The organism is Paludisphaera sp. (assembly GCF_037189885.1).
Classification (GTDB): Bacteria; Planctomycetota; Planctomycetia; order Isosphaerales; family Isosphaeraceae; genus Paludisphaera.
The window spans coordinates 171,952-229,622 of the sequence record NZ_JBBCIR010000004.1 but is presented as its reverse complement, the minus strand read 5'-3'; the positions used below and the strand labels follow the sequence as shown (position 1 = coordinate 229,622).

Here is a 57,671-nt window from a genome sequence, read left to right as displayed (position 1 = left end):
CTTGTAGGTCGGCAGGTACGCCGCCCACGAGCCGAAGCCCACGCCGTCCAGGGCGAACAGGGCGAACGTCGCCGGCCTTTCATGCCCCTTCGGCGAGACGAGAGCCGAGGGGAGGAATCTGTTGAAGCGTCGAGATGGCGGGTCGTCCATGGGGCGGGTCGTCGATTCCTGCGTGATCGTGCGATGCCCGGCGCATGAGCCTCGGGCCGCCCGCGTGCCGGTCGTTTCTATTCTACCGGATCGGCCCCCTCGCGGCGAGCGCGGCGTCGTGTGTCCGCCTTTCGTTATCAGCGTCCGGCTTCCCGGATCCCGCGACGAGCCATCCGCCTGGATCGCCACGCCTCGGGGCGGCGGCGACCTGGCGAGTTGGCTTCGTTCGCGCGCCGCGGCTTCCCCATAATGATCATTAAACTACACGCGCCATTAAACTTGCGACGAAACCGAGTTAGCTTCGTTCGTCGTTTTCGAAGTGTTCACTCGCTCGACGAGCGTGGGACGCGCATCCCCTCTCCCGCCGGGAGAGGCTAGCCCGATGGCCCGCGCGACGGCCGTGGGAATGTTGAGATGGTGGGGGTTCATGGTTTGCGCGTCGGCGCCAACTCCGAAGCGCGACGACTCGCGCCCGCCGTTGGCCCGGCTGCCCCCTCCGGCGGGCGAGGTGATGGGATCGAGGCGGGCCATCGCTTGGGCCCGCCGGTCCTCAACTGCTTCCGGGATGTCAAGGAGCGTCATCATCGAACAACCGTATGGTCGGGGCCTGGACCGGCGGGATTTCAGGAATCTCGGATTATTCTCCGGACGGGGCTGTCCGCCAGGAACGAAAGCCGCGCCCGGCGTCGTCAACGGCCGCCGGCGTCTGGATTCGGGGCGAGGGATCGCGGAAGATCGGCCGGGAAAGGGACCTAATCCAACCCATTGGAGGAACCTCTCGTGACGGCCGCTTTCCTCGTCTCCCTCGGTCTCGCCTGCTTCCAGGCCGAGCCCGCCCCCGCCGAGATCGTCAGCGTCAAGCGCGTCTGGGACAAGTCCGACTACAGCGCCTTCACCGACCTGATCCGCCACGAAGGCCGCTGGTTCATGACCTTCCGCGAGGGCGCGGGGCACGTCTCGCCCGACGGCGCGATCCGCGTCCTCTCCTCGACCGACGGCGAGGAGTGGAACTCGCTCGCGCTAATCACGTCGGTTGAGGGGGATCTGCGCGATCCCAAGCTCTCGATCACGCCGTTCGGCCAGTTGCTGCTGGCCGGGGCGATCGCTTACCCGCCCGAGTCGAAGACGAGGCACCAGTCGCTGGTCTGGGTCTCCGACGACGGCGAGGAATGGCAGGGGCCGCACCGGATCGGCGACCCGAACTACTGGCTCTGGCGACCGGCCTGGCACAAGGACGAGGGCTACGTCGTCGGCTACTCCACGGTCGAGCCTCGCGACACGCGCCTCTACCACGGCAAGGACGGCAAGGCGGAGGTCCTCGCGCCGAAGCTGTTCGTCGAGGGCTTCCCCAACGAGGCCGCCCTCGCGTGGCTCCCGGACGACACGGCCCTCTGCCTGCTCCGCCGCGACGGCAAGGACGGGACGAACCAGCTCGGCACCTCGAAGCCCCCGTACACGGAGTGGACCTGGAAGGATCTGGGCCAGCACCTGGGGGGCCCCGCCCTGCTCCGCCTGGCCGACGGCCGGTTCGTCGCCGGGGGCCGGTTGCACAAGCCGAACGTCCACACCGGGCTCTGCTGGATCGATCCCGAGGCCGGCACGATGACCGAGTTCCTCGCGCTCCCCTCCAACGGCGACTCCAGCTACCCCGGCCTCGTCGAGCATGACGGCGAGCTGTGGGTCAGCTACTACTCGGGCCACGAGGGGAAGACGTCGATCTACCTCGCCCGGATCAAGCTCCCGAAGAAGGCCGGGGACTGACGCCGGGCGGACCGAGGGCGTCGGGCGGCGCGGCACGAGCTTTGCCGTAACGCCCGGCGGCCCTTTCAGGAGACCGCCCCATGCCCCCTCGCAACGCCGACCTCCACGGCAACGCCCCCGATAAGGCAGACGGCGCGCTGCTCATCATCGACGTCGTCAACCGCTTCGATTTCGAGGACGCCGACAAGCTCCTCGCCAACGCCCTGCCGATCGCCGAGCCGCTCGTCAAGCTGGCCGCGCGGGCGCGAGAGGCCGGCGTGCCCGTGGTCTACGTCAACGACAATTTCGGGCGCTGGCGCTCCGACTTCAACAAGCTCGTCGAACGCTGCATGGAACCCGACGCGGCGGGCCGCGAGTTCGTGGCCAGGCTGCGGCCGGAGGACGAGGATTACATCGTCATCAAGCCGAAGCATTCCGGGTTCTTCTCCACGACCCTCGGGACGCTGCTCCAGTACCTCGGCGCGCGGACCCTGATCCTCGCCGGCGTCACGACCGACATCTGCGTCCTGTTCACGGCCAACGACGCCTACATGCGCGACTACGGGCTCATCATCCCCGAGGATTGCGTGGCGGCCGTCGACGAGGCGGACGACCGCGCCGCGCTCAACCTGATGCGGCGCGTCCTCAAGGCCGACGTCCGGCCCTCCTCCGAGATCGACCTCGCCCCGCTCGCCGTCTCGACCGGGAATTTGCTGCGGATGGAACCCTGACGTCGTACAATGCGGGCGATCCGTCGAGAATATTCAGAGATCAACACCGGACGACCCCGTCTCTCCTTCCATGCCGATCGGAGGCTTGCGATGTCGATCTTCCCGCGGATCGGGCTCGGGGCATTCCTCGCCGTCGCGTGCGTCGTCGGCCGGGCGGGCGAAGCACCGCCCAAGCCGGCCGAGGTCTACGGGGCGTGGTCGTTCTACAACAACATGGGCTGGGGGGCGTACTACCGCGGCGACCTCGAACTGGCCCGCGACCGCTTCACGCACGCCATCGAATACATCCGGCCGTACCAGAAGGAGTATCCGCGGCTGATGTCGCGAAGCTGCCACGATCTGACGCGTGTCCTGTGCGCCGTCGGGCGGTACTCCGACGCCGAGCCGCTGGCGCGGTGGGTGGTGGAGGCGCGTGATCACGACTCGCGCACCCGCGACGACGTGATGTTCGATAGCCTTTACCTCCTGGCGTTCGTCTACCGCGAGACCGACCGCCCCGCCGACGCCGTCCCCATCCTGCGCCGGGCGGTGGCCCTGGAGGAGAAGTTCCTGGGCCCCAACGACGGACGCCTCGCGTTGACGCTCAAGGAGCTGGCCGACGCCGAGGCCAGGTCGGGCGCGCTGGCGGAGGCCGACGCCAACTACCGCCGCGCCGCCGCCATCCATAAGGCCGCCAACCTGGATCTCGCCGACACCCTGTCCGCCCGCGCCGAGGTGCTGGAGAAGTTGGGCCGGTCGAACCAGGCGAGCCTCCTGCGCGGCGAGGCCGACGAGATGCTCAAGGATGCCGCGGGCCTGTCTCGCCTGGCCGACCACTTCTCGAACCCGCTGGCGGTCAACCAGGTCAGGCGAGGATCTCGCTGACCACGCGTCCGTGCACGTCCGTGAGGCGGAAGTCGCGGCCCTGGAAGCGGTACGTCAGCCGGGTATGGTCGAAGCCCAGCAGGTGGAGGATCGTGGCGTTCAGGTCGTGGACGTGGACCTTCTGGTCCACCACGTCGAACCCCAGGTCGTCGGTGACGCCGTGGCTGATCCCCGGCTTCACGCCGCCGCCGGCCATCCACATGGTGAAGGCGTTCGGGTGATGGTCGCGGCCGTCGGAGCCCCCCTGCACCATCGGCGTGCGGCCGAACTCGCCGCCCCAGACGACCAGGGTGTCCTCCAGCATCCCACGCTGCTTGAGGTCCAGGATGAGCGCGGCGCAGGCGCGGTCGGTCTCGGCGCAGTTGGCCTTGAGGTCGGCCGTGAGGTTGCCGTGCTGGTCCCACGCCTCGTGGAAGATCTCGACGAAGCGGACCCCGCGCTCCAGGAGGCGTCGCGCCAGCAGGCAGGTGCCGGCGAACGAGGCCTTGCCGGGCTCGACGCCGTAGAGGTCCAGGACGTGCCTCGGCTCGCGCGAGACGTCCATCGCCTCGGGCGCCGACATCTGCATGCGATACGCCGTCTCGTACGAGTTGATCCGGGTGGCGATCTCGGGGTCTCCCATCGCGTCGAGCCGGTGCCGGTCGAGCGCGTGGATGGCGTCGAGCGAATCGCGCTGGATGGCCTGGTCGACCCCGTCGGGATTGGAGAGGTAGAGGACCGGGTCGCCGCCGGTGCGGAACTGGACGCCCTGGTAGACGGTCGGCAGGAAGCCGCTGCCCCAGTTGGAGTTGCCGCCGCTAGGTCCCTTCTTCCCGGTGCTGAAGACGATGAAGCCCGGCAGGTCGTTCGCCTCGCTCCCCAGGCCGTAGCAGGTCCAGGCGCCCAGGCTCGGGCGGCCGAAGATCATGGAGCCGGTGCTCATCATGAGCTGCCCCGGCGCGTGGTTGAAGGAGTCGGTGCACATCCCCTTCACCACGGCGATCTCATCAACGACGCCGGCGGTGTGCGGGAGCAGCTCCGAGACCTGGGTGCCCGAGCGGCCGTGCCGGGCGAACTTGAACTTGGGGCCGAGGAGCTTCGCGTCCGGGTTGATGAAGGCCGAGCGATAGCCCTTGAGCAGCTCGGCCGGCGGCAGGGTGCCGTCGAACTTCGCGAGCTGGGGCTTCTCGTCGAACATCTCCAGGTGCGAAGGCCCGCCGGCCATGAACAGGAATAGCACGCGTTTGGCCTTCGGGGCGAAGTGCGGCGTCTTGGGCGACATCGGGCCGACGGCCGCCGGCGAGCCGGCGACGGCGTCGGCGGCCATCAGCTCGCGCAGGGCCATCGCCCCGAGCCCCACGCCGCACTGGCCGAGGAACCATCGGCGAGACACGTCGATCGGGTTCCGGCCGCGATACTCGCGATCCTGGCAATTCATCGGAGGGCCCCCCGGCGTTATTCCTTCGTGATCGTCTCGTCCAGGTTCAGGAGCACGCGCGACACCACGGTCCAGCTCGCGTGCTCGGCCGCGTTCTCCGAGCCGCCGGAGAGCTTCGCGGCCGCGTCGGCGTCGGCGGCGAATCGGGCGGATTGCTTGCGCAGGAGGTCCGTCAGGACCTGCCGTTCGGCGTCGGTCGGCCGACGGGCCAGGCAGCGGCGGAAGGCATAGGTGACCCGGTCGTCGTCGCTGGCCCCCCCCTCGGAGAGCGTCAGCGCGGCGAGCGAACGCGCGGCGTCCATCGCGACCGGCTCGTTCAGCAGGGCGAGCGCCTGGAGCGGCGTGTTCGACCGGCTCCGTCGCACGCACGAGAAGTCGCCGTTGGGGGCGTCGAACGCCTGGAGGACCGGGTACGGGATCGACCGAAACCGGAACGTGTAGAGGGCACGACGATACTTCGCCGATCCCTCCGCGATCGGCCAGCTCTTGGGCCCGTAGCTCGCGGGGGGCTCGAACAGGAACATCGGAGCCGGGGGGGTGACGCTGGGGCCGCCGAGGGTCCGGTCGAGCAGCCCGCCCGCCTCCAGGACGACGTCGCGCACGATCTCGGCGTCGGCCCGCACGCGCGCCCCGCGCGCCAGGAGTCGATTATAAGGATCCATCGCCAGCAATTCCGGCGTGACGCTCGACGCCTGCCGGTAGGCGTTCGAGCCGACGATCAGCCGGTGCAGCCGCTTGAAGCTCCAGCCGCCGTCCATGAACTCGACGGCCAGCCAGTCCAGCAGCTCCGGGTGCGAGGGGGGCTCGCTCTGCGTGCCAAGATCCTCGCTCGTCGCCGTCAACCCGATCCCGAAATATGCCTGCCAGACCCGGTTCACGATGGCGCGGGCGGTGGTGGGCGCCTCGCGGTCGACGAGCCATTCGGCGAAGTCGAGCCGGGTCGGGTTCGGCGTGCTCGGCGGGGGGTTGAGGAAGCTCGGCATGCCGGGCTCGACGACCTCGGCCGGCTTGAGGAACTCGCCGCGATCCAGGCGATGCGTCACGCGCTTGCGCTCGCGGAGCACGAGCTGCGACGCCCCTTCCGGATGCGTCTTCCACAGGGCGTCGATCCGATCGTTGGCCTCCTTCCATTCCGGGACGGTCGTCCGGAAGTGGGCGAAGACGGCCGCGGCCTGGTCGGGGGTCCGACCCTCCGGCGCGACGGCCAGCGCCTCGCGGGCGGCGGCCGGGACGGGGTCGGCCGTGGCGTCCGGGGCGGCGGTCGCGGAGAGGCGGAACCGGCCGAGGTTGTTGTTCTGGTTGTCGTCGCTGTTCCAGCCGCCGTGTCGCTGGTCGAGTCGGAAGCGGAGTCGCACGCCCGACGGGAACGAGACCGGCTCCGCCAGCGCGAACACCGCCTGGCGTGGGACGTTCCGCCGACCCTGGCCGATGTCGATGCCCCACGCGGTCTCCACCTTGCCGTCGATGGCGTAGTCGATCGGCCCGGTCACGCGTCGCTTGCCGCTACGGTCGTCGAAAATCGGCTCCAGCTCGGCCTCGGGCGGGTTGACGTCGGCCGTCGCCCGGACGATCTTCGCCTCCTTCCACTCGTCGGGCCGGTCGCCGGGGGCGACCTCGACGCGGAAGTCGGTCAGGGCGAACAAACCCTTGGTGGATCGCCCGGGGCCGTTCAGCGGCAGGCTGGGGTCGTTCAGCAGCTCCAGGCGGACCGCCGCGACCGCCGGCACCGGCTCCAGCGCCGTGAAGGTGTCGACGTGGATCGTCGGGGCGTAGCCGGAGGCCAGCAGCGAGCCGTCCTCCTGCATCGTGTGCTTCTGGCCGGTGCCGTTGTTGGCGTCGACGTCCGTGCGGACCACGGTCCAGTCCGGGCCCGGGGCCCTCGACGACTCCCACGACCGCATCCGATCGGCCCAGTCGGGATGATCGCGGCGGAGCGCCTCCTCGATCGCGGCGGTCTCGCGCAAGATCTCCTCGCGACGCCGCCGTTCCTCGGGCGTGTAGACGGCGACGGCCGCCTCGTCGGTGTCGTTGAGGAACGCGAACATCCGGTAGTAGTCGGTGTGCTCGATCGGGTCGAACTTGTGCGTGTGGCACTGGGCGCAACTGGTGGTGAGCCCCAGCACCGCCTTGCCGATCGCGTCCATTCGGTCGAAGAGGGCCTCGACGCGGAACTGCTCCGGGTCGATCCCGCCTTCCTCGTTAATCATCGAGTTCCGCAGGAAGCCGGTCGCGACGAGCTGGTCCTGATCGGGATTCGGGAGCAGGTCGCCGGCGACCTGCTCGACGATGAAGCGGTCGTAGGGGAGGTCGCGGTTGAAGGCGCGGACGACCCAGTCGCGATAGAAGTAGACGAAGCGAGGCTTGTCCTTCTCGTAGCCGTCGGAGTCGGCGTAGCGGGCGGCGTCCAGCCAGACGCGGCCCCAGCGCTCGCCGTAGTGGGGGGACTCCGGGAGGCGGTCGACGAGGCGCTCGTAAGCGTCGGCGCGGTCGTCGGCGAGGAAGGCGTCGACCTCGGCGATGCTGGGGGGGAGGCCGGTCAGGTCGAGCGAAAGGCGGCGGATCAGCGTCGTCCTGTCGGCCTCGGGCGAGGGCGTCAGCCCCTCCTCGTCGAGCTTGCGCAGGATGAAGGCGTCGATCGGGTTGCGGACCCAGTCGGGGCGCGAGACCTCGGGGGTGGCCGGCCGCTCGGGGGGGACGAAGGCCCAGTGCCCCTCGTACTCGGCGCCGTCGGCGACCCACGCTCGGAGGATTTCGACCTCTTTCGCGGACAGGGGATCGCCGTGCTTCGCCGGCGGCATCCGCTCGTCGGGATCGTCGGTCGTCAGCCGACGGATCAGTTCGCTCTCCTCCGGGTCGCCGGGGACGATGGCCGGGAAGCCGGTGGCGGCGGGCGCGGTGGCGGCGTCGAAGGAGTCGAGCCGAAGCTTCCCCTTGCGGTGCGATTCGTCGGGCCCGTGGCACTGGAAGCATTTATCGTTGAGGAGCGGCCTCACGTCGCGGCCGAATCGCACCGATCGGGCCGCGGGGGCCGGCTCGGGCTCGTCGGCGGGCGCCGACGCGACGAGGCCGGCGAGGAGCGCGACGGCGATACCCAGGGGGCGCATTCCGACGAGTCGGTCGATCATCATGGATCCGTCCTCGCGACGGCTGGCGGTTGTGGTGGGCGCACGGATCGGCGGGATGAAGGCTCGATGTATTCGGAACGGTGATTGTACCCGATCCGCCTCGACGATTGCACAACCATCCCGACGCCCGGCGGCCCCCACGTGGATCGTGATCCAAACCCGCGTCCGATTCGGAACCTAACGTTGCCGCGGCGTCGCGGTTCGCGTAGATTCAATCATCCCTTCGTCAAGCCCGATTCATTGAGGAGTCGAGGTCGTGCTAGAGGCCGTCCGAAGCCCAGCATCCATGGAGCCCCGCGCCGGGGCTCGTCGGGACCCCCAGGGGGGCCACGGGATCCTCCGGCCGCTCTCGCCGCTGCCGACCGAATGGCGTTCGCTTCCGCACGCCTTCGTGCGGCGGGCGCGTCGCGATCCCTCCCGGATCGCCATGCGCGACAGCACCGGCGCCGTGCTGACCTACGGGCAAACCCTCCTTCGCGCGACGGCCCTGGCCCGGGTCCTCTCCCGCGAGCTGGGCCCGGAGGAATACGTCGGGCTGATGCTGCCGCCGATGGTGCCGTCGGCCGTGGCCAACCTGGCCCTGGGGCTGCTGGGGAAGATCCCGGTCAACCTCAACTATACGACCAACCAGTCGATGGTGGACGCGGCGGTCGTCCAGTGCCAGATCAAGACGGTCCTGACCTCGGCCAGGGTGCTGGAGAAGTGCCCGATCCGGCCCTCCGCCGGGCTGATGATGCTGGAGGACGTGCCGGCGAAGGTCCGGGCGTCCGACAAGCTGTTCGCCGCCGCCGTGGCGAAGGCCGTCCCGACGGCCGCTCTCGGCCGGTTCCTGCCGGGGCTGCGAAACCGCGGCCTCGACGACCTGGCGACGATCATCTTCACCTCGGGCTCCACCGGCGACCCCAAGGGGGTCATGCTCACGCACCGGAACATCCTCTGCAACGTGCTCCAGGTGCAGGAGCAGATCAACCTGGACGACCGCGAGGTGATCCTCGGGATCTTGCCTTTCTTCCACTCGTTCGGCTACACGATCGGACTGTGGACGGGGCTCGTGCTGGGGAAGTCGGTCGTCTATCACTTCAACCCCCTGGACTCCCGGACGATCGGCAAGCTCTGCGAGGAGCACGGCGTCACCCTGGTCGCCGGCACGCCGACGTTCGCCCGCATGTACATCAAGGCGTGCCGCCCGGAGCAGTTCAAGTCCCTCAAGCACCTGATCCTGGGGGCCGAGAAGCTCAAGGACGAGTGCTACCGAGAGATCAAGGCGACCCTGGGCATCGAGCCCATGCAGGGCTACGGCACGACCGAGCTGTCGCCGGTCGTCTCGGTGAACGTCCCGGCCGACTTCGCCCTGCCCGGTGGCGGGACGGCCCACGCCAACCGGCCCGGGACCGTGGGGTTCCCCGTGCCGGGGACCTCGGTGAAGACCGTCCATCCCGAGACCGGGGAAGACCTCCCCCCCGGCGCGACCGGGCTGATCCACGTGAAGGGCCCGCAGGTGATGGCCGGCTACCTCCACAAGCCGGAGGCCACCGCCCAGGTGCTCAAGGATGGCTGGTACTCGACCGGCGACCTCGGGTTCGTCGACGAGGACGGCTTCCTCACCATCACCGACCGCGTGAGCCGGTTCTCGAAGATCGCCGGCGAGATGGTGCCGCACGTCGGGGTCGAGTCGGCCGTGATGTCGGCCGCCGGGGTCGACGAGCAGCAGGTGGCCGTCACGTCCGTCCCCGACCCGAGGCACGGCGAACGGCTCTGCGTCCTCTACACCGACATGGGGACGACCCCGGACGAGATCCACCGCCGGCTCATCGCCGCCGGCGTCCCCCGCCTTTGGATCCCCTCCGTCCGCGACTTCATCCAGGTCGACGCCATCCCGATCACCGGGACCGGCAAGATCGACCTGAAGGCGCTCCGCGAGGTCGCGTCCCGTCAGCCGGCCCGAGGCTGACACCGCTACAGCACCGATCGCCGGCCCGGCCCGTCGCGCCCCCTCTCCGCGCCGGTCTGATAGAATGGCGAGCGTCAAGGCCGCGGAGGGCCGCATGGAGTTGATGCTTCGGGTGACGTCCGGGCCGCACGCCGGCGAATCGCGCCGGATCGATCGATCCGAGCCATTCGTCGTCGGGCGGTCCTCGCGCGCGGCCTTCCCCATGACCGGCGACCTGCTCCTCTCCCGCGAGCACTTCAAGATCGAGCATGCCGGGGGCGTCCTCGACCTGATCGACCTGGGGAGCACCAACGGGACCAAGGTCAACGGCCTGCGCGTCCGTCGCGTGATGCTCCGCGAGGCCGACGTCGTCGAGGCGGGCCAGAGCCGCTTCGAGGTCGTCGCGATCGGCGCCAGGCCAGGGGCCGCCGTGGCCCCCCCCTGCCCGGGATGCGGGGCCCGCGTCGTCCGCGAGAACGCCCACGTTTCCCGATCCGGCGAGGTCACAGGCCTCCTCACGCTTCCCACGTCCGACGCCGTCCTCTGCCCCAATTGCCTTGCCTTGAGGCGACGGTTCCCCGAGACCGCCCCCGGCTTCCTCATCGACAAGCTGATCGGCGAGGGGGGCATGGGGGAAGTGTACCGCGCGGTGGAGCTTGCCACCGGGCGTCGCGTGGCGATCAAGATGATGCTCGCGGGCGCCGCTCCCGACGAGAAGGCGTTCCACTACTTCCGGCGCGAGATCCAGGTGCTGCGCGACCTGCTGGCCCCCGGCGGCCAGGCGCATCCCGGCATCGTCGCGTTCTACGACCTGTTCGAGGTGGACGGCCGCTATCAACTGGTGATGGAATACGTCGACGGCCAGAACGCGCTGGAGTGGTCGCGGGACCACCAGCCGCTCCCCGTGGCGTCCGCGGCGCAGATCGGGCGGCAGCTCCTCTCGGCGCTGGCCCACGCGCACGCGAGGGGATACGTCCACCGCGACGTGAAGCCGTCGAATCTGCTGGTGATGGGCCCCGTCCACCGCCCCCGCGTGAAGCTCTCGGACTTCGGGCTCGCCAAGAGCTTCGCCGACGGGAACGTCTTCTCCACCATGACCCGGCAGGGGGACGTCGGCGGCTCGACGGGGTTCCTCTCCCCCGACCACATCCTCGAATTCCGCGACGTCAAGGAGCCGGCCGACATCTACAGCGCCGGCGCCACGCTCTATTATCTGCTCACCCATCAATATCCGTACTACGGATTCAACCCCCGCCAGGGGAACGCCTACGAGATGATCCTGGAATCGCCCCCCATCCCCCTCCGGGCCTTCCGCCCCGACGCCCCGGGGGAGCTGGAGCGAATCCTGATGAAATCGCTCCAGAAGCAGCCCCGCGCCCGCTGGAAGTCCGCCCAGGCGATGGGCGAGGCGTTGCAGGAGCTGGTCCTCCCGTCGCAGGCGTGAGACCCGGCGCGGCCGGCCGGGGGGCGCTTCCGGTTCGGTCTCGTCTCGCGCGGGGGACGACGTTAAGATGGAGGGCCGGCGAGACGCGGGCCGGACCAGGGGGTCCTCGCCGCCGGCCGCGCGAGCCCGAAATCCAGTGGCGAGGGTCGAATCTTGGAGCGTCTGGGGACAGTGGCCGTGGTCGGGGTCGGGCTGATCGGCGGGTCGATCGGCATGGCCCTCCGCGCCGGAGGCCTGGCCCGCGAGGTCGTCGGGGTGGGCCGCGACATGACGCGGCTGGACGAGGCCCGGGACCTCGGCGCGATCGACCGCGGGACCGTCGACCTGGCGAGCGGCGTCTCCGACGCCGAGGTCGTCGTGATCTGCACGCCGGTCGGCCGCGTCGCCGAGGACGTCCGCCGGGCGGCGGAGCTCGCCCCGCGATCGGCGCTCGTCACGGACGCCGGCAGCACCAAGCGGTCCATCGTCGAGGCCGTCGAGAAGACCCCCCGCGCCGCCAGGATGTTCGTCGCCGCCCACCCGATGGCCGGCTCCGAGCGCTCCGGGGCGGCGCACGCCCGGGCCGACCTGTACCGTGACCGAGTCTGCATCCTGACCCCCTCGGCGACGACGCCGCGCGCCATGGTCGACCGCGCCCGCGCGTTCTGGTCGGCCCTGGGGTGCCGGATCGTGGAGATGGGCCCGGCCGAGCACGACGAGGTGGTGGCCTTCACCAGCCACCTGCCCCACGCCCTGGCCGCCTCGCTCGCCTCCGCCGTCCCGGCCGACTGGCTCCCGCTGGCCGCCGGCGCCTTCCGCGACGGCACGCGCGTCGCCGGGGCCGACACGGAGCTGTGGACGGCGATCTTCCGCGAGAACCGCGGGCCGCTGATGAACGCCGTCGGCAAGCTCCAGGACCGGCTCTCCGCCCTCAAGTACGCCCTGATGACCGATGACGAGGAGTCGATCCGGCGGTGGTGGGACGACGCCCGCGCCCGCCGCGCCCTGTTCGAGGCCCGCCAGCCTCCCGGCCCGAATGCCTGACCGGACGATCGAAAGGCCATCTTAGTCGTGTTGAAATCGAACATGCTCTGGCACCTGGACATCGAACCCGCCCCCGACCAGACCGACGCCGACGGCCTCCGGGTCGCCCAGGAGGCGGCCGAATCCGGCCTCGCCGGCCCCTGGCGCGTCGCGGCCAGCCGCGGCTTCCTGGTGGAGGGCCCCCTCTCGGCCGACGACGTCGCCGCCGCCGCGCGTCAGGTCCTCGTCGACCCGGTCGTCGAGCGCTTCCAAGTCAGGCCCTGCCCGGCCGCCGACGGCGACGGCGTGATCGTCCACGTCTTCCCCAAGGCGGGCGTGACCGACCCGGCCGCCGAGAGCGCGCTCTCCCTGCTCCGCGACCTGGGCCACGCCGCCGAGGCCGCCCGCAGCATCCGCAGCTATCGCGTCGAGGGCCCCGCCGATCAGCTCCCCCGGCTCGTCCAGCGCGTGCTGGCCAACGAGGCCGTCGAGGAGGCCGTCGTCGGCCCGCTCCGGCTCGACCGCCTGGGCGAGGGCCGACCCTACGAATTCAAGCTCGTCGAGGTGCCGATCCGGGCGATGGACGACGACGCCCTCGTGAAGGCGAGCAAGGACGGCCAGCTCTCGCTCAGCCTCGCCGAGATGCGGACCATCCAGGCCCACTTCCGCGGCCTCGACCGCGACCCGACCGACGCGGAGCTGGAGACCATCGCCCAGACCTGGAGCGAGCACTGCTCCCACAAGACCCTCCGGGGCAAGATCGACCTCGACGGCAAGGTCATCGACAACCTGCTGAAGAGCACCATCTTCGCCGCGACGAAGGAGCTGGACCTCGACTGGCTCGTCAGCGTCTTCAGCGACAACGCCGGCGTCGTCCGGTTCGACGACGGGCACGACGTCTGCTTCAAGGTCGAGACCCACAACCACCCCTCCGCCATCGACCCCTACGGCGGCGCGAACACGGGCATCGGCGGCGTGATCCGCGACGCCCTGGGGACCGGGCTGGGCTCCAAGCCGATCTGCAACACCGACGTCTTCTGCGTCGCCCCGCCGGACTTCCCCGCCGACCAGCTCCCCGCCGGCGTCCTCCACCCCAAGCGCGTCCTCAAGGGGATCGTCGCGGGCGTCCGCGACTACGGCAACCGGATGGGGATCCCGACCGTCAACGGCGCGCTCGCCGTCGACCCGGCCTACCTCGCCAACCCGCTCGTCTTCTGCGGCACGGTCGGCGTCCTGCCGCGGGGCATGTCGTCCAAGTCGGTCGAGCCGGGCGACCGGATCGTCGCCATCGGCGGCCGGACGGGGCGAGACGGCATCCACGGCGCGACGTTCAGCTCGGTCGAATTGACCAGCGAGAGCGAGTCGATCTCCGGCGGCGCCGTCCAGATCGGCGACGCCATCACCGAGAAGATGGTCCTGGACGTCATCGTCCGGGCCCGCGACCTCGGCCTGTTCCGCTCCGTGACCGACTGCGGCGCGGGGGGCTTCAGCTCGGCCGTCGGCGAGATGGGCGCCGAGACCGGCGCGGTCGTCGACCTGGAGACGGCCCCGCTGAAGTACGAAGGCCTCTCCTACACCGAGATCTGGATCTCCGAGGCCCAGGAGCGCATGGTCCTGGCCGTCCCCCCCGAGCACTGGCCCGCGTTCCGCGACCTGTGCGCGCTGGAGGGGGTCGAGGCGACCAACCTCGGCGAGTTCGTCGACACCGGCCGGCTCACGCTCCGCTACAACGGCCACGTCGTCGGCGACCTCTCCATGGAGTTCCTCCACGACGGCCGCCCCGACGTCGTCCGCGCGGCGACCGACGCCACCCCCGCGCCGAGGCCCCTTAATCCGCCGCCTTCGGCCGACTTCACCGCCGACCTGATGAAGCTCCTGGCGCACTGGGACGTCTGCTCCAAGGAGTGGATCGTCCGCCAGTATGACCACGAGGTCCAGGCGCGGACGGTCGTCAAGCCGCTGGTCGGCGAGCGCGAGCAGGGGCCGGGGGACGCCTCGGTGATCCTGCCGGTCGTCGGGTCGCATCGCGGGCTGGCGGTCTCCTGCGGGATCAACCCGCGCTACGGCAAGCTCGACGCATACGCGATGGCCGCCTGCGTCATCGACGAGGCGGTGCGGAACTGCGTGGCCGTGGGGGCCGACCCGGACCGGATCGCCCTTCTCGACAACTTCTGCTGGGGGAGCCCGGAACGTCCCGAGACCCTCGGCTCGCTCGTCCGCGCCGCGCAGGCGTGCCGCGACCTCGCCCTGGAGTACCGCACGCCGTTCATCTCCGGCAAGGACAGCCTTTACAACGAGTACGCCCACGACGGCGAGAGCCTGGCGATCCCCCCCACGCTCCTCATCAGCGCAATCGGCCAGGTGCCGGACGCGCGCCGCTGCGTGACGATGGACTTCAAGGCGGCCGGCAACCTCGTCGTCCTGGTCGGGACGACCCGCGCCGAGTTCGGCGGCTCGCTCTGGGCCGAGGCCCGCGGCCTGGAAGGCGGGACGGTCCCGATGGTCGACGCGAAGGCCGGCCTGGCCACCTTCCGCGCCCTGCACCGGGCGATCTCCGGCGGCCTCGTGCGTTCCTGCCACGACCTGAGCGAGGGGGGGTTGGCCGTCGCCCTGGCCGAGTCGGCCTTCGCCGGCGGGTTCGGGGCCGAGGTCTCGCTGGCGGACGCCCCGCGCGACGCGGGCGCGGCGTCGGACGCGGCCCTGCTGTTCTCGGAATCGCCCTCTCGGTTCCTGCTGGAAGTCGAGCCCGCCCGCTATGAGGAGCTGGCCGCGACGCTGGCCGGCGTGCCGTTCGCGAAGATCGGCGCGACGACGCCCGCCCGTCGTCTGACGATCGACGGCCTGGCGGGGGGCCGCGTGATCGACGCATCGCTGGCCGACATGGAAAACGCCTGGCGCGAGCCCCTGAATTGGTGACTGGTCGAAAGCCGCCCCCCGGGCGCGGTCATGGATATATTGTCATAAGAATCCGCTGAACCCGAGAGAAGGCCGATGATGCTGAGGTTCGTCACGTTCGTCGACGGCTCCAACCTGGACGGGGTGCTCAAGCACCTGAACCTGCGGGTCGACGACTATGGCGCGTTCTACCGCCACGTCTTCGAGCAGAGCGTCCACTTCTGGGGCCGGACGTTCGCCGAGGGGTCGCGGTGGCCGACCGCCCAGCATTCGCGTATCTACTGGTACGTCGTCGGCAAGATGGACGAGTGGGACCTCAACGATCCCAAGGCCGAGGCGCGGCTCCGGGCCCGGTTCGAGGTCAACCCCCGCCTGCGCGACTCCTACATCGAGGACGTCCTCCACCGCAACCCGGACATCCCGCCCGAACGCCGCGTCGAGGAGGCGTGGAACGCCTGCTTCGCCGAGACCCGCGAGTGGTACGACATCAAGCGGCGGGCGCTGGAGAAGAAGAAGCGTTTCTACCACGGCGTGCAGTCGGCCACCGACTTCGTGGAGATTCGCCAGGAGGGGCACTGGAAGGTCGACCTCCTGAACCACACCGTCAACGAGAAGGGGCTCGACACGAGCCTGGCCGTGGACATGGTGGCGCTGCAGGACACCTACGACATCGCGCTGCTGATCTCGGGCGACGCCGACGGCATCCCCGGCATCAACTACGTGAAGGGCAGGTCGAAGCACGTCGGCGTGGCCGAGTTCCGCAAGGGCTCGCCGGCCGAGTTCCCCGGCAAGGGGTCGTCCTCCCGCCTGAAGATCGCCGCCGACTTCGTCGTCCAGGTCTACGAGTCCGAGCTGGTGCGGCGGAACCTCGCCTACCGCGCCGCCGAGCCCGACAACCCGTCGAACTCGTCCGACTCCTCCTACTGAACCCGACCGACTCAAGACGCGAACGAAAGGGAAGCAGACCGCAATGGCCACGCCGCGCGTGATCGTGCTGAGGGCGCCCGGGACGAACTGCGACGAGGAGACCGCCGAGGCCTGGCGGCTCGCCGGCGCGCGGGCGGAGACCTGGCACGTCGGCCGCCTGCTGGAGGAGCCCCGCACCCTCGACCTCTTCCAGATCCTGACCATCCCCGGCGGCTTCTCCTACGGCGACGACCTGGGCGCCGGCCGGATCCTGGCCGTCCACCTCGCCCGCGGCCTGGGGGACGCGCTCCGGCGGTTCCACGACCGCGGCGGGCTGCTGATGGGCATCTGCAACGGCTTCCAGGTCCTGGTCCGCTGCGGCCTCCTCCCCGGCGACGACGCCGACGGCGCGGCGACCCTCGCCACCAACGACTCCGGCCGATTCGAGTCCCGCTGGGTCACCCTCCTGCCGCGTCCCGGCATCTCGCCCTTCGTCGACTTCGACGAGCCGCTCGACCTGCCGGTCGCCCACGGCGAGGGCCGCTTCGTCACCAGCGACGCCAAGGAGCTGGACGCCCTGGACGACGCCGGCCGGATCGTCCTGAAGTACGCCGACGCCGACCTGGAGCCTACCCAGGAGTACCCCGCCAACCCCAACGGCTCCCGCCTCGCCGCCGCCGGGATCTGCGATCCCTCCGGCCGCGTCTTCGGCCTGATGCCCCACCCCGAACGGTTCGTCTCCCCCCTGCACCACCCGCGCTGGACCCGCCTCGGCGACAAGCTCGGGGCGGAGGGCCACGGCCTGAAGGTCTTCCGCGGCGCCGTCGCGGCGCTGGCCTGACGGCAAGACGGCTCGATCATCGCGGGGCGGTCGCCTTCGTGACCAGCTCCGCGATCGCCCGGTCGAGCCTCGCGCCGGCCATGTCCAGGTAGTCGTTGTGCTCGGCGCGGTCGATGATCAGCGTGGCCGGAGGCTCCGGGCAGGCGGCGACGAGGCGCTCGAACATCGCGAAGGGGACGATGCGGTCGCGGCGGCCGTGGCCCAGGAGGATCGGGCGCTTGACCGTCTTGATCTTCGCGAGGCTCTCGAACTTGTGCTGGAACAGGAAGGCGGGCGGGGGGAGGGGGAAGATCGTCCTCGCCATGTCCATCGTGCTGGTGAAGGTGCTTAGCGCAAACAGGCCGGCGACCTCGTGACGCGAGGCCAAATCGATCGCCACCGCGCCGCCGAGCGACCAGCCGCCGACGACGACTCGCCCCGGCGGGAATCCCCGCGATTTCAGGAAGGTCAGGCACGCCTCGCCCGCCTGGCGACAGCCGATTTCCGAGGGCTTGCCGCCGCTCATCCCGTATCCCAGATAATCCGGGATGACGACGTTCAGCCCGAGCCGGCGCAGGCGGTCGAACTCCAGCCGCGAGTACGCCAGGCACATCGCGTTGCCGTAGAAGAAGACCACGGCGGGGCGGGATCTGGCGTCGTCGAGCGGCCGGCCGTCGGCCGACAACGCGGGGCCGAACAGGGCGACGACCTCGCCGCCCGGCGTCGGCAGCCGCACCAGCTCCTCGCCGGGGCCCGCGCGGACGACGGCTTCCGGCAGCCCCTGGGTGGCCGAGCCGGGGAAGATCATGTTCGCCTGCGCGGCGTAGAGGGTGGCGAAGAAACCCACGACGGTCAGCCCCGCGAGCGTTGCGAGCCTTCGCGCCACGCGCGTCGGCCGCGGGCGGGCCGCGCGGGCGCGGTCGGGATCGCTCGGGAGCCGGGAAAGCGTCGGATCGATGCCCATGCGTTCCCCCGGCTCATGATTCTCCTAACCCTCGGCCTCGTCCGCGTCTTCCCCGAGTTCGGTCCGCGGAGCCGACCGGGGCCGCGAAGTAGAGTCAGTTTGGCCGCCCGCGGGGCCCGACGCCATACAATTTTCTCGCGGCCCGATAGCTCGGCCTTGGTTATCGCTGTCGGCGCGGTCGAAGACGCCTGGGAAGGGCTCCCGGGATGCCACGGGCCCTGATGAGGCGTGGCAACTTCATCGTGAGCGAGCGGCGTCCCGGATGCTTCCCTTCTCTCGCGGCGGTCTCGACACCGGAGCGTGGGACCTTGGCTTCCGACGAAGGGCCCTTCTACCAGGGCACGACCCGGGCGCTCGCCGTCGACGGAGCCCGACGCCGATCCCGGTGGCCAGGGCCGTCGCCAGCAAGGCCGCCGATGACGGCTCGGGCACGACGGTGATGACGCCGAACAGGCCATTGGCTTCATCGTCCGGCCCCGCCGTGAAGTAGACCGCGTCGGCGGAGCCGCCGCGCGACCCGTTCCCCACGGTCAAGGACCATAGGCCGTCGATGCTCAGCGGGTTGCCCGACGCATCCCTCAACTGGTCGATGAAGGTGCTGGAGGCGAGGTCATAGGCGTTGATGCGGCCGTCTCCGAAGTTGCCGACGAGCAAGGAGCCGCCGAGCGAACCGAAGGAGTCGGGCGCGATGGCCATCCCCCAGGGGGCGTCGAGCGGGCCCTGCGTGGCGACTCGCCCGATGAAATTGCCCTCCAGGTCGAACTTGCTGACGAAGCCCAGGCCGACGCCGGTCTCCTCTTCGCCCCCGGAACCCTGCTTCGCGTAAGCGACGAAGATCGTGCCGCCCAGGTTCTGGACGTTGAAGGGGGCGAATCCGGACGGGAGGCCGGGATCCTCGAATCTCCCGGCGAGATTCGGGGCGTCCGGGTCTCCCTTGATTACGTCGATGGTGCCGGAGCGAAATTCGGCGGCAAGCAGGTAGGAATGGTCTCCGATGGTCGCGAACGCGGCCCCTTTGTACACGTTCGAGGGATCCCCGGTCTGCAAGATCTCCGCGCGGTCCCCGAGCGCGCCGCGCCAGCCGGAGATGGTCCCGTCCTCGGAGACGAACAGGAAGTTATCGCCGTTGAACGAGCCGCCCGGGGCGCCGGAGGTGTTCACCTGGCCGGTGACCGAGCCGTCGCCCGGGATGATGACCGTCAGGTTGACCTTAGTGGGGATGTTGGCACCGTCCACCGAGTAGAGGGTCGACGTGCCGGTCCCGTTGTTCGAGACCCAGACCGGGCTGGTCGGGCCGAAGGATACGCCCCACGGATTTACGAGGTCGGGGTCCTCGAGCCTCGCGACGCCGGGCTGATTCGAGACGAGGTTGGTCGGCACGAAGAATTCGGCCCGCGTCCCGGTCGACGCGAGGAGGCCCGAGGCCCCGAGCAGGACGGTTCGCACGATGTTTCGCATGGGATGACCGCCTCCGTGGACGTCATGGCGGAGCGAAGGAACGCCGGCGAAGCCAGGGCGAGGTTCCGCCTCGGGGCGACGGAGGAGCCGAGGCCCCCTCTCGAGGAAGCCTAGGAGCGTCCGCGACGAATATGATGTCGTCGACGGATCGGAACGCCCGTGGGCCCGGCGACCGATCCGGGATACCACCGAGTCACGAAAACCACAACAACATATTCTTCATTTCCGAATATTTCGAATGAACCCCCGCGGCCCCTCATGATGATCGGCCTTCCGGAGAGGCGGGGGGTTATGACGGCGGAGTGCGTTCGAGCCGGCGAGGCCGCCGGGCGTGGCCGTCGACGATCGACCCGGGGAGGAGGGGCCGATGGGCTAATCGATTCGCCCGAGGGCGCGGGGGGGGGGAGTGCGTCAGGCGGCGAGGGGGCGTGGCGGCCGGGGTGAATGAAGCGAGCCGGGGCCGACCCGGAGCCTCGGTGAGAGGCCTCGCGTCGGTCCCGGCTCGTTGCGCCGGTCGCCCGAGGGGGGGCGATCAGATGCCGTTGCCGAAGGAGGAGTCGCGGTGCTCGGGGGCGGCGTTCTCGTGCGCCGTCTCCTTGCGGTGGGCGACGTGGGGCCCGCGGAGGATCGACTGCCCGGCGCGGGCGTGCTGGGTGTGACCCCGGAGCGGCCCGCGACGCAGCGGCGGCTCGGCGGCGTGGGCGGCCGGGGCGTGCGTCTCGTACGGGATGTCGTAGTCCTCGGCGTCGTAGTCGTCGTAGCGCGAGACGTAGCCCGGCATCTTGGCCCGCTCCAGCTCCTCGGCGTAGGAGGAGAGGACGGCTGCCTGGATCTTCTCGCGGCACATGGAGTTGATCGGGTGGGCGATGTCGGCGTGCAGCTTGGCGCGGCCGTCGGCGTCGCGGAGGGCGCGGCTCTCGTCCAGGCGGCAGCCGCACTGGTTGCAGAACCGGCTGCGCAGGTGGTTCTTGGTGCCGCAGTTGTGACAGCGGTCGGTCAGCTTCCGGGAAGGCATGGCCACGAAGAAGCCCTTGGCCCCCTCGATGATCTTCAGGTCGCGGATGACGAACATGTCGTCGAACGTGATGCTGCAGAAGGCTTGCAGCCTCTCGTTGCTCCCGGAATTGTCTTCCATGAGCTTGATGCGAACTTCGGTGATCTCCACAGCCGGTACTCCTTTACGAGGCGTTCACTGCTCAGGGGCCGCAGGTCACGACCCGGACCAATCCTAGTCCGAGCGGCTTGAGGACGTCCGCGGCGCGTCCCGCGTCCTCGGCGTCGCGAGCGAGGCCGAAGTAGGCGGAACCGCTGCCACTCATCAGGGACCCGCACAGATGCGAGCTCAATCCCGCCAGGGCGTCCCTCACGGAGGCCAGCTCCGGTCGGATCGCCTCGGCGACGGGCTGGAGCCTGTTGAACAGGCAACGGCCCAGGGCTTCTGGGTCCCCGAGCGCCAGCGCGTCGAGGGCGGGGCCCATCGGACGCGGCGTCTCGGGGGGTGTCAATCGTCGATAGACGTCGGCCGTGCTCAGGCCGACTCGGGGCGCGACCAGGACGAAGGTCAGGGAGGTCGGCAAGGTCAGGGGCTCCACCAGCTCGCCCCGGCCGCGGCAAGCCGCCGCGGGGCCGTGCTGGAAGAAGGCCACGTCGCTGCCGATCCCGGCCGCCAGCTCGGCGAGCCGTCCCGGGGGAATGCCCAGTCCCCAGAGGCGATCGAGGGCCGCCAGCGTCGCCGCCGCGTCGCTCGAACCGCCGGCCAGTCCCGCCTGGGCCGGGATCGCCTTCTTCAAGGTGATCCTCGCCCCCGAGCGGACGCCCGCGGCCAGCTTCAAGGCCTCGGCCGCGCGGACCACCAGGTTCCGGCCGTCGACCGGGAGGCTCGGGTCGTCGCACTGAAGCGAGATCGCCCCGGACTCGTCGTCGCGGAAGGTCAGCTCGTCGAACAGGTCGACGGCCACCATCAGCGACTCCACCTCGTGGTAGCCGTCGGGCCTGCGCCTCGGCACCTCCAGGAACAAATTCAGCTTCGCCGGCGCGAGGGCTTCCACGCCGTCGGCGATGGGACGGACGATCATGACGCGGCCGCTCCCCCGCCCCCCGCCCGCGAGGGAGCGGGAGGGCCGGATTCACGAGCCGCGTCGAGAGCGTCGAAAACGAGGGGGACCACGGCCGAGGTCGGCACTCTCGCGAACCAGGTTGAATGGCGGCGGTCGGTCGTCAAGGCGGTCGTCCTCTTCGCTTCGGGCCTTTCCGGGCCCCGTCGTGCGGCAGTTTCTATCCCGTCGCCCCGATCCGGGCAAGAGCGATTCGGCCCGTAAATCGAAATCCCGTCGGCATTCACGACGACGGACTTTTACTTTTTTTCAAAGCCCCGCCACGACGCCGTTTCCGAGCTTGCACCCCACGCATTCCCCGTTCTCGCCGCGATGGATCGACCGATGGAAAGGCCGCGCCGCCGGAACGCCTCGCCTCGCCTCCCGGTCACGAAGTCCCGCCCCGTGTCGGAGAGCCTCGCCCCGCCAACGATCCCCGAAGTTGGCTTCGTTCGCGCGCCCGATTCTCGCTTCTATTCGTCGTAAACCCCCAATTGATCAATCATTGCAACCAATACGAGTTGGCTTCGTTCGTCATTTTCGAATGACTTTTTCGCCGCCCGCCCCAGGCCAACTCGCCACGCCCGGTCGGGATACGGACGAGCGCGACCCCATCGTGGCCTCGTCGCTCTCCAGGCGTTGCTTTGTCACCATTCCAATCGCCAGGGCTACGCGATACGCGTTTCTCCACCATGTAGTGCTATACAAACCGCGTCCAGAGAATGCTGGGCACCATTATCTGGCGTTCGGGGGCCGGTGCAATTTCCATAAATCGTTGGGCGGTAAACACCATACGACAACTCGAAAATTCTCCTTCGCGATACACAGGCGGGTCACCTCGTGGACAACGTCCCGGGCACGCGCCTGACAACATCGCGGTGGGCTGTCGCCGTCTAGGCCTGGTCTCGACGCAATGCCAGGGCCCGGCCTACCTTGGAGATGCGATGGGTCGATTCGAGTCCGATGCGGTTCGGCCCGACCATGCTCTCGACGGGCCGCGCCCGCCGTTTCGGCCGACTCCGACCAACCCGAGCCGCGAGACCGACATGCCAGAGATCCCGCGCCGTGACGCTTTCCAACTCGACAAGGCCCTCCTCGCGGCGCGGGACACGCGACGGCTTTCCGTGGGCGCGGGAGTCCGTCGGGCGACGCCGGCCGAGTTCGCCGCGACGTTCGGCGAGGTCCCGGCGGCGATCGTCGCCGACGTTAACACCTTCGAAGCCGCCGGCCGCGACGTGCTGGATGCCTTCCAAGCCGCCGGGGCCGCGCTCGTCGAGCCGTTCGTCTTCGGCCCCGACGTGCATGCCGAGTTCGGCGACGTCGAACGGCTGGAGGAGGGGTTGCGAGGACGCGACGCGGTGCCGGTGGCCGTCGGTTCGGGGACGATCAACGACCTGACCAAGCTGGCGTCGCATCGCCTCGGCCGCCCTTACATGGCGGTGGCGACGGCCGCCTCGATGGACGGCTACACGGCGTTCGGGGCGTCGATCACGCGCCATGGGTCGAAGCAGACCTTCGACTGCCCGGCCCCCAGCGCGGTCGTCGCCGACCTGGAGGTGATCGCCGCCGCCCCATCTCCGATGAATGCCTGGGGCTACGCCGACCTCCTGGCGAAGAACGTCGCCGGGGCCGACTGGATCCTGGCCGACGCCCTCGGCGTCGAGCCGATCGACCCGGGCGTCTGGGAGACGGTCCACGGGAGCCTCAAGGCGTGGGTCGCCGACCCGTCCGGCGTGGCGCGGAACGAGCCCGCCGCGCTGGCGAACCTGATCGACGGCCTGATGATGAGCGGGTTCGCGATGCAGGCGCACCAGACAAGCCGGCCCGCCTCGGGCGCCGACCACCAGTTCAGTCACCTCTGGGACATGCAGGACCATACTCACGAGGGCGTTGCGCCTTCGCACGGGTTCAAGGTCGCCGTGGGGACTCTGGCGTCGACGGCGCTGCACGAATTCCTGCTCGACCAGAATGTCGAGGCTCTCGATCTCGACCTCGCGGTCGCCTCCTGGCCGGAGTTCGACCGAGTCGAGGCGCGAATCCTGGAGTTGTTCGGGCCGGGGGCGCTGGCGGATAAGGCGATCGAGGAGACCCGCGCGAAACACCCCGCGCCGGACGAGCTGCGCGATCAGCTCGTCCGCCTGCGCGACGCGTGGCCCGACCTGCGAGCACGCCTCGCCGAGCACCTCATCCCGTTCGAGGACGTTCGCGAACGCCTTCGGGCCGTCGGCGGCCCGACCGGGCCCGAAGGGGTCGGCATCTCGCGCGACCGGCTACGCGTGGCCTATGATCAGGCTTATTACATCCGCCGACGCTTCACCAACCTGGATGTCGTCCGGCGTCTCGGGCTGTTCGACGCCGCGATGGACGGGATTTTCGCGGCGGGCGGACGGCTGGGGGCGTGAGTCGCGATTCGGGAATTTCGAAATTAGCGCCAACGGCGTCCGATTCGTCCCCGTAGCATCTTGCGGATCGATTGGCCTGTTTGATAAAAATTCGACCTGCTCCCAGGCATCAACGCAATCCTGGCACCGGGATGGCGTGGGCGGATGGGGGAGGATTTCCGCGCGACGGCGGTCGCCATCGGCCGCCGCCTTCCGTCTCGCCGCCGTAGGGGCCTCGCGCCCGGTTCGCATCCCGCCCCCGGTCCCCTGGAGGATGTTTCCCATGGCCGAATGTCGAGGCCCGTTGAGCCGTCGCGGATTCCTGACCGTGGGGGCGCTGGGGATCGGTAGCCTGACGCTCGCCGACCTGCTCCGCGGCCGCGCCCGGGCCGACCAGAAGCATTACGACCCGATCGCGGCCACGGCCGACTCGGTGATCCACATCTTCCTGCCCGGCGGCATCGCCCACCAGGAGACGTTCGACCCCAAGCCGTTCGCGCCGATCGAGTATCGCGGCGACATGGGCTCGATCGACTGCAAGATCGAGGGGGAGCGGTTCAGCGAGACCCTGCCCCAGACCGCCCAGCTCGCCGACAAGCTCTGCGTCATCCGGTCGATGACCCACGGCGAGGCGGCCCACGAGCGCGGCACGCACAACATGTTCACCGGATATCGGCCCAGCCCGGCTCTGGTGTATCCGAGCATGGGGAGCGTGGTCTCGCACGAGTACGGCCCGAGGAACAACCTGCCGCCGTACGTCTGCATCCCCCGCGCCCCGAACGTCTACGCGGGGACGGGCTACCTCAGCTCGGCGTTCTCGCCGTTCAGCCTGGGGAGCGACCCGGCGTCCAAGGGCTTCAAGGTCCAGGACCTCGACCTCCCCGCCGGGATCGACGACGGCCGCTCCAACGCCCGGCGAGGCGTCCTGGACGCCGTCAACGACTACTTCCGCAGGCGCGAGCAGAGCGACAACATCGCGGCGATGGACACGTTCTACGACCGCGCTTACAGCCTGGTCAGCTCCCAGCAGGCGCGCGAGGCGTTCAACATCGAGGCCGAGCCGGCCGCGATCCGGGACGAGTACGGCCGCCACCCGGCCGGCCAGCGGATGCTGATGGCCCGACGGCTGGTCGCCGCCGGGGTCCGGATGGTGACGCTGGAGTACGGGAGCTGGGACCACCACTTCAACATCGTCCCGGGCATGAAGAACCAGATGCCCCCGTTCGACCAGGCGTTCTCCGCGTTGATCCGCGACCTGGACCGCCAGGGGATGCTGGAGCGGACGCTGGTGATGGTCTCCAGCGAGTTCGGCCGGACCCCGAAGATCAACAAGGACGGCGGCCGCGACCACTGGCCGAAGGTGTTCAGCGTGGTGCTCGCCGGCGGCGGCGCGAAGGCCGGGTACGTCCACGGCGCCTCCAACGCCACCGCGACCGAGCCCGAGCGCGACCCCGTCGGCCCCGAGGACCTGGCGACGACCGTCTACCACATGATGGGCATCGTCGCCGACAAGGAGCTGATGGCCCCCGGCGACCGCCCCATCGAGATCGTCGACGGCGGCCAGGTCGTGAAGGAACTGCTGGCCTGAGGCGAAAGGCGCCGCGCGGCCCCCTCCCCCGGGGGGCCGTCGGCCGCGCGCCCGCCGGCATCCGATCGCGCGTCCCGTCGGAGCCCGCCCTCGACCGATCCCCCCCCGAGATCCCCACCATGCGACGAGCCCGCCCCGCCTCTTCCCTCCTCGCCACGCTGGCGACGCTCCTGACGCTGGCACCGGCAGCCTTGGCCTCGACCCCCAGCCTCGGCGCCGTCCGGCCGATGGGCGGCCAGCGCGGGACCGAGGTGGAGGTGGTCTTCTCCGGCGCCCGGCTGGGGGACGCCCAGGAGGTCCTGTTCTATCAGCCCGGGATCGAGGCGAGCGAGATCGCCAAGGTCGACGACAACAGCTTCAAGGCCAGGCTGAAGATCGCGGCCGACTCCCCGCTGGGCTTCCACGACCTGCGCGTCCGCACCGCCACCGGCGTGAGCGAGCTGCGCGGGTTCAGCGTCGGCGCGATGCCGGAGGTCCAGGAGGCCGAGCCCAACAACGACTTCGACGCCCCGCAGGCGATCGCGATGAACTCGGTCGTCAACGGCGTGGCCGAGAACGAGGACATCGACTACTTCGTCGTCGAGGCCAAGAAGGGGGAGCGGATCACCGCCGAGGTCGAGGGCTGGCGGCTGGGGATCACGCTGTTCGACCCCCACGTCGCGATCCTGGACACGAAGCGGTTCGAGCTGGCCTCCAGCGACGACGCCGCCCTGCTCTGGCAGGACGCCTTCGCGTCGATCCTCGCGCCGGAGGACGGCAAGTACGTCATCGCCGTGCGCGAGAGCGCCTACGCCGGCAACGGCTCGTGCCTCTACCGGCTGCACGTCGGCGACTTCCCCCGGGCGACGGGCGTCTTCCCCCCCGGCGGCCGGCCCGGCCAGTCGATCGCGGTGCGATGGATCGGCGACCCCGCCGGCGAGGCGACGTCCGACGTCGTCCTCCCGGCCGATGCTCGCTCCGGCTGGGGCCTCCAGCGCCAGGACGAGCGGGGGCTCTCCCCCTACCCGAACGCCTTCCGGCTCGCCGACCTGGAGAACGTCGTCGAGGCCGAGCCCAACGACGATCAGAATGCCGCCACGCCGTTCACGGCCCCCGCCGCCCTCAACGGCGTGCTGGCCAAGAATGGGGACGTCGACCACTTCGTCTTCACCGGCCGGAAGGGCCAGGTGTTCGACTTCAAGGTTTACGGCCGGCAGCTCCGCTCGCCGATCGACTCGGTCCTGTACCTCTCCAAGAAGGGGGGCGGGGCGATCGCCAGCAGCGACGACGCCGCCGGGCCCGACAGCGCGTTCCGCCAGGCCCTGCCGGAGGACGGCGAGTACGTCGTCTGGATCGCCGACCAGCTCAAGAAGGGGGGCGAGGACTACGTCTATCGGATCGAGGTGACGGCTCCCGAGCCGAAGCTGGCCATCTCCACCCCGGCCGAGCAGATGATGCTCGGCACGCCGATCATGGCCGTCGCCGTCCCGAAGGGGAATCGCCAGGCGATCCTGCTGCAAGGGAGCCGCGCCGACTTCGGCGGCGAGGTGCAGTTCGACGTCGCCGGCCTGCCGCCGGGGGTCGAGGTCGAGATCCCTCCCCTGGCCGCCAGCCAGGCCCTGGTGCCGATCCTGTTCACCGCCAAGCCCGACGCCGCCCCCGCCGGGGCGCTGGCCACGGTGACGGGGAAGTCGGTCGACCCGAACGTCGCGGTGAAGTCGGAGTTCGGCGCGCTGTCGTCGTTCGTCCTGCTGCCGAGCAACGCCGGCGTCATCCTGTGGTCGCGCACCGTCGACCGGCTGGCCGTGGCGGCGACCGAGGAGGCCCCGTTCTCCATCGAGGTCGTCCAGCCCAAGGTGCCGCTCGTGCGGAGCGGCCAGATGGGCCTGAAGGTGAAGGCGACCCGCAAGCCCGACTTCAAGGCGGCCATCGCGGTCTCGCTGCCGTGGAACCCGCCCGGCGTCGGCTCCGGCGGCGGGGTCGCGATCCCCGAGGGGCAGGACGAGGCCGTCATCCCCGTGAACGCCGACGGCAACGCCGAGCTGCGGACGTGGAAGATCGTCGTGAACGGCACGGCCGCCGGCCCCACCGGGCCGATCACCGTCTCCTCGCAGCTCGCCGACCTCACCGTCGCCGCCCCGTACCTCGGCCTCGGCTTCCAGGCCGCGAGCGTCGAGCAGGGCCAGGAGACCGACATGGCGGTGACCGTCGCCAAGAACGTCGACTTCCCGGGCGAGGCCACCGTCACGCTCATCGGCCTGCCCAACAAGGCCACGACCGACGCCAAGACGATCACCAAGGACACGACCGACCTGATCTTCCGCATCAAGACCGACGCGGCCTCGCCGGTCGGCAAGCACGCGGCGCTCTTCTGCCAGGTCGTGGTGACGCAGGACGGCGAGCCGATCACGCACAACATCGGGTCGGGGACGCTCCAGATCGACGCCCCCCTCCCCCCCAAGGCCGACGCCCCCGCCCCCGCGCCGGCCGCCGCCGAGGCGCCCAAGCCCGCCGAGGCGCCCGCCAAGCCCCTCAGCCGGCTGGAGAAGCTCCGGCTGGAAGCCAAGCAGAAGCAGCAGCAGGCCGCGGCCGAAGCCCCCGCCCCCTGACCGGCCCGCCCGACGCCCGAGGACCGGACGCCCCGACCCCGATGAGGACGCCTTCACGATGAACACGCCGATCGCCGCCTTGACCCGGGCGCTCCGGGGGACACTGACGAGCCTGGTCCTCGGCGCGCTCACGCTGGGGGCCGCGGCCGGCGCCCCCCTGGCCGACCTCCCGGAGGAGCCGTTCGCCCCCGAGCCGGCCCCGACCGCCGGCCTGGTCGAGATCCAGGTCTACCCCGCCGCGATCGACCTGACCACCGCCCGCGACCGCCAGTCGCTCGTCGTGCTGGGCTTCTACTCGGACGGCCTCACGCACGACCTGACCGGCGAGTCCTCGTACACGCTCGCCGACCCCACGCTCGTCGATCGCCAGGGCGCGACGTTCCGCCCGAGGGTCGACGGCGAGACGACGCTGACCGTGGCCTTCGGCGACAAGTCGGCGACGGTCCCGGTGAAGGTCGCCAGGGCGACGGCCTCCGACCCCCTGGGCTTCCGGCTCGACATCATGCCCGTCTTCCTCCGGGCGAGCTGCAACACCGGCAGCTGCCACGGCTCGGCGCGCGGCAAGGACGGGTTCCGGCTGTCGATCTTCGGGTTCGACCCCGACGGCGACCACCACCGCCTCACCCGCGAGATGCCGGGCCGCCGGATCAACACGGCGGTCCCGGCCGACAGTACCGTGCTGGAGAAGTCGATCGGCGCGGTCCCGCACACCGGCGGCAAGCGGTTCGAGGTGGGCGACGACCTCTACAACGCGCTCCACGAGTGGATTTCCAACGGCGCCCCCAACGACGACGTCTCCAAGATCCCGACGGTCGTCTCCGTCGAGCTCTATCCCAAGAAGGCCGTCATGGACGGCAAGGGGCGTCGGCAGCAGCTCACGGTCGTCGCGCGGTACTCCGACGGGACCGACCGCGACGTGACCGGGCTGGCCCTCTTCCAGTCCAACAACGAGACCTCGGCCGCCGTGTCGCAGGACGGCCTGGTCGTGGCCGGCGACCGCGGCGAGGCGTTCGTGATGGCCCGCTACGACGTCCACACGGTCGGGAGCCAGTTCATCGTCCTCCCGAAGGGCCTGGAGTTCACCTACCCGGACGAGTCGACCGGCAACTACATCGACGAGCTGGTCGCCGCGAAGCTCCAGAAGCTCCGCATCGCCCCTTCCGAGGTCTGCGACGACGCCACCTACGCCCGCCGCGTCTTCCTGGACGTCGTCGGCCTGACGCCGACCGTCGAGGAGCTGGAGGCGTTCACGGCTTCGGACGACCCCGACAAGCGCGGGAAGCTCGTCGACGAGCTGCTGAAGCGCAAGGAGTTCTCCGAGATCTGGGTGAGCAAGTGGGCCGAGCTGCTCCAGATCCGGACGACGATCACCGTCAGCTACAAGTCGATGTTCCTGTACTACAACTGGCTCGTCGAGAAGCTGTCCAACGACATGCCGATGGACGAGATGGCGAGGGAGCTGCTCTCGGCCAACGGCGGGACGTTCAAGAACCCGGCGACGAACTTCTACCAGACGACGACCGAGACGCTGCCGCTGACCGAGAACGTCGCCCAGGTCTTCATGGGCATGCGGATCCAGTGCGCCCAGTGCCACGACCACCCGTTCGACCGCTGGACGCAGAACGACTACTACGGCTTCGCGGCGTTCTTCTCGCAGATCGGCCGCAAGGCGGGGGAGGACCCGCGCGAGCTGGTCGTCTTCAACTCCGGCGGCGGCGAGATGGCGCATCCGGTCGGCGGGCGGGTGATGAAGCCGAAGTTCCTCGGCGCCGAGGAGCCGGACACGGCCGGCAAGGACCGGCGCGAGGTGCTGGCGGAATGGCTGGCGTCCCCCCGGAACCCCTGGTTCGCGGCGTCGTTCGCCAACCGCGTCTGGGCCCACTTCATGGGCATCGGCATCGTCGAGCCGGTCGACGACTTCCGCGTCAGCAACCCCGCGTCCAACCCCGAGCTGCTCGACGCGCTCGCCCAGCGGTTCACGGAGAGCAAGTACGACCTCAAGGCGCTGGTGAAGGACATCTGCACCTCGAAGGTGTACCAGCGATCGACCCGCCGCAACGAGAGCAACCAGGCCGACGAGAAGAACTTCGCCCACGCGCTGGTGCGTCGGATCAAGGCCGAGAGCCTGCTCGACACGATCAGCCACGTCACGAACACCAAGGACAAGTTCCAGGGCCTGCCCGTCGGCGCCCGCGCCGTGCAGATCGCCGACGGGAACAGCTCGACGTACTTCCTGACCACGTTCGGCCGCGCCACCCGCGAGACCCCCTGCTCCTGCGAGGTGAAGATGGAGCCGACGCTCTCGCAGGCGCTCCACCTGATGAACGGCGACACGGTCAACTCCAAGATCAAGCAGGGGGGCGTGATCGCCGAGCTGATGAAGCTCCCGACGCCCGAGGAGCGGCTCGCCAGCCTCTACCTCCGCTGCTTCTCGCGGCGACCCTCGGACGAGGAACTCGCCAAGTTGACGCCGGTCCTGGCCAACGCCCCCGACCAGGCCGAGGCGCTGGGCGACGTCTTCTGGGCGCTGCTCAACAGCCGCGAGTTCCTGTTCAACCACTGATCCGGCCGACCACGCCCGCCGTCCCCACCCGACCATCGCCCGACCGACCCCGCGAGAGGCCCGACGCCATGCGACCCCGAACCTTGACCGCCCTCCTCCTCGCGACCCTGATCGCCCCGGCGTCCCCGACGGCCCGCGCGGAGGATGGCGCCAAGATCACGTTCGAGGGGGAGGTCTCGACGATCTTCCGCAACCGTTGCGGCTCCTGCCACAACCCGGACAAGGCCCGGGGCGGCCTGAACCTGGAGACCTTCGGCGGGACGATGCAGGGCGGCGGCTCCGGCGCGGTGATCGAGCCGGGCGACCCGGACAACAGCTCGCTCCTCCTCCTGGTCCTCCACGAGGAAGAGCCCGCGATGCCCCCCAACTCCGGCAAGATCCCCGACGCCGAGATCGAGGTGATCCGCAAGTGGATCGAGGGGGGCGCGCTGGAGAGCGCCGGCAGCAAGGTCGCGGCCAAGGCCAAGCCGAAGATGGAGCTGAAGCTCGACCCCGACGCCCTGGGCAAGCCGGCCGGCGAGCCCGCCATGCCGGTCGACCTGACGACCGAGCCGTTCATCGCCGACGCCGACCCCGGCGCGGTGGTCGCGCTCGCGGCGAGCCCCTGGGCCCCGCTGGTGGCCGTCGGCGGCCACAAGCAGGTCCTGCTCTACCGCACGACCGACGCCCACCTGATGGGCGTGCTCCCCTTCCCCGAGGGGACCATCCACTGCCTGAAGTTCAGCCGGGGGGGCGACCTCCTGCTGGTCGGCGGCGGTCGCGGCGGTCAGTCGGGGATCGCCGTCGGCTTCGACGTGAAGACGGGCGAGCGCGTCTTCGAGGTCGGCCGCGAGTACGACTCGGTCCTCGCCGCCGACGTCAGCGCCGACCAGTCCAAGGTGGCCCTCGGCGGGCCCGGCCGGATGGTCCGCGTCTACAACACGGCCGACGGCTCCCCGCTCTACGAGATCAAGAAGCACACCGACTGGATCACCGCCCTGGAGTTCAGCCCCGACGGCGTCCTGCTCGCCACCGGCGACCGCTCCAACGGCCTGTACGTCTGGGAGGCCGAGACGGGCCGCGAATACCTGGAGCTTCGCGGCCACGCGACCGCCGTCACCGACGTCTCCTGGCGGGCCGACTCGAACGTCCTGGCGTCTTCCAGCGAGGACGGCACGGTCAAGCTCTGGGAGATGAACGAGGGGAAGGCCATCAAGAACATCGCCGCGCACGCCCCCGGCGCGGCGTCGGTCGAGTTCGCCAAGGACGGCCGGCTGGCCACCGCCGGTCGGGACCGGGTCGTCCGGATGTGGGACGCCAACGGCAACAAGCAGGTGGACTTCGAGCCCTTCGCCGACATCGCCCTGGACGTCTCCCTGACGCACGACGGCGCCGCCGTGGTCGCCTCCGACTGGTCCGGCGCCGTGGCCCTCCGCGACGCCAAGGACGGCCGCCTCCTGGCGAACCTGGCCCCGAACCCCGCCCCGATCGCCGTCCGGCTCGACCAGGCTCGGCAGCAACAGGCCGCCTCGGCCGCGGAGGCCGAGTCTCACGCCGCTCAGCTCCCTCCGCTCCAGGCCGCCGCGACGGCCGCCGCCGAGGCCCAAGCCCAGGCCCAGGCCGCGCTGACCGCCGCCGAGCAGGAATCCGCCAGGCTGGCCGCCGCCGCGACCGAGCGCGAGGCCGCCGCCACCGCCCACGCGGCCGCGTCCCAGGACGCGACCGCGACCGCCCAGGCCGCCGACCGGATCGCGGCGAACGCCCGCGAGGAGCAGGCCGCCGCCGAGAAGGCGGTCGTCGACGCCGAGGCGGCCGAGCAGGCCGCGGTCGCCGCGCTGGAGGGATCGAAGGCCGCCGTCGAGAAGGTGCTGGCGGACAAGACGGGCTTCGACGCCGGGCTCGCCGCCGCGGCCGAGGCGCTGAAGGCCGCCGCCGACCCCGACGCGACGACCAAGGCGTCCGACGAGCTGATCCAGCAGGCCCAGAAGGCGACCGAGCTGGTCCAGGCCCTGTCCGCCGCGGCGACGGCCCGTTCGGCGGCCGCGACGGCGGTGAAGCAGGCAACCGCCGCGAAGGCCGCCGCGCCGGCGGCCGTCCCGCCCGCCCAGGTGAAGGCCAAGGCCGCCGCGCTGGGCGTCGCCGCCGCGACCGAGGCCGTCAAGCAGGCCGAGGCCGGGAAGGCCGAGGCCGACAAGGCGCTGGCCGATGCCCGCGCCGCCGCCCAGCAGGCCGCGGCCGTCGCCGCCGACCTCAAGGCGAAGCTCGACCAGGCCGTCGCCGCGAAGGACGCCGCCGACAAGGCCCTCGCCGAGAAAACCGGGCTCGCCGAGGCGGCGAAGGCGAAGGTCGAGGCCCTCAAGACGGAGATCGAACTCCTCTCCGTCGAGAAGGACCGCACGCCCCCCGCCACGCCGCCGGGGCTGGCCTCCGTGAAGGATTGACGCCGGGGCGCCCTCTCATTGCGACGAGGGAGCCCAGGAGTAATGCCCCTACAAGCCCCGGCACCGTCCTCGGGGAGGGCCCCTCGTGGGTTCCCTCCCCGCCGGGCATCGCCATCAACACGCCACCCCGGCGCCATCCCCTGGCATGGCGCGCCCGGCCCCGCTACATTCGACGGCGGTCGTGCGGTGGATTGTCCGGGCGCGTGAGCTCGCGGCCGGGAGGCGGCGAAGATCGAGGTGAGGAATGGCGGAAGTCCTGATCCCCGCCACGGTGATCGGCAGTTGGTCGTTCCCCGGCTGGTATGAGAAATTCATCCTGGACGTCCGGGAGCATCCCGACCTCTATGGCCCCGTCGACCGGGAGGAGGCCGTCCGCGACGCCGTCCGCCTGGCCGTCGACGACCAGCTCCGCGCGGGCCTGGACCGGGTCACCGACGGCGAGATGCAGCGCGTCGATTTCAACCTCGGCTTCTACGAGTACCTGGGAGGCCTGGAGCCCCTGCGCGTGGCGCGGCGATGGGGCGCGCCGGCCCACGATCAGCGCGACCGCTATCGCTGCGTCGCCCCCCTGACCGCCCCCGAGGGCCTGGGGGTCGTCACGGAATACCATCGCCTGCGAGAGTATGTCCCGGTCCCGGTCAAGACGCCGGTGCCCGGCCCGTTCACGCTGGCCGGCTGCATCAACGGCGGCGAAGTCTACCGCGACCGCGCGGCCGTCACCGGGGCCCTGATCCCGATCGTGAACGCCGAGCTGCGGGCGCTCGCGGCGGCCGGAGTGGACTTCATCCAGCTCGACGAGCCCAGCTTCGCCTGCCATCCCGACTCCGCGGACGACTTCCTCGACGTCATCGCCCGGACGGTGGAGGGAGTCAACGCTTACATCAGCATGCACATGTGCTTCGGCAATTACCGGGCTCGGGCGGTGGGGAGGCGGTCGTACCGGCCGCTCTTTCCGCACATCGGCCGCGCCAAGGTGAACCAGCTCGCGCTGGAGTTCGCCAGCCGGGAGATGGCCGAGATCGAGCTGCTCCGGGAGCTGCCGGAGGGCATGGACGTGGCCGTGGGGCTGGTGGACGTGAAGAACACCTGGGTAGAGCCGGCGGAGTTGGTCGCGGATCGGCTTCGCGAGGTCCTGCGTCACGTCGCGCCGGGGCGCGTCTCCGTCACGCCCGACTGCGGGTTCTCGCAGACGGCTCGGCATATCGCGGTCGCCAAGGCCCGGACGCTCGCCGAGGGCGCCGCCATCGTCCGGGACGAGATCGGCGGGGCCTGAACCGCCCGGGAGGGTCGCCATGATCGAGCCCGTCCTGAGCGGGGCCGCGCTGGTCCGGGAGATCGAGCAAGATCCGCCGCCGGACGCCGGCGCGGTCGTCTGGTGGACCGGCCAGAGCGGGTTCCTGATCCGCTCGGCCGGGGGGCTGCTGGGGGTCGACCTCTACCTGTCCGAGCACCTGACGCACAAGTATGAGAAGACGAACAGGCCCCACGTCCGCATGACCCGCGCCCCGTTGCGCGGGGGGGACCTGGCGACGGTCGACCTGCTCCTGGCGAGCCACAAGCACTCCGACCATCTCGACCCCGGGACGGTCCCCGACCTGCTTGCGGCGTCCACCTCGGCGAAGCTCGTCTTCCCGGAGGCGATCCGCGCGCACGCGCTGGGGATGGGGCTGGACGAGTCGCGGCTGATCGGGATCGACGCCGGGGGCGAGGTCCGGGGCGCGGGGGCGAGGGTCCGCGCGATCCCCTCGGCGCACGAGGAGTTCGACCGGGACGCGGCGGGGCGGCACCCCTACCTCGGCTTCATCATCGAGGTCGGCGGGCTGAGGATGTACCACAGCGGCGACTCGCTGGCTTATGAGGGGCTGGCCGAGGCCCTGGCCGCCGAGCGTTTCGACGTCCTCTTCCTGCCGATCAACGGCCGCGACCCGTCGCGCGGCGTCCCCGGCAACATGGGCGCGGCGGAGGCCGTCGAGCTGGCGGCGCGGGTCCGCCCGCGGTTCGTCGTCCCGCATCACTATGACATGTTCACCTTCAACACCGTCCCGATCCGGGAGTTCGAGGACCAGGCGCGTCGCCTGCCCGCCGAGGTGGAGCCGAGGGTGTTGAAGTGCGGCGAGCGCTGGGAGATCAGGCCGTGAGCGTCACCATCGGGATCGACGTCGGGACGTCCGGGACGAAGACGCTGGCGATCGACGAGACCGGGAAGATCCTGGCCTCGGCGTCGTCGGAATATCCCTGTTCGCACCCGAGGCCGGGGTGGTCGGAGCAGGACCCGGAACTCTGGTGGACGGCGACGAAGGAGACGCTGCGGTCGGTGCTATCCTCCGGCGCGTTCCGGCCGGAAGACGTGGCGGGGTTGGGGCTGTCCGGCCAGATGCACGGCTCGGTCTTCCTGGACGCCGACGGCCGCGTCGTCCGCCCCGCCCTGCTCTGGAACGACCAGCGCACCGCCGCGGAGTGCGCCGAGATCGAGGAGCGCGCCGGCGGGCTGGAGGCCCTCATCGGCATGGTCGCGAACCGGGCCCTCACCGGCTTCACGGCCCCCAAGCTCCTATGGGTCCGCCGCCACGAGCCGGCGAACTGGGACCGGGTCCGCCAGGTCCTCCTGCCGAAGGACTACATCCGGTATCGCCTGACGGGGACCTATGCGACCGAGGTGAGCGACGCATCCGGGACGCTGCTGCTGGACGTCGCCAACCGTCGATGGAGCCGCGAGCTGCTGGGCAAGCTTGACCTCGACCCCGCTTTGCTGCCGGCGTGTCACGAGAGCCCCGAGGTCTCGGCCGCGATCTCGGCCATCGGCTCGGAGGCGACGGGGCTGCCGGTGGGGGTGAAGGTGGTCGGCGGCGGCGGCGACCAGCCGGCGGGGGCGGTCGGCAACGGGATCGTGCGGCAGGGGGTCGTGTCGGCCACGATGGGCACGTCGGGCGTCGTCTTCGCCCACGCCGAACACCTGGGCTTCGACCCGGCGGGCCGGCTCCAGCGCGGATGCGCGTCGGTCCCGGGGGAGTACCACGTCATGGGCGTGGTCCTCTCGGCCGGCGGGAGCCTCCAGTGGTTCCGCAACGAGCTGGGCAAGGCCGAGGTCGCCCTGGCGAGGGAGCAGCGGGTCGACCCCTATCAGATCCTGACGGCGGAGGCCGCGCTGGCGGGCCCGGGGGCCGAGGGGCTGTTCTTCCTCCCGTATCTCACCGGCGAGCGCTCGCCGCACTTCGACCCGGACGCCAAGGGGGGCTGGATCGGCCTGACCGTCCGGCACGGCCGCCCGCACATGATCCGCGCCGTGATGGAAGGGGCGACGTTCGCGATGCGCGACAGCCTGGAGCCGATCCGCGAGATGGGCGTGGAGATCGAGCAGATCCGCGTCTCCGGCGGCGGCGCCCGCAACGCGCTGTGGCGGCAGATCCAGGCGGACATCTACGGCACGGACGTCCACGTCATCAACGCGAGCGAAGGACCCGCCTTCGGCGTGGCGCTGCTGGCGCTCGTCGGGACGGGCGCCTACGCGACGGTCCCAGAGGCCTGCGACGCCACCATCAAGACCGTCGACAGCACGGCCGTCGACCCCAGGGCCAGGGCTTATTACGATCGGGCCTACAAGGTGTATCGGGACCTCTACCGGAACCTCAAGGGGAGCTTCCGCGAGATCGGCGAACTGGTCGCCCGGGGGATGTGAACCCGAGCGGCCCGACCCCTGAAAGCCCCGTCCTGGAGCCGTCGCTTGGCCCGCAAGCCCCGCCCGCAGCCCGAACGCCCCCCCGAGACGCCGATCGTCGCGCCCCCCCCCGCCGCCACGCCCCCGCGCCGAGCCTTCTGGAGCGGCGTGGCGGTCGCGGCGATTTTGGGCGTCCACCTGGCTCTGGCGGAGCGCAGCCTGTTCTCCGAGAACGCCACCGTCGACGAGGCGGCGCACCTGCCGGCCGGGGTGACCTACTGGGACAAGCATACGTTCCGGCTGTACCACCACAACCCGCCGCTCGTGAAGATGGTCGCGGCGCTGCCGGTCTGGCTGGCGGGGCCGGTGCTGGAGCCGCTGTACCAGCGCCGGGCGTGGACCCAGCCCGAGCCGGCGCAGTTGAACTTCTCGCAGGACTTCGCCTACGCGAACGCCGACCGCTACTTCGAGCTGTTTGACCTGGCTCGGATGGTCATGCCCCTGTTCTCGATCCTGGGGGGGCTGGTCGTCTTCGCCTGGTCGGCCCGGCTGTACGGCGCGACGGGCGGCCTGCTTAGCCTGGCCCTCTGGTCGTTCTGCCCGAACGTCCTGGCGCACGGCCGGCTGGTGACGTCCGACCTGGGCTCGACGGCCATCGGCGCGGGGGCGACGTTCCTGTTCTGGCTCTACCTGCGCCGGCCGTCCTGGGGTCGGGCGGCGATCGCCGGCGTGGCCCTCGGCCTGGCGCAGCTCAGCAAGTTCAGCATGTTGCTGCTGTACTTCGTATGGCCCTTCCTGTGGGTCGTCCGGCTGGCGCTCGTGCCAGGCGTGGAGCGGTGGACGAGGCGGGTCGGCCGGGGGCTCGGCCACGCGGCGCTGGTGGTCGCGCTGAGCATCCTGACGATCGACGTCGGGTACTTCTTCGAAGGCGTCGGCCGGCCGCTGGGGAGCTTCGAGTTCGCGAGTTCGAGCCTGACGAAGCCGCCGCCGGGGGGCGTGCGCGCGGCGCCGGCCTCGGACAACCCGCTGTTCCGCATGCACTGGCCATTCGCGGAGAACCGCTTCCGCGGCACGTTCCTGGAGCGGCTCCCCAGCCCCCTGCCCGAGCATTACCTCCTCGGCTTCGACGAGCAGAAGCTGGAGGCCGACGGCATCCCGCTGCGCTTCCAACGCGCGTATCAAAGCCTGTCCGCGGGCGACGTGGAGGGCGCCCGGCGCGAGGCCGCGTCGCGCGACCGCTCCGTCGGGGGCTACCTCGTCTACCTCAACGGCGAGCTGCGGCCGTCGGGCTGGTGGTATTACTACCTGGCGACGCTCGCCTACAAGGTCCCCGAGGGGACGCTGCTGATCCTCGCGGCGTCGCTGGCGCTGGTGGCGTTCGGGCGGAGAACGCGCGAGGCGTGGTCGGACGAGATCGCCCTATGGGTCGTGCCGACGGTCGTCCTGTTCGCCATGTCCTTCCTGACGGACATCAACCTGGGCTTGCGCTACATCCTGGCGGTGTTCCCCTATCTGTTCGTGCAGGCGGGGAAGCTCGTCCCGTGGGCCGAGGCGCGGAGCGGCCGGGCGCGGACGGTCGCGCGGGCGGGGCTCGTCGCCTGCGTGGCGCTGACGGTCGCGGCGACGGCCCGGATCCACCCGCACTACCTGGCGTACTTCAACGCCGTCTCGGGCGGGCCGGACCGGACGCCGCCTCGGCTGATCGACAGCAACCTGGACTGGGGCCAAGACCTCGTCAACCTGCGCGAGTGGTGCCGCGCGAACATCCCGGACGAGCCGATCGGGCTGGCGTACTTCGGGCAGATCAACCCCAGCATCTTCACCCTGCGCGGCGACCGCTTCGACTGGTTCCTGCCGCCGCCGCGGCCGGGGAGGCTCGAGCGGATGGACGCCCGCGCGGCCAACCCGATGCAGCTGGCCCGCCTGACGGGGCCGGCCCCCGAGTTGAAGCCCGGCTGGTACGCCGTGAGCGCGACGCTCGTCCACGGCCTCAAGTGGCGGTTCTACGACCCGACGCCGCATTACCAGGAAGTCTGGGCCCCCGCGTGGGCGTCCGAGGCCGACGTCTACGGCTACTTCCGGATGTTCGAGCCGAGGCATCGCATCGGCCATTCGATCTATCTCTATCACCTGACGGCCGAGGACGTCGCCCGCGCCGCCGAAGCCTTCGAGACCCCGGCGGCGAGGCCCGGCACGTAGCCGGGAGGCGTGGTCACGCCTTCGGCTTCTCGGCCACCGCCCAGACGACGGACGACCAGTAGGTCGGCGAGTCGAACCCAAGCAGCCTCAGGCGGAACGCCTCCAGCTTGCGCGTCACGGCGCTGAAGGCCCGGTAGCCCCGCCCCATCAGGCTGACCGGGGCGGGCCAGGGGTCGCGCAGGTCGGTGAGCTTGAGGCCGTGGCAGAAGAACAGCTCGGCCAGCGAGGTGTGCGTGAAGGCGATCTCGTGGGTGATGTCGGCGTAGATGGCCCGGGTCGCGTGCGGGCTGTCGGCGTTGGGGACGCTGACGATCAGCCTGCCGCCGGGCGCCAGCCGGGCGACCACGGACTCCAGCAGGGGGAACAGCTCCTCGCGGGTGAAGTGCTCCAGGATGTCGAGCATGGCGATCATGCCGAACGACCGCGACGCCTCCTCGCCGGCGAAGAAGTCGGCGGCGGTGGAGCATCGCGCGTCCAGGCCCAGGGATTTCGCGACCTCGACCTGCGCCCGGTCCAGGTCGATCCCGACGGCGTCGGTGTAGCCGCGCTCGCGGAGGAAGTAGAGGAGCTGGCCGCTGGCGCAGCCGATGTCCAGGATCGGCGTCGATCGGTCCTCGGGGAGCCACCCGCGCGTGTACCAGTCGTAGTAGCGGACGCGCTGGTCGTGCTTCTGCTTGGCGAAACCGGGCTTATCGTATCCGTGCCATTCGGCCTGACGTTGGTAGAATGCTTCTCGGTAGGGGTTCATGGTTGTGAGACCGTGCTCCGTTCTTCCGTGGCCGTCGAGACCTTCTCCATCGAAGGGAGACATCGTCGCCTGTGCGATCCGCCCCCGTCAATCCACCCGTCGGGCGTCGCGGGGCGGGGGACTCGTCGGGAGGTTTGGGATGGGGATTCCATGAACACGGTCGTGGTCGGATACGGCATGGCGGGGCGCGAGCTGCATTGCCCCCTGATACGTCGGCAGTCGGGCTTGAAGCTGCGCGGCGTCGTCGCGCGAAAGCCGGAGGTCCGCGCCCGCGCCGAGGCCGAGCAGGGCGTGGCGACGTACGCCAGCCTGGATGACTCCCTGGCGGATCCGGCCGTCGAACTGGTCGTGCTCGCCACGCCGCACGACGTCCACGCCGACCAGGCCGCGCGGGCCCTGGAGGCCGGCCGGCATTGCGTCGTGGACAAGGTGATGGCGCTCACCTCCGCCGACGCCGACCGGATGATCGAGGCGCGCGACCGGTCCGGCCGGATGCTCTCGGTCTTCCACAATCGGCGCTGGGACTGGGACTTCGCCACGATCCGCAAGCTCTTCGCCGACGGGACGATTGGCCGCCCGTTGCTGATCGAGAGCGCGGTCTGCCGGTTCAAGGCCCCGCAAGGCTGGCGAGGCGAGCTGGGGGCGTCGGGGACGATCCTCCACGACTGGGGCGCGCACATGGTCGACCACGCGCTCCAACTGGGCCTGGGCCCCTGCCGGCGGGTGACGGCCTGGCTGTTCGAAAGCCCCTGGGAGGGCGTGGACATCGGCGGCCACGGCCGGATGATCCTGGAGTTCGACGGAACCGTCTTCCAGGCGGAGACCAGCCGAATCTGCCGCATCGACCGCCCGCGATGGTGGGTCGTCGGCTCGCGAGGGGGCTACGTCAAGCATGGCGTCGACCCGCAGGAGGACGCCCTGCGCGGCGGGGACATCGACGCGGCCGACGAGGCCGAGAGCCAGCAAGGCATGCTCTCCACGGCCGTCGACGCCGACCCCGCGTCGAAGGACCCCGAGACCTTCCGACGTCGCGTCCCCTCCGTCCGCTCGCACTGGGACGGCTACTACGCGAACGTCGCCGCGCACCTGGCGACGGGCGAGCCCCTGGCCGTGACCGCCGAGCAGGCCCGCGACGTCGTGCGGATCCTGGAGGCGGCCTTGCGATCGTCACGCGAGAACCGCACGATCGAGGGGCCCTGGGGTTGAGATGATTTTCGGGCCGGTGGCCGGAGGTTTTCGCGTTGGTGATCCATTGCCCGTCGTGCCGGCACCCGATCCGGATCGTGGACCTCATGCCCGGTCGGTTCGCGCCGACGTGCCCGAGTTGCCGCAAGGCGTTCTCGCTGCGCATCCCGGAAGGGGACGCCGTGGAGCCGATCGTCGAACCGGCGGCCGGCGGGCGGGCCGAGGCCTCGGCGCCGTCGCTGGAGGCGATCCCGACGACGCTCGACGCCGACGCGCCCGAGCCCGGCTACAGCCGCCTCCCGCGCGGGACGCCTCGGCTGCTGGGGGGCTGCCTGGTCCTCAAGCTGCTCGGGCACGGTCCCCGGGGAAAGTCGCTGCTGGCGAGGCCGCTGTCGCTGGCGGGGCGGGTGGTGCTCAAGGTCATCTCGGCCGATCGCGGCCGCGACGCCGTCTTCGTCGAGCGGTTTCTGCGTGAAGCCCTGGCGACGGCCCAGCTCGACAGCCCGCACCTGATCCCCATCGTCGCCCTGGGCCGCGACAGGTCCAGCGTCTACACCGCGGTGGAGTACGTCCCGGGCGCGTCGCTGGCCGAGGAACTGGCCCGCCGTGGCAAGATCGACCCGCGCGCGGCCGCCGCGTGGATACTCCAGGCGGCGCGCGGGCTGGCCGAGGCCCACGCCCAGGGGATCTGGCACCGCGACGTGAAGCCCGAGAACCTTCGCCTCACCCCCGACGGCCTGGTCGTCGTGGACGACCTCGGCCTGGAGACGACGCCGTCGCTGGCCGCCGCGGAGAACGCGCGCGAGCGAGCGTCCTCCAAGGGCCCGCGCGGCAAGGGGAGGACCGCGGCCGAGGACGCGCCCGCCACCGCCGCCCCCCCCATCCGCCGCGCCGCGGTGGGGTCGCCGGCCTACATGGCGCCCGAGCAGGCCCGCGACGCCCTGATCATCGACGGCCGCGCCGACGTCTACGCGCTGGGATGCACGTTCCACCACCTCGTCACCGGCCGGCCGCCGTCCGCCGGCGCCACGGCCGCCGAGATGATCGAGGGCCGCCAGGACGAGGAACTCGTCCCCCCGCGCGAGTTCGTCCCCGACATCCCCCCCGCCCTGAATGACGCCATCGTGACGATGACCCGGCGCGCGCCCGAGGAGCGTTACCCGAGCATGAACGTCGTGATCGACGTGCTCGAAGGGGCGCTCGGACAGCGACGGGCGCGGGCGACGGCCGACGAGGAGGCATACCGCGCGGCGATCGTCGAGGCCGCGACGATCCTCCGCGACGCCCCCGCCGCGCGGCTGCGGAGCCGGATCCTCCTGGCGGTCGGCGGGGCGTGGCTCGCGCTCTTGCTGCTCCTGCTGGCGATGAGGGCGTTCCGGCCGATGGTGGTCGTGGGGGGCTTCGGCCTGCTGACGGCCTCCGCGCTGGCCGCGGCGTCGAGGTCGCTCCGGCCGTCCGGGCTCGTCGCCCTGCTCCGGGAGCTGTTCCTGGGCCACGGCGTCCGGTCGTGGATCGTCGGCGGGATCGTCTCGCTCGTCCTGCTGGGGATGGCCGTGTACGGCGGGTTCCTCGGCTCGATCATCTTCCTGGGGATCTGCGTCGGCGCGCTGATCGCGGGGTTCCATTACTACGTCGAGCGCCCGTACCTGGCCGATCGCGACGCCGCCGTGGAGACGGTCCGCGAGCCGCTGCGGCGGCTCCGGCGCGCGGGACTGGACGAGCGCGGGCTGCGGGACGCGTTGATCCTCGCGGCGGGGCCGGGCTGGGAGGCGCTGTTCGCCGCCGTCTTCGGAGAGCGCGCCCTCGCGGCCGAGCGGCTCCGGGCGCTCGACGACCCGACGGCCCCGTCGGCCGAGAGTCGACGGTGGTGGTCCGGGAGGCTGGAGCGGCTGCTCTCGGGCCTGGTCCAGATGAGGCGAGACGCCCGACTCCGCCGGCTGTTCCAGGAGGTCGAGGAGGCGCGCTTCGAGGCCGAGGGGCTCAACCTGATGACCGCGAGGCGGCTCTCCTGGCGGGTCTCCCGCGCCCTGATCGCCGCCGCGGCGGAGTGGCGCGACGAGCAGGCCGCGCTCCGGGGCGGCCGACGCGCCCCGGGGTCTTCCGGGCCGACGATCACCCAGCAGCTCCGCGACGCCATCGAGGACCCCGAGCGCGTCATCCAGGGACGCCACGACGGCCCGGGGCCGATGGCGCAACGGCTCGAAGCGCTGACGGGGCGAGTGTTCGGACGCCTGCCGCGGCTCATCCTCGGCGGGCTCCTGCTGGCCGTCCTTGGCTACTGGATGCACAGCCACGAGGTCGTCACGGCCGACCAGGTCGCGGAGGCCGCCGTCCAGATCAGCCGCGCCGCGAGGGCCGCCGCCGAGAACGCCGACCCGGACGCCCTGCGCGACGTGCGCGTGGACATCGCCGTCGATCCCGCCCAGGTCGCGCGGCCGCTCGGCGACGAATGGGTCCCCGGCCCGTTCCGGGCGATCCCCGCCGCGAACGTCGGCGCGGCCGGGCTGCTCCTGCTCGTCTCGCTCGCGTTCCGGTCGATGGGCGTCGGCCTGGCCGCCTACCTGGCCGCGCTCGTCGCGCTCTTCGGCCCGGCGCTCGGCCTGTCCTTCACGTGGCTCGCCCCCCGACTCTCGGAGCCCACGCAGGCGATGATCGCCGGGGCCGTCGTCCTGGCGCTAGGCGTCCTGCTCGGCCGACGGTGATCGACGCCGCCACCCCGCCCATCCCAGCGCTCCCAGCGCCAGGGCCGTCCCCCCGGCGCTGAGGCCCGCGAAGGTCGTCAGGTTCGTCGGCCGATAGGTGAACGTCACACGATGTGTCCCCGCGCCCGGCAGGTCGGCCGCCTGGCGGCCGCCCGCGTTGGCGACCGCACCGGTCGCGGCCGTCGCGCCGTCCAGCTCGGCCCGATAGGTCCATCCGGGGTAATATGTGCGATTGACGACCAGTCGGCACGGCCCGTCATGCTCGACGACAGCCGTCCGGCCGTCCCAGGAGAGCACGCCGGAGCGGACGACCGCCCCGCCGGTTTCCGCGGAGGGGGAGACCGTCGCGGAAGGACCGACTTCGGCGAATCGGTAGAGTCGCCACCTCGATCGCGGCGGAGACCCCGGAGGCCGGGAGGCGATCCGATCGAGCGTGGGGTCCGGGCCCTCGGCGACGAGGACGGCGCCGGGCGCGTCGATCGGCACGTCCCAGACCCCGTGGGTCACGCCGAATCGGCGCCGGTCGTCGCCCGATTGTCCGTACGCCAGCCGCATACCGGCCTCGCGGCCGTTGAGGCGTTCGAGGCGGTCATTCGGCGGCAGGGGCGGGAAGCCCGTGTAGGGGAAGCTCACCGCCGCGCCGAAGCGCAGCGGGATGTCGCTGAGCATCCCCGCCACCTTGCCCACGTCGGGCTCCTCGGCCAGCTTCAAAAGGATCGGGCTGGACTCGGGCACGGCCGCCGCCCATCCCCAATCGGTCGTCGAGGTGTAGTAGAGGACGCCCAGCTCGCAGGCGGTCGCCGCCAGGAGCACGGCCGCCGGCAACCTGCCGCGCAGCCAGGCCGCGGCCAGGACGACCGACGCCAGCCAGACGCTCGCCGCGACGCCCAGCCGGATCAGCAGGCGGTCGCCCCCCAGTTCGCGGACGTGGTCCGGCCGCCAAGACCACGAGGCGGCCCAGGCCATCCCCCCCGCCGCGAAGGCGATCGCCAGCCCCAGCGCGACCCAGGCCAACGGCCTACCGCGGGCGCGATCAAGCCCCTTCCCGGCCAGCAGCGCCAGGCCGAGGCTGGTCACCGCCAGGAACCGGCCGGGGGCCCGGAACAGCCCCAGTCCCGGGATCGAGGTGACCCACCGGAACGCCGGGAGGGAGACCGCCGGCAGGATCGCCAGGAGGAACGTCGCCAGCGCGACCGCGATCCAAAACCGCGACCCCGCGTCGGGCTTCGACAGCAGGCCGACGAACGCCAGGATCAGCGGGATCGTGCCGACGTACAGGCAGGCCTCGTAGCCCGTGGTCCCCTGGGAATACCAGTAGCCCGCCTCCGGCCCGCCGGGGATGCCGCGCAGCCAGCCGGGGACCACCAGTTCCGCCCAGTGCGCGGGGGGGAAGCCGTAGAAGGCCAGCTCCAGGAACGGCCGGTCGTCGTGACCGACGAACCGCGCCAGCTCCCACGCCGGCCCGAGCTGGATGGCCGCGATCGCGCCCCCCCACGCCAGCCCCAGCAGCACCAAAGGCAGCCGACGCGCCAGGCGCGGCGACTCGACGACCATCCACGAGGCCGACGCGACCACCAGCCCGGCCGTCCACGATTGCGCCTGGAAATGCCCGACCGTCAACTGGACCCCGAACGCCAGCCCTAGCGCCGCGACCCACCCCAAGCCCCCCCCGGCCATGATCCGCCCCGCCGCCAGCAGGCAGAGCGGCAGATACGCCAGCGCGTGATAGGCCCACTCGTGGCTGGAATGGATCGACTGGAACCCGCAGAACGTGAAGCTGAGCGCCGCCAGCCCAGCGCCGGGCGGCGAGAGGCCCAGGGAGCGGCCGTAGGCGAACGTCCCCCCGGCCATCAATAAATAGTGCGCGAGCATCGACAGCCGGTAGGCGATCGGCACGGGGAGCGCGCGATAGAGGAGCTGGTTCGGCGGGTAGAACGCCGCCGCGTGGCTCTCGGCGGCGAACGGGTAGCCCAGGCCGAGGCGGTCCGACCAGAACGGCGAGGCCCCCTCGGCCATGGTCCGGGCCAGCTCGGCCTTGATCGGCCGGTACATCCGGTCCGGGTCGCCCCCCACCGGCTCGATCCCGACCAGGAGCCCGGCCAGGACGGCCGCCGTCAACGCCAGGGGCCAACCGGCGGGGCCGACGCGGGCGAGGGATGCGAGCGGCTTCATGCGCGCCTCGGGTCGGCGGCGGTCGTCGGCGCCATGTCGGGCCTTTCAGCGATCGAGTGCCGGCGGTGGGAGTCGAACCCACACGAGCGTTCCCGCCCAGAGGATTTTAAGTCCCCAGCGTCTGCCGTTCCGCCACGCCGGCGTGAGCGGGGGTGAAGGTTGTTCTATCGGGAGCGGAGGGGGTGGGATTCGAACCCACGGGAACCTTGCGGAACCTGCGGTTTTCAAGACCGCCCCAATCGACCACTCTGGCACCCCTCCGGGATCGTCCTGGCCTCCTATCGACGCGGGCCGGGGCCGGCCGGTTCGCGTCACTGATTCGTGGCCTCGTCGATGATCTCCTCGGCGACGTAGATGGGGACGTCGACCGCCACGGCCAGCGCGATGGCGTCGCTGGGGCGGGAGTCGACCTCGATCAGCTCGCCCTCGTGCCGGATGCGGAGCTTGGCGTAGTAGGTGTGATTGCGCAGCTCGCTGATGTAGATGTCCGCCAGCTCGCCTCCCAGCGCGTCGATGGCGTTGGCCAGCAGGTCGTGCGTCAGGGGGCGCACGGTCGGCTGGTTCTTCACGCGGCGATCGATGCTGGTGGCCTCGAAGATGCCGATCACGATCGGGAACGTGCGCTCGCCGTCGACTTCCCTGAGGAAGATGATGTGCTGGTCGCTGTTCTCATTGATGATGATCCGGGTTAGCTCCATCTGGACCGGCACGGCAGGCGCCCCCTTCCTCTCGCCCCCGGACGTCGCGCCGGGCAGAAATGATGGTATCGGCCCCGCCGCGCGTCGTCAACGCGCGGCGGGCGCCCGATCAGGCCGATTCCAGCAGGGCGACGACCGAAGCCCTCTGCGACTCCAGCTCGGCGAGCTTGGCCCGCGACGAGGCGACCACGTCGGCCGGCGCCCGGGAGACGAACGACTCGTTGGAGAGCTTGCCCCGCAGCGGGGCGATCTGCTTGTCGAGGTCGGCCAGCGACTTCCTCAGCTTGGCCTTCTCGGCCTCCTTGTCGATCAGCCCCTCGAGCGGCAGGACGACCTCGGCGTCGGCGAGGACGACCACGGCCGAGTCGGCGGGGCGGGCGTCCGCCTCGGGGCCGACGGCCACGCTCTCCGCGCCGACGAGGGCCTTGATGAACGCCTCGCCTCGGCGGAGGCGGTCGGCGACGGCCCCCTCGGCGACGACGATCCGGGGGGCGATCTTGGCGTCCTTGGGGACGTTCCGCTCGGCCCGGAGGTTGCGGATCGCCGCGGTCTTCTCCTTCCACTGGTCGACCGTGGCGCGGGCCTCGGCGTCCTCCAGACCCCTGGCCGTCGGCCAGGCGGCGACGCAGGCGTGCGGCTCGGCCGGGGCCGGCTCGGGGACGCCGCGCGACGGGGCCAGCTCTCCCAGGGGCTCCCAGATCTGCTCGGTCAGGAAGGGCATGAACGGGTGGAGCAGCCGGCATAGCGAGTCGAGCACCGCCGCGGCGACGCGCTGGGCGACCGGGCGGGCGTCGGGGTCGCGCAGGCGGTTCTTGACGAACTCGACGTACCAGTCGCAGAACTCGCCCCAGGCGAAGTCGCGCAGGCCCTTGGCGGCCTCGGCGAAGTGGAAGCGCTCCAGGTGGTCGTTCGTGGCCGCGACGACGGCGTCCAGCTCGGCGAGGATCCAGCGGTCCTCGACGGGGAGGCTCGCGACGTCGACCGGGGCGGGCTCATAGCCTTCCAGGTTCATCATGACCAGGCGGGCGACGTTCCAGACCTTGTTGCCGAAGTTGCGGCCCTGCTCGAAGCGGTCCGAGGTGTTGATCTCGCGGCCGTCGGGGAGCTTCAGCTTCTCGACGGGCATGCGAAGGTCCTGGGTCTCCGTCGCGCCCGCGGCCAGGGTGTAGCGGAGGGCGTCCGCCCCGTAGGCCTCGATGATGTCGACCGGGTCGACGCCGTTGCCGGCCGACTTGGACATCCGCTTGCCGTTCCCGTCCTGGATCACGGGGTGGATGTAGACGTCGTGGAACGGGACGTCCCCGACGTTGAACTGGCCGAAGATCACCATCCGCGCGACCCAGAGCGTGATGATGTCGCGGGCGGTGGAGAGGACGCTGGTCGGGTAGTACTTGCGCAGCTCGGGCGTCTCCTCGGGCCACCCCAGCGTGGAGTGGGGCCAGAGGGCGGAGCTGAACCAGGTGTCCAGGACGTCGGGATCCTGGGCCAGCTCGTGGCCGGGGACGGCGTCGGCGGCGATGTCGCTCTCCGAGCAGACGAGCCAGCCGCCGGACTCGGCGGGGGACCAGAAGACGTCCGGGCGCCCGGCGAAGGCCCGTTCGAGGTCGTCGGCCGAGCACGTCGAGCAGTGCCAGATGGGGATGCGGTGGCCCCACCACAGTTGCCGGCTGATGCACCAGTCGCGCTTCTCGGCGAGCCAGTCGGCGTAGCTCTTGGCGTAGCGCTCCGGGGTGATCCGCACCTTGCCCGACGCGACGGCGTCGATGGCCAGCTGGGCGAAGCCGGGGGAGCCGTCCGGGTCGTCGGCCATGCGGACGAACCACTGGTCGGACAGGTAGGGCTCGATGGGGGTCTTGCTGCGGTCGGAGAAGTTGAGCCGGACGTTGTACGGCTCGTCCTTCACCAGCAGGCCGGCGGCCTCCAGGTCGGCGACGACCCGCTTGCGGACGACGACGCGGTCGAGCCCGGCGTACTTCGGGCCGGCCTCCTCGTTGTAGGTGCCGTCCGGGTTCATCAGGTTGATCATCGGCAGGCCGTGGCGCTGGCCGGTCGCGTAGTCGTTCGGGTCGTGCGCGGGGGTCACCTTCACGCAGCCGGTGCCGAACTTCGGGTCGACCAGGACGCCATCGGCGATGACCGGGATCTTGCGGCCGGTCAGAGGCAGGTCCAGGGTCTTGCCGATCAGGTGCTTGTACCGGGGGTCCTCGGGGTGTACGGCGACGGCGGTGTCGCCCAGCATCGTCTCGGGGCGGGTGGTGGCGACGTGGAGCGCCTCGTCCGAGCCTGTCACGGGGTACCGGATCGTCCAGAGCTTGCCGGGCTTGTCCTCGTAATAGATCTCGTCGTCGGCGACGGCGGTGCGGAGCTGGACGTCCCAGTTCACCAGCCTCTTGCCGCGGAAGATCTTGCCGGCCTTGAACAGGTTGAGGAACGTCCGGCGCACGGCGCGGGAGCAGGTCTCGTCCAGGGTGAACCGGGCGCGCTCCCAGTCGCACGAGCAGCCCATGAGGCGGAGCTGGCCGAGGATGCGGGCCTCGTACTCGTCCTTCCAGGCCCAGATCATCTCGACCAGGACCTCGCGGCCGACGTCGTGGCGGGTGAGCTTCCGCTCCTCCAGCAGCCGACGCTCGACGACGGCCTGGGTGGCGATGCCGGCGTGGTCGGTGCCCGGCATCCAGAGGCAGTCGCGACCCTGCATCCGGCGCCAGCGGACCAGCACGTCCTGGAGCGTGTTGTTCAACGCATGGCCGAGGTGCAGCGCGCCGGTGACGTTCGGCGGCGGGATGACGACGCAGTACGGCTCCCGGTCGCTCGACGGGTCGGCGTGGAAATACCCGCGGTCGGTCCAGACCTTGTACCAGCGGTCCTGGGCGTCCTTCGGGTCGTACTGCTTGGGGATTTCTTGGATGTTCATGCCGTCGGGCTTGTGGGTTTCGGGGGTTCTTCGATCGGGGGGAGGAGATCCTTCGCGTCGACCCGCCCGACCTCGCGGCCGTCCAGGACGACGGGGGCCGGGGCGCCCTCGGCGAAGGCATGATGTTCGGCGTAGGCGGCCTCGCGGCCCGCGCCTCGGGGCTTGGTGAAGACGTCGATCTTGCGGCCCACGACGTCGACGATCCAGTAGGTCGGTACTCCCGCCGAGGCGTAGAGGCCGGCCTTCTGGCGGTAGTCGGACCACGGCGTGCTGGCGCAGACCTCGACGATCAGGACGGCTTCGGAGGTCAAGGGCGGCTCGGGCTGGAAAATGTCCTCGTCGCCCGGGACCACCGCGACGTCCGGCTCGGGGACGCTCCAACGATCGTGCCGCAACGACGCCTCGGGGCGGACATAGAAGCCGGCCGGCGTCATGGCCCGCAGGAGCTTGACCGTCCGACGCACCGTGAAATTGTGCGGCTCGTGCTTGGTCGTCAGGTAGATCCGGCCTCGCACGAGTTCGAAGTGGCTTTCGGGGAAGACGCCGGCCTCGATCATCTTCCAGAACTGCTCGGCCGTGAAGCGGTACGGCCGCCGCCCGGGGTCGGCGGGCGCGGCCTTGGCGTCGGGCTGGACGTCGGTGGCCATGGCGGGTGCTCCGGCGGTCAGGAGGCGGTCGCGGGCTCGGTTCGCGCGGGGCGGGGCTGGCGGGCGTCCTTGGCGAGCTTGTATTCGAACGCGTCCAGCAGGGCCAGCCAGCTCGCCTGGATGACGTTCTCGGAGACGCCGATGGTCCCCCAGACGTCGTCGTGGTCGGCGCTCTCGATCACCACGCGGACCTTGGCGGCGGTGCCGGCGCGGGCGTTGATGACGCGGACCTTGTAGTCGACCAGGTGCATCGACTTCAGCGCGGGGAAGTGGGACTCCAGCGCCTTCCGCAGCGCCGAGTCGAGGGCGTCGACCGGGCCGTCCCCCTCGCCGACGGTGTGCTCGACGGCCTCGCCCACCTTCAGCTTGACCGTCGCCTCGGTGAGCGAACCCGCCTCGCCGTTGCCCGCGAAGCTGACGCGGAAGCCCAGGGGATCGAAGGCCAGGCGGTGGCGGTCGGCCAGCTTCTCCACCAGCATGACGAACGACGCCTCGGCCGCCTCGAACTGGTAGCCCTCGTTCTCCAGATCCTGGACCCGTTCCAGCACCCGGGCCAGCAGCGCCTCGTCGCGGCCCAGGTCGTACTCGTCCAGCTTCTCGGCGATGTTCGACTTGCCCGACAGCTCGCTGACGAGGATCCGGCGCTCGTTGCCGACCTCCGCCGGGTCGATGTGCTCGTAGCTCGACGCCAGCTTGCGGACGGCGTGGACGTGCATCCCCCCCTTGTGGGCGAAGGCGCTGGAGCCGACGAACGGCTGGCCCGGCCGGGGGATCATGTTCGCCGTCTCGTCGACATAGCGCGAGACCTCCGTCAGCCGCGCCAGCCTCCCCGGGGCCAGGACCTGATATCCCGGATACTTCAGCGCCAGGTTGGCGATGACGCCGCACAGGTCGGCGTTGCCGCAGCGCTCGCCCAGGCCGTTGATCGTCCCCTGGACCTGACGCGCCCCGCTCCGGACGGCCGCCAGCGCGTTGGCGACCGCCAGCTCGCCGTCGTTGTGGGTGTGGATCCCCAGCGGGACGTCCACCTCCCGGGCGACCGCCGCCACGGCCTCGGCGACCTGCTCCGGCAACGTGCCGCCGTTGGTGTCGCACAGGACGATCCACGCCGCGCCCGACTCGGCCGCCTTGCGGATGGTCTCCAGCGCGTAGTCGGGGTTGCGGCGGTAGCCGTCGAAGAAGTGCTCGGCGTCGTAGATGACCTCGGCGACGTTCGCGGCGAGGAACGCCACCGAGTCGCCGATCATCCGGACGTTCTCCTCCAGCGAGACCCCCAGGATCTCCCGGGCGTGAAGGTCCCACGTCTTGCCCACGACCGTCACGACCGACGTCCCCGCGCCGACGAGGGCCCGCATGCCGATGTCGTCCTCGGCCGAGATGTCGCGGCGGCGCGTCATGCCGAAGGCGACGACCCGGGCGCGCTCCAGCGGCAGGTCCCGGACGGCCCGGAAGTAGGCGGCGTCCTTCGGGTTGGAGAGCGGATAGCCCCCCTCGACGTAGTCGACCCCCAGCTCGTCCAGCTTGGCCGTGACGTGCAGCTTGTCCTGGAGCGAGAAGTTGACCCCCTCCCCCTGGCTGCCGTCGCGCAAGGTCGTGTCGTAGATCGCAATTCGGGTCATCGCCGTCCGTCCGCCCCCGTCCCGAGGCGTGGCGCGCGGCCCCCCTCGGCATGGTCCTCGATCCCGGTGGAAGAGGTGGATTGTATCCTATGACGACGCCCCGCGGACAGCCGACGTTCGGCCCCTCGCGCAGGCCCATCCGCGCGAAAGACCCGTCCGCTACAACCAAACTCCCCGAGCGAGCCCCCGCGATGAAGCCCGACGTCCTGATGACACGGCTCACCATCCCCGCCGCCCTGACCGCCCTGGAGCGGACGTTCCGGGTCCATCGGCTCTGGGAGGCGGACGACCCGGCGGCCTTCATCCAGGAAGTCGGGCCGACGATCCGAGGGGTCGCGACGACCGGCGGCTTCGGGGCGTCGGCCGAGCTGATGGCCGCGCTGCCGAACCTGGAGATCGTCGCCGTCAACGCGGTCGGGCTGGACGCCGTCGACCTGGCCCACGCGAAGGCCCGGGGAATTATCGTCGCCAGCACGCCCGACGTCCTCACGGAGGACGTGGCCGACATGGCGCTCGCCCTGCTGCTCGCCGCCGCCCGCGAGCTGGTGGCCGGCGACGCCCACGTCCGTTCCGGGGCCTGGGAGCGCGAGGGGAACCGGCCGCTCGCCCGACGGGTCCACGGCCGCCGCGCGGGGATCGTCGGCCTGGGTCGCATCGGCCGCGCGGTGGCCCGGCGGCTGGAGGCGATGAACGTCCAGGTGGCGTACCACAACCGCCGGCCGATCGAGTCCCCCTACATCTATTACGGCAGCCCCGCCGCGCTCGCCCGCGACGTCGACTTCCTGATCGTCGCGGCGACCGGGGGCGACGCCAGCCGCGGCCTGATCGACCGCGAGACGATCGACGCCCTGGGGCCCGACGGCATCCTCGTGAACGTCGCGCGGGGGTCGGTGGTCGACGAGGACGCCCTGATCGCGGCCCTGCGCGACGGCCGGCTCGCCGCCGCCGGCCTCGACGTGTTCGCCGACGAACCCCGCGTCCCCGAGGCCCTCCGCGTCCTCCCCAACGTCGTCCTGCAACCCCACCAGGGGAGCGCGACCGTCGAAACCCGCGCCGCCATGGCCGAACTGGTCGTCCGCAACCTCCAGGCCCACTTCGCCGGCACGCTCCTGCCGACGCCCCTGCCGCTCTGACGAGTTGGCTTCGTTCGTCATCGCGGGATGCCGGCAAATTCGACGCAAGGTATTAATTGCAGAATGCTTTCGACGATATCGAGTTGGCTTCGTTCGTCGAAATCGATTCACGAATCTTGAGGCGCCGGGCGAGGAGACGTGGCCTGGAGGAGGCTTCGCCGATCGCGGCCAAGGATAGCGATCCAGGCCGGCAAGCAGACATCTTCGACCAGGCGAACCGAACCCTCGCGATGACGCCGGTGGCTTGTGGGCCCCGGTCCCGATCCCGCTTCCGAATTGTCAAGGAGCCACGATCCGCTCTGGTATGATCTCGACGTGCCGCGCGAGATTTCAGGAATCGGGGAATTTTCCCGGGAGAGACGGCGATGGAGAGCCCCGCGACGGGCGTGATGGGCCTGTTCCAGATTCGAGGGCGCCGCGCCCTGGTGACGGGGGGGAGCAAGGGGCTGGGGCGGGTGATCGCCGGGGCGCTGGCCGAGGCGGGGGCCGACGTGGTCATCGTCGCCCGCACGGCGATCGATTGCGAGCGCGCCGCGTCCGAGATCGCGGCCGAGCACGGGCGGACGGCCGTCGCGATCGCGGCCGACGTGACCAGGGCCGAGGACGTCGACCGGCTGGCGGCCGAGGCCGGGACAGTCGACATCCTGGTCAACAGCGCGGGGATCAACATCCGGGGGCCCGTCGCCGACCTGTCCGAGGCCGACTGGGACGCGGTGCTCGGCGCGAACCTCAAGGCACCGTTCCTCCTGGCCCGGCGGTTCGGCCCCGCCATGGCCGAGCGCGGCTGGGGGCGGATCATCCACCTGGGGTCGATCCTGTCGACGATCGGCATCCCCGGCCGGACCCCCTACGCCTCGTCGAAGGCGGGGTTGCTCGGGCTGACGCGCACGCTGGCGCTGGAGTGGGCCGACCGCGGCGTGACGGTGAACGCCCTCTGCCCCGGCCCGTTCGCCACCGAGATGAACCGCCCGCTGCTGGAAGACCCGGCCCGATACGCGGAGTTCGTCGCCAACATCCCCATGGGCCGCTGGGGCGAACTCCGCGAGATCGCCGGCGCGGCGCTCTTCCTGGCCTCCGACGCGTCGTCGTTCGTGACCGGCTCGACGCTCACCGTCGACGGCGGCTGGACCGCGCGCTAGACTCCCGCCCCGAGTCGTCGCATCCGATGGTCATGCGAGGCGTCACCGATGGACCTTGAGTTGAACGGCCGGACGGCGATCGTCACCGGCGGCGCGAGCGGGATCGGCCTGGCGACGGCGCGACTGTTCGCGGCGGAGGGCGCCCGCGTGGCGATCTGGGATCTCGCCGGTGCCGAGAACCCCGCGGAGGCGATCCGGGGCGAGTTCGGCGTCGAGGCCGTGGGGGTGGCGGTCGACGTGGCCGAGGAGGAATCAGTCGCGACGGCCCTGGCGAGGACGGCGGGCGAGTTGGGAGCGCCGGACCACCTGGTCCACGCCGCGGCGATCGGCTCGGGGAAGTTCGGCTTCCCGTTCACGAACCTGCGGCCGTCGGACTGGGAGCGGGTGTTGCGGGTGAACGTGGTGGGGACGGCGAACGTCGCGCACGTCGTCGCGCCGACGTTGGTTGGGCGATCGGCCGGGACGATGGTGTTCGTCGCCTCGGTCGCCGGCCAGATCGGCTCCCAGACCGACCCGCCCTACAGCGCCTCCAAGGCGGCGAACATCAACTTCGCGCAATGCCTGGCGAAGGACCTCGCCCCGCGGGGGATCCGCGTGAACACGGTCTGCCCCGGGATGGTCCAGACGCCCTTGAATCGCTCGGTCTGGCAAGCGTGGCACGACCAGACCGACCCGTCCGCGCGCCTGACCTACGAGGCGTGGTCCGACCTCAAGATCCGCGCGGTCGTCCCCCTCGGCCGATGGCAGACGCCCGAGGCCGTCGCCGACATGATCGTGTTCCTCTCCTCCCCCCGAGCCGCCCACGTCACCGGCCAGACGATCAATGTCGACGGCGGTTTCGTGATGCACTGGTGATCACGAGAGTGACGCGACGGCCCATGAATGAAGTGTCATCCTAACGGCCTTCCCCCCCGGTGGGGGGAGGTGGCCCGCGGGGCCGGATGAGGGGGGACTAGCGACGCGACCTTTGGAGTTCGAAGGGCCTTTCCCCGGCCGGTTGCCTGGGCCGGGATCCCGAATTCCGAAGCTCGGCGGGCGGGCTCCCCCTCATCTGACCGCTTCGCGGTCTGTCTTCCCCCACCGGGGGGGAAGGCCGTTCGCGCCGTTAGTTCGATGCCGAGGCCGAGCTAGAGACGCCCGACGCGCCATGAGGCGCGTCGGGCGTCGCTCAGAAATCACCTCGCGAGAACCCGGCCATCAGCTCGGGGGCCGAGGCGTCGAAGCCGACGACGTCGAGCATGCCGGCGTCGTCCGGGTCGGCGATGGTGAAGCCGTTGGAGACGAGGCCCGCGACGACCAGCCGCTCCGGCAGGCCACTACGCTCGCGGTACTCGCGGAGCGCCTGCGACGGGTGGATCGGGCCGGCCCAGGTCTCGCTGTCGGTCAGGACGATGAAGGTATCGACATTCAGCTCGTTCTCCGTGGCGTAACGCATGGGCAGGGCGCAATCGGTCCCGCCGAACGGCAGCGCCGAGGTCCTCTGGATCACGTCGGCCAGCCGGGACCGCTTCGAGACGTCCAGGGGGACGAGCCGATCCTGGAACGCCACGACGTGGTACTCGGGCTCGACGCGGGCCGTCACCAGCGCGAGCGCGGCGGCGGCCTCGCGGGGCGTCAACGGCGTGCCGGCGACCTGGCCGCCCGACATGGAGCCGGAGACGTCCAGGCCGATCAGCGTCCGCTTCCCCGCCGGGACGACGTTGCCGAACGCCTTGTAAAAGGCGTCGTCGAGCGCGTGCTTGATCGTCGCGACCGGTTCCCACGACAGCTTCCCCTTCAGGCCGCGGCCCGTGGAGTACACGGAGCCCGCCAGGAGGATCGCCAGCGGATGGAGCCGGGCCTTGCGGATCAGGTCGCCGTCGGCGAGCCGTTCGCGCACCGTCGTCGCGGCCTTCGATCCGGGGGCCAGCAGGCCGACGGCCGACATCTTGGCCAGGTTGCGGACCATGGCCATGAGCGGCATCTTCTCCAGCAGGGCCTCCCAGACCGCCGGGTCGTTCAGGTGTTGCGTCGGGATGCACTCGCGCGGCAGGCCGTCGTCGCGGATCAGCCGGATCACGGCGTCGCGGTCGGCGGTCCGGGCCTCGTCCGTCGCGGCGAGCAGGCGCGGGAGGTCGGCCGAGACGTCGGGGTACGACGCCGCGGATTCGCCCCGCTTCACCTCGCGCGGGCCGAGAGCCCCCGCCCCGCCGACCACCCAACGATAGACCGCCTGCCGCGCCGGGTCGGCCGCGACCGGGTGGGCCAGCCGGAGCAGGTCGCGGTGCGACCAGCCGTTGCGGCCCTGGTACTTGGCGACCTGATAGGCGAGCGAATCCGGGGACTTCCCCTCGTACCACGCGGCGACGCCCTTGCGCAGCCCGCGCCCCCAGCCGCGGACGTTCTGGACGGCCTCGGCGAAGGCGAACAGGTGCGTGCCGGTGCGGCAGACCTTCGGCAGCGCCTCGGACGCGGCGGCGGCATGGCCAAGGCCCGAGGCGATCGCCAGCGCCATCGCGGCCGGCTCGTTCCTCGGGGCGCGGCCCGACTCGCTCACCTGGACGATGGTACGGATCGCGCGCGGGGCGTCGGCCTCCACGCAGCGGACGACGGCGTGGGCGTTCTCCACGGTCAGGGCGCGCTCGGTCGCGTAGTACGAGCCCCCCTCGGAGCCGAGGATCAGGAACCGCTCCAGGCGGGTCCAGTCGTCGACCGCGAACGAGTAGCCCCCCGCCGAGTTCGGCGTCATGGCCTTGCCCGGGATCGGCTCCGTCTGGGGCGTCCGGCGCGTGGCGAAATGCTTGAGGAACTTGATGCCCATCGCAACCTCCTTCGGCGGGCAAGGTCGACGAAGCGTCGGCCCGCCGAGCGCCCGGGGCGGGAGTCGAACCCGCTGAAACCAGATAACCGATCCGCGACGGCCCGGCCGGGGATGGCCGGTCAAGGGAAAGCGAATCGGACGCAGCCCCGGACGCGATCCGTCATCGGGATCGCGCCGGGACGGCCCCGGGCGTCGAAAGCTCGGCGAACAAGGGGACGCGACAGGGATGGACTCGAGTTCTTAATCGATAACCCTGCTGCTCCGGCTCGCCGAAAGGCGGGGGTGGGACTCGAACCCACGACCACGTCATCCGTAGTGATAAGGATCGTCCGGCCGGCCCGTCGCCGGGCAAGAAGTTGGCGACCCGCGTGCTCTATCCGTCTGAGCTACCCCGCCCTTGCCACTGAGAGACACGGGGCGACGGGGAGGGTTCGCGATATTCGCACGCGAGAATTCGACCGGTCCCGGGACCGCCGCCCGGGGGGCCTCGCGATCGGTCACTCGTAGCGGACCTCCACCGTCGCCCCAGCGTCGACCAGGGCCGCGCGCAGGCTCTCGAACGAATGGGGCCAGCCTCGGGCCACCTCGAACGGCGCGGATCGGAGCATGGTCAAGACGTCGGCGGCGCGATCGTTCGACGCCCGATGGACGATGGAGAAGACCCGAGCCGGATTCGGACCGACCGCCGTGACCCAGAGCGACGGATCGGGCTCGTTGCCCGGCTCTCCCGGCCGCGGGCACGGCCCGAAGCGCTCGCGCAGGATCGCCAACGCCGAGGACGAATCCCGCTCCGTCAGGCGGAGCGCCGCCGGGGCGTGCTCTCGGCAGAACCACTCCAGCCCCGGAGGATGGCCGACCAACCCCTCGCCCAACGGCCGGTAGTCGCGGAAACGCACTAGCTCGCCACCACCCTGGGAGTGAAACCATTCGCCATGGAAGTCGCGGCCGCACAGCCGACAGCACGGTGGATTCACGGCCCGC

Annotated in this window: 38 protein-coding genes and 3 tRNA genes (1 of these 41 running past the window's edge); 23 read left to right on the top strand and 18 right to left on the bottom strand. The window is 70.9% G+C overall.

The features are described from left to right. On the bottom strand, positions 1-150 hold the beginning of the coding sequence (locus WG209_RS01530) for an MFS transporter (protein WP_337173224.1). Its footprint begins 1,110 nt before the window's first position; the window shows 150 of its 1,260 coding nt (coding positions 1-150); its start codon is at positions 148-150; its stop codon lies beyond the left edge, outside the window. Between the two features lie 780 nt (positions 151-930). Between WG209_RS01530 and WG209_RS01525 the strand changes: the two genes are divergently transcribed. The 3 genes from WG209_RS01525 (at position 931) to WG209_RS01515 (ending at position 3,485) form a co-directional block, all read left to right on the top strand. Further along, positions 931-1,911 carry a sialidase family protein gene (locus WG209_RS01525; protein WP_337173223.1) on the top strand — a complete coding sequence of 327 codons (981 nt, stop codon included), beginning with the start codon at positions 931-933 and terminating at the stop codon, positions 1,909-1,911. Between the two features lie 80 nt (positions 1,912-1,991). Further along, complete coding sequence (locus tag WG209_RS01520) at positions 1,992-2,621, top strand: isochorismatase family cysteine hydrolase (protein WP_337173222.1); 630 nt, start codon at positions 1,992-1,994, stop codon at positions 2,619-2,621. A gap of 90 nt (positions 2,622-2,711) precedes the next feature. Beyond that, the gene (locus WG209_RS01515) at positions 2,712-3,485 is read left to right on the top strand and encodes a tetratricopeptide repeat protein (RefSeq protein WP_337173221.1); all 774 of its coding nucleotides are present in this window, start codon (positions 2,712-2,714) and stop codon (positions 3,483-3,485) included. Here the strand turns inward: WG209_RS01515 and WG209_RS01510 are convergent. Together WG209_RS01510 and WG209_RS01505 are read right to left on the bottom strand one after the other, a co-directional pair. Next, on the bottom strand, positions 3,466-4,902 hold the full coding sequence (locus WG209_RS01510) for a DUF1501 domain-containing protein (RefSeq protein WP_337173220.1): 1,437 nt from the start codon (positions 4,900-4,902) through the stop codon (positions 3,466-3,468). The two genes, WG209_RS01515 and WG209_RS01510, sit on opposite strands and share 20 nt — an antisense overlap. 17 nt (positions 4,903-4,919) lie before the next feature. Further along, positions 4,920-8,030 (bottom strand): PSD1 and planctomycete cytochrome C domain-containing protein, encoded by a 3,111-nt coding sequence (locus tag WG209_RS01505; protein WP_337173219.1) that lies wholly within the window; start codon positions 8,028-8,030, stop codon positions 4,920-4,922. 283 nt (positions 8,031-8,313) lie between these two features. Here WG209_RS01505 and WG209_RS01500 point away from each other — a divergent pair, with 283 nt between their 5' ends. The 6 genes from WG209_RS01500 (at position 8,314) to purQ (ending at position 17,045) form a co-directional block, all read left to right on the top strand. Continuing rightward, positions 8,314-9,978: an AMP-binding protein gene (locus tag WG209_RS01500; protein ID WP_337173218.1), complete on the top strand. Its 1,665-nt coding sequence runs from the start codon at positions 8,314-8,316 to the stop codon at positions 9,976-9,978. A gap of 94 nt (positions 9,979-10,072) precedes the next feature. Next, positions 10,073-11,401, top strand: a complete 1,329-nt coding sequence (locus WG209_RS01495) for an FHA domain-containing serine/threonine-protein kinase (protein WP_337173217.1) — start codon at positions 10,073-10,075, stop codon at positions 11,399-11,401. A gap of 153 nt (positions 11,402-11,554) precedes the next feature. Further along, positions 11,555-12,424, top strand: coding sequence for a prephenate dehydrogenase (locus WG209_RS01490; RefSeq protein ID WP_337173216.1), 870 nt, complete (start codon positions 11,555-11,557; stop codon positions 12,422-12,424). A gap of 27 nt (positions 12,425-12,451) precedes the next feature. Continuing rightward, the gene (gene purL / locus WG209_RS01485) at positions 12,452-15,319 is read left to right on the top strand and encodes a phosphoribosylformylglycinamidine synthase subunit PurL (protein WP_337173215.1); all 2,868 of its coding nucleotides are present in this window, start codon (positions 12,452-12,454) and stop codon (positions 15,317-15,319) included. A 75-nt stretch (positions 15,320-15,394) separates the two neighbouring features. Next, on the top strand, positions 15,395-16,225 hold the full coding sequence (locus tag WG209_RS01480) for an NYN domain-containing protein (RefSeq protein WP_337173214.1): 831 nt from the start codon (positions 15,395-15,397) through the stop codon (positions 16,223-16,225). Positions 16,226-16,268: 43 nt separating this feature from the next. Continuing rightward, positions 16,269-17,045 (top strand): phosphoribosylformylglycinamidine synthase I, encoded by a 777-nt coding sequence (purQ, locus tag WG209_RS01475; RefSeq protein ID WP_337173213.1) that lies wholly within the window; start codon positions 16,269-16,271, stop codon positions 17,043-17,045. 16 nt (positions 17,046-17,061) lie between these two features. Here the strand turns inward: purQ and WG209_RS01470 are convergent, their stop codons facing one another. The 4 genes from WG209_RS01470 to ispE form a co-directional block, all read right to left on the bottom strand. Next, the gene (locus WG209_RS01470; RefSeq protein ID WP_337173212.1) at positions 17,062-17,988 is read right to left on the bottom strand and encodes an alpha/beta hydrolase; all 927 of its coding nucleotides are present in this window, start codon (positions 17,986-17,988) and stop codon (positions 17,062-17,064) included. Positions 17,989-18,225: 237 nt separating this feature from the next. After that, positions 18,226-19,446: a TIGR03118 family protein gene (locus WG209_RS01465; RefSeq protein WP_337173211.1), complete on the bottom strand. Its 1,221-nt coding sequence runs from the start codon at positions 19,444-19,446 to the stop codon at positions 18,226-18,228. Between the two features lie 532 nt (positions 19,447-19,978). Beyond that, complete coding sequence (locus WG209_RS01460; RefSeq protein ID WP_337173210.1) at positions 19,979-20,611, bottom strand: SpoVG family protein; 633 nt, start codon at positions 20,609-20,611, stop codon at positions 19,979-19,981. A 31-nt stretch (positions 20,612-20,642) separates the two neighbouring features. Beyond that, positions 20,643-21,521, bottom strand: coding sequence for a 4-(cytidine 5'-diphospho)-2-C-methyl-D-erythritol kinase (gene ispE / locus WG209_RS01455; protein ID WP_337173209.1), 879 nt, complete (start codon positions 21,519-21,521; stop codon positions 20,643-20,645). Positions 21,522-22,585: 1,064 nt separating this feature from the next. Between ispE and WG209_RS01450 the strand changes: the two genes are divergently transcribed. The 9 genes from WG209_RS01450 (at position 22,586) to WG209_RS01410 (ending at position 38,933) form a co-directional block, all read left to right on the top strand. Next, complete coding sequence (locus tag WG209_RS01450) at positions 22,586-23,941, top strand: sn-glycerol-1-phosphate dehydrogenase (protein ID WP_337173208.1); 1,356 nt, start codon at positions 22,586-22,588, stop codon at positions 23,939-23,941. A gap of 262 nt (positions 23,942-24,203) precedes the next feature. Next, positions 24,204-25,508: a DUF1501 domain-containing protein gene (locus WG209_RS01445; protein ID WP_337173207.1), complete on the top strand. Its 1,305-nt coding sequence runs from the start codon at positions 24,204-24,206 to the stop codon at positions 25,506-25,508. A gap of 119 nt (positions 25,509-25,627) precedes the next feature. Further along, positions 25,628-28,096, top strand: coding sequence for a peptidase (locus WG209_RS01440; protein WP_337173206.1), 2,469 nt, complete (start codon positions 25,628-25,630; stop codon positions 28,094-28,096). A gap of 58 nt (positions 28,097-28,154) precedes the next feature. Further along, entirely contained in the window at positions 28,155-30,659 is a 2,505-nt protein-coding gene (locus WG209_RS01435; protein ID WP_337173205.1) for a DUF1549 domain-containing protein, read from the top strand. 68 nt (positions 30,660-30,727) lie between these two features. Continuing rightward, complete coding sequence (locus tag WG209_RS01430) at positions 30,728-33,079, top strand: c-type cytochrome domain-containing protein (protein ID WP_337173204.1); 2,352 nt, start codon at positions 30,728-30,730, stop codon at positions 33,077-33,079. A gap of 244 nt (positions 33,080-33,323) precedes the next feature. Continuing rightward, the gene (locus tag WG209_RS01425) at positions 33,324-34,352 is read left to right on the top strand and encodes a cobalamin-independent methionine synthase II family protein (RefSeq protein WP_337173203.1); all 1,029 of its coding nucleotides are present in this window, start codon (positions 33,324-33,326) and stop codon (positions 34,350-34,352) included. A gap of 19 nt (positions 34,353-34,371) precedes the next feature. Further along, complete coding sequence (locus WG209_RS01420) at positions 34,372-35,217, top strand: MBL fold metallo-hydrolase (RefSeq protein WP_337173202.1); 846 nt, start codon at positions 34,372-34,374, stop codon at positions 35,215-35,217. Continuing rightward, complete coding sequence (xylB, locus tag WG209_RS01415; RefSeq protein WP_337173201.1) at positions 35,214-36,755, top strand: xylulokinase; 1,542 nt, start codon at positions 35,214-35,216, stop codon at positions 36,753-36,755. The genes WG209_RS01420 and xylB overlap by 4 nt, the downstream gene beginning before the upstream one ends. Before the next feature lie 45 nt (positions 36,756-36,800). Continuing rightward, entirely contained in the window at positions 36,801-38,933 is a 2,133-nt protein-coding gene (locus tag WG209_RS01410; RefSeq protein WP_337173200.1) for a glycosyltransferase family 39 protein, read from the top strand. Between the two features lie 13 nt (positions 38,934-38,946). On the opposite strand, the gene WG209_RS01405 is transcribed toward WG209_RS01410, so the two are convergent. Further along, positions 38,947-39,681: a class I SAM-dependent methyltransferase gene (locus WG209_RS01405; RefSeq protein ID WP_337173199.1), complete on the bottom strand. Its 735-nt coding sequence runs from the start codon at positions 39,679-39,681 to the stop codon at positions 38,947-38,949. A 150-nt stretch (positions 39,682-39,831) separates the two neighbouring features. Here WG209_RS01405 and WG209_RS01400 point away from each other — a divergent pair, with 150 nt between their 5' ends. Both WG209_RS01400 and WG209_RS01395 read left to right on the top strand, forming a co-directional pair. Then, positions 39,832-40,887, top strand: coding sequence for a Gfo/Idh/MocA family oxidoreductase (locus WG209_RS01400; RefSeq protein ID WP_337173198.1), 1,056 nt, complete (start codon positions 39,832-39,834; stop codon positions 40,885-40,887). A gap of 38 nt (positions 40,888-40,925) precedes the next feature. Next, positions 40,926-43,568: a protein kinase gene (locus WG209_RS01395; RefSeq protein ID WP_337173240.1), complete on the top strand. Its 2,643-nt coding sequence runs from the start codon at positions 40,926-40,928 to the stop codon at positions 43,566-43,568. Here WG209_RS01395 and WG209_RS01390 read toward each other — a convergent pair. The 7 genes from WG209_RS01390 to cimA form a co-directional block, all read right to left on the bottom strand. Beyond that, entirely contained in the window at positions 43,542-45,740 is a 2,199-nt protein-coding gene (locus tag WG209_RS01390; protein ID WP_337173197.1) for a hypothetical protein, read from the bottom strand. The two genes, WG209_RS01395 and WG209_RS01390, sit on opposite strands and share 27 nt — an antisense overlap. Before the next feature lie 57 nt (positions 45,741-45,797). Continuing rightward, positions 45,798-45,882, bottom strand: a tRNA-Leu gene (locus tag WG209_RS01385). 32 nt (positions 45,883-45,914) lie between these two features. Beyond that, positions 45,915-46,001, bottom strand: a tRNA-Ser gene (locus tag WG209_RS01380). Positions 46,002-46,051: 50 nt separating this feature from the next. Beyond that, positions 46,052-46,450, bottom strand: coding sequence for a bifunctional nuclease family protein (locus WG209_RS01375; RefSeq protein WP_337173196.1), 399 nt, complete (start codon positions 46,448-46,450; stop codon positions 46,052-46,054). Between the two features lie 97 nt (positions 46,451-46,547). Beyond that, entirely contained in the window at positions 46,548-49,352 is a 2,805-nt protein-coding gene (locus WG209_RS01370) for a valine--tRNA ligase (RefSeq protein WP_337173195.1), read from the bottom strand. Continuing rightward, positions 49,349-49,999, bottom strand: a complete 651-nt coding sequence (locus tag WG209_RS01365) for a Uma2 family endonuclease (RefSeq protein WP_337173194.1) — start codon at positions 49,997-49,999, stop codon at positions 49,349-49,351. The genes WG209_RS01370 and WG209_RS01365 overlap by 4 nt, the downstream gene beginning before the upstream one ends. A 17-nt stretch (positions 50,000-50,016) precedes the next feature. After that, positions 50,017-51,618 (bottom strand): citramalate synthase, encoded by a 1,602-nt coding sequence (cimA, locus tag WG209_RS01360; protein ID WP_337173193.1) that lies wholly within the window; start codon positions 51,616-51,618, stop codon positions 50,017-50,019. 191 nt (positions 51,619-51,809) lie between these two features. Between cimA and WG209_RS01355 the strand changes: the two genes are divergently transcribed. From WG209_RS01355 to WG209_RS01345, 3 genes are all read left to right on the top strand, one after another. Continuing rightward, positions 51,810-52,751 carry a 2-hydroxyacid dehydrogenase gene (locus tag WG209_RS01355; RefSeq protein ID WP_337173192.1) on the top strand — a complete coding sequence of 314 codons (942 nt, stop codon included), beginning with the start codon at positions 51,810-51,812 and terminating at the stop codon, positions 52,749-52,751. Positions 52,752-53,116: 365 nt separating this feature from the next. Continuing rightward, positions 53,117-53,890 carry a glucose 1-dehydrogenase gene (locus WG209_RS01350; RefSeq protein WP_337173191.1) on the top strand — a complete coding sequence of 258 codons (774 nt, stop codon included), beginning with the start codon at positions 53,117-53,119 and terminating at the stop codon, positions 53,888-53,890. A gap of 48 nt (positions 53,891-53,938) precedes the next feature. Next, the gene (locus tag WG209_RS01345) at positions 53,939-54,745 is read left to right on the top strand and encodes an SDR family oxidoreductase (protein ID WP_337173190.1); all 807 of its coding nucleotides are present in this window, start codon (positions 53,939-53,941) and stop codon (positions 54,743-54,745) included. 313 nt (positions 54,746-55,058) lie between these two features. Here the strand turns inward: WG209_RS01345 and WG209_RS01340 are convergent, their stop codons facing one another. From WG209_RS01340 to WG209_RS01330, 3 genes are all read right to left on the bottom strand, one after another. Next, complete coding sequence (locus WG209_RS01340; protein ID WP_337173189.1) at positions 55,059-56,690, bottom strand: TROVE domain-containing protein; 1,632 nt, start codon at positions 56,688-56,690, stop codon at positions 55,059-55,061. 274 nt (positions 56,691-56,964) lie between these two features. Next, positions 56,965-57,086: transfer RNA gene (locus WG209_RS01335), tRNA-Arg, on the bottom strand. A 101-nt stretch (positions 57,087-57,187) separates the two neighbouring features. Beyond that, positions 57,188-57,664 (bottom strand): hypothetical protein, encoded by a 477-nt coding sequence (locus tag WG209_RS01330; RefSeq protein WP_337173188.1) that lies wholly within the window; start codon positions 57,662-57,664, stop codon positions 57,188-57,190. Positions 57,665-57,671 lie beyond the last annotated feature (7 nt).

Excerpts from the sequence above, each read along its gene's own strand:
- WG209_RS01520 (WP_337173222.1), top strand. The coding sequence starts at position 1,992 with ATGCCCCCTCGCAACGCCGACCTCCACGGCAACGCCCCCGATAAGGCA.
- cimA (WP_337173193.1), bottom strand. The coding sequence starts at position 51,618 with ATGACCCGAATTGCGATCTACGACACGACCTTGCGCGACGGCAGCCAG.
- WG209_RS01440 (WP_337173206.1), top strand. The coding sequence starts at position 25,628 with ATGCGACGAGCCCGCCCCGCCTCTTCCCTCCTCGCCACGCTGGCGACG.
- WG209_RS01340 (WP_337173189.1), bottom strand. The coding sequence starts at position 56,690 with ATGGGCATCAAGTTCCTCAAGCATTTCGCCACGCGCCGGACGCCCCAG.
- ispE (WP_337173209.1), bottom strand. The coding sequence starts at position 21,521 with ATGATCGTCCGTCCCATCGCCGACGGCGTGGAAGCCCTCGCGCCGGCG.
- WG209_RS01425 (WP_337173203.1), top strand. The coding sequence starts at position 33,324 with ATGGCGGAAGTCCTGATCCCCGCCACGGTGATCGGCAGTTGGTCGTTC.
- WG209_RS01510 (WP_337173220.1), bottom strand. The coding sequence starts at position 4,902 with ATGAATTGCCAGGATCGCGAGTATCGCGGCCGGAACCCGATCGACGTG.
- WG209_RS01370 (WP_337173195.1), bottom strand. The coding sequence starts at position 49,352 with ATGAACATCCAAGAAATCCCCAAGCAGTACGACCCGAAGGACGCCCAG.
- WG209_RS01470 (WP_337173212.1), bottom strand. The coding sequence starts at position 17,988 with ATGGGCATCGATCCGACGCTTTCCCGGCTCCCGAGCGATCCCGACCGC.
- WG209_RS01390 (WP_337173197.1), bottom strand. The coding sequence starts at position 45,740 with ATGAAGCCGCTCGCATCCCTCGCCCGCGTCGGCCCCGCCGGTTGGCCC.
- WG209_RS01495 (WP_337173217.1), top strand. The coding sequence starts at position 10,073 with ATGGAGTTGATGCTTCGGGTGACGTCCGGGCCGCACGCCGGCGAATCG.
- WG209_RS01355 (WP_337173192.1), top strand. The coding sequence starts at position 51,810 with ATGAAGCCCGACGTCCTGATGACACGGCTCACCATCCCCGCCGCCCTG.
- WG209_RS01400 (WP_337173198.1), top strand. The coding sequence starts at position 39,832 with ATGAACACGGTCGTGGTCGGATACGGCATGGCGGGGCGCGAGCTGCAT.
- WG209_RS01405 (WP_337173199.1), bottom strand. The coding sequence starts at position 39,681 with ATGAACCCCTACCGAGAAGCATTCTACCAACGTCAGGCCGAATGGCAC.
- WG209_RS01465 (WP_337173211.1), bottom strand. The coding sequence starts at position 19,446 with ATGCGAAACATCGTGCGAACCGTCCTGCTCGGGGCCTCGGGCCTCCTC.
- WG209_RS01345 (WP_337173190.1), top strand. The coding sequence starts at position 53,939 with ATGGACCTTGAGTTGAACGGCCGGACGGCGATCGTCACCGGCGGCGCG.
- WG209_RS01350 (WP_337173191.1), top strand. The coding sequence starts at position 53,117 with ATGGAGAGCCCCGCGACGGGCGTGATGGGCCTGTTCCAGATTCGAGGG.
- WG209_RS01450 (WP_337173208.1), top strand. The coding sequence starts at position 22,586 with ATGCCAGAGATCCCGCGCCGTGACGCTTTCCAACTCGACAAGGCCCTC.
- WG209_RS01500 (WP_337173218.1), top strand. The coding sequence starts at position 8,314 with ATGGAGCCCCGCGCCGGGGCTCGTCGGGACCCCCAGGGGGGCCACGGG.
- WG209_RS01505 (WP_337173219.1), bottom strand. The coding sequence starts at position 8,030 with ATGATGATCGACCGACTCGTCGGAATGCGCCCCCTGGGTATCGCCGTC.
- WG209_RS01420 (WP_337173202.1), top strand. The coding sequence starts at position 34,372 with ATGATCGAGCCCGTCCTGAGCGGGGCCGCGCTGGTCCGGGAGATCGAG.
- WG209_RS01430 (WP_337173204.1), top strand. The coding sequence starts at position 30,728 with ATGCGACCCCGAACCTTGACCGCCCTCCTCCTCGCGACCCTGATCGCC.
- WG209_RS01480 (WP_337173214.1), top strand. The coding sequence starts at position 15,395 with ATGATGCTGAGGTTCGTCACGTTCGTCGACGGCTCCAACCTGGACGGG.
- WG209_RS01515 (WP_337173221.1), top strand. The coding sequence starts at position 2,712 with ATGTCGATCTTCCCGCGGATCGGGCTCGGGGCATTCCTCGCCGTCGCG.
- WG209_RS01445 (WP_337173207.1), top strand. The coding sequence starts at position 24,204 with ATGGCCGAATGTCGAGGCCCGTTGAGCCGTCGCGGATTCCTGACCGTG.
- WG209_RS01365 (WP_337173194.1), bottom strand. The coding sequence starts at position 49,999 with ATGGCCACCGACGTCCAGCCCGACGCCAAGGCCGCGCCCGCCGACCCC.
- WG209_RS01435 (WP_337173205.1), top strand. The coding sequence starts at position 28,155 with ATGAACACGCCGATCGCCGCCTTGACCCGGGCGCTCCGGGGGACACTG.
- purQ (WP_337173213.1), top strand. The coding sequence starts at position 16,269 with ATGGCCACGCCGCGCGTGATCGTGCTGAGGGCGCCCGGGACGAACTGC.